This window comes from Bacteroides fragilis (genome assembly GCF_019583405.1).
Lineage (GTDB): Bacteria > Bacteroidota > Bacteroidia > Bacteroidales > Bacteroidaceae > Bacteroides > Bacteroides fragilis_B.
Map to the genome: position 1 here is coordinate 1 of NZ_SZUU01000005.1, position 57,671 is coordinate 57,671.

General features: G+C 44.4%; 50 protein-coding genes and 1 pseudogene (1 of these 51 running past the window's edge). 17 read left to right on the top strand and 34 right to left on the bottom strand.

The window, feature by feature from the left end; genetic code table 11:
- Both FDF36_RS12380 and FDF36_RS12385 read left to right on the top strand, forming a co-directional pair.
- Positions 1 to 818 (top strand): fibrobacter succinogenes major paralogous domain-containing protein (locus FDF36_RS12380; protein WP_475647109.1); only part of this gene is annotated, 818 nt, incomplete at its 5' end.
- A gap of 24 nt (positions 819 to 842) precedes the next feature.
- Positions 843 to 1,601, top strand: a complete 759-nt coding sequence (locus FDF36_RS12385) for a DNA-binding domain-containing protein (RefSeq protein ID WP_005797005.1) — start codon at positions 843 to 845, stop codon at positions 1,599 to 1,601.
- A gap of 172 nt (positions 1,602 to 1,773) precedes the next feature.
- On the opposite strand, the gene FDF36_RS12390 is transcribed toward FDF36_RS12385, so the two are convergent.
- From FDF36_RS12390 to FDF36_RS12430, 9 genes are all read right to left on the bottom strand, one after another.
- A complete protein-coding gene (locus FDF36_RS12390) occupies positions 1,774 to 2,583 on the bottom strand; it encodes a metal ABC transporter ATP-binding protein (protein ID WP_220391527.1) in 810 nt (269 codons plus the stop codon).
- A 139-nt stretch (positions 2,584 to 2,722) separates the two neighbouring features.
- Entirely contained in the window at positions 2,723 to 3,667 is a 945-nt protein-coding gene (locus FDF36_RS12395; RefSeq protein WP_259281434.1) for a metal ABC transporter solute-binding protein, Zn/Mn family, read from the bottom strand.
- A 72-nt stretch (positions 3,668 to 3,739) separates the two neighbouring features.
- On the bottom strand, positions 3,740 to 4,504 hold the full coding sequence (gene mnmC2 / locus FDF36_RS12400; RefSeq protein WP_220391528.1) for a tRNA (5-methylaminomethyl-2-thiouridine)(34)-methyltransferase MnmC2: 765 nt from the start codon (positions 4,502 to 4,504) through the stop codon (positions 3,740 to 3,742).
- Positions 4,505 to 4,515: 11 nt separating this feature from the next.
- Positions 4,516 to 4,992 carry a YqaA family protein gene (locus tag FDF36_RS12405; protein ID WP_005779653.1) on the bottom strand — a complete coding sequence of 159 codons (477 nt, stop codon included), beginning with the start codon at positions 4,990 to 4,992 and terminating at the stop codon, positions 4,516 to 4,518.
- On the bottom strand, positions 4,977 to 5,969 hold the full coding sequence (locus tag FDF36_RS12410) for a hypothetical protein (protein ID WP_220391529.1): 993 nt from the start codon (positions 5,967 to 5,969) through the stop codon (positions 4,977 to 4,979). Before FDF36_RS12410 ends, FDF36_RS12405 begins: the two co-directional genes overlap by 16 nt.
- Positions 5,969 to 7,243, bottom strand: coding sequence for a phosphoribosylamine--glycine ligase (gene purD / locus FDF36_RS12415; protein ID WP_220391530.1), 1,275 nt, complete (start codon positions 7,241 to 7,243; stop codon positions 5,969 to 5,971). The genes FDF36_RS12410 and purD overlap by 1 nt, the downstream gene beginning before the upstream one ends.
- Positions 7,244 to 7,264: 21 nt before the next feature.
- A complete protein-coding gene (locus tag FDF36_RS12420; RefSeq protein WP_220391698.1) occupies positions 7,265 to 9,409 on the bottom strand; it encodes a S9 family peptidase in 2,145 nt (714 codons plus the stop codon).
- Positions 9,410 to 9,571: 162 nt separating this feature from the next.
- Complete coding sequence (locus tag FDF36_RS12425) at positions 9,572 to 10,912, bottom strand: THUMP domain-containing class I SAM-dependent RNA methyltransferase (RefSeq protein ID WP_220391531.1); 1,341 nt, start codon at positions 10,910 to 10,912, stop codon at positions 9,572 to 9,574.
- Between the two features lie 76 nt (positions 10,913 to 10,988).
- Positions 10,989 to 11,888, bottom strand: a complete 900-nt coding sequence (locus tag FDF36_RS12430) for a serine O-acetyltransferase (protein ID WP_220391532.1) — start codon at positions 11,886 to 11,888, stop codon at positions 10,989 to 10,991.
- A 126-nt stretch (positions 11,889 to 12,014) separates the two neighbouring features.
- Here FDF36_RS12430 and FDF36_RS12435 point away from each other — a divergent pair, with 126 nt between their 5' ends.
- Positions 12,015 to 14,045, top strand: coding sequence for a tetratricopeptide repeat-containing sensor histidine kinase (locus tag FDF36_RS12435; RefSeq protein ID WP_220391533.1), 2,031 nt, complete (start codon positions 12,015 to 12,017; stop codon positions 14,043 to 14,045).
- Between the two features lie 12 nt (positions 14,046 to 14,057).
- Positions 14,058 to 14,813: a LytR/AlgR family response regulator transcription factor gene (locus FDF36_RS12440; RefSeq protein ID WP_220391534.1), complete on the top strand. Its 756-nt coding sequence runs from the start codon at positions 14,058 to 14,060 to the stop codon at positions 14,811 to 14,813.
- A 368-nt stretch (positions 14,814 to 15,181) separates the two neighbouring features.
- Here the strand turns inward: FDF36_RS12440 and FDF36_RS12445 are convergent, their stop codons facing one another.
- Together FDF36_RS12445 and polA are read right to left on the bottom strand one after the other, a co-directional pair.
- Entirely contained in the window at positions 15,182 to 15,577 is a 396-nt protein-coding gene (locus tag FDF36_RS12445) for a DUF3836 domain-containing protein (protein ID WP_005783692.1), read from the bottom strand.
- 269 nt (positions 15,578 to 15,846) lie between these two features.
- The gene (polA, locus tag FDF36_RS12450; RefSeq protein ID WP_220391535.1) at positions 15,847 to 18,654 is read right to left on the bottom strand and encodes a DNA polymerase I; all 2,808 of its coding nucleotides are present in this window, start codon (positions 18,652 to 18,654) and stop codon (positions 15,847 to 15,849) included.
- Positions 18,655 to 18,739: 85 nt separating this feature from the next.
- Here polA and FDF36_RS12455 point away from each other — a divergent pair, with 85 nt between their 5' ends.
- The gene (locus FDF36_RS12455) at positions 18,740 to 19,714 is read left to right on the top strand and encodes a polyprenyl synthetase family protein (protein ID WP_220391536.1); all 975 of its coding nucleotides are present in this window, start codon (positions 18,740 to 18,742) and stop codon (positions 19,712 to 19,714) included.
- A 9-nt stretch (positions 19,715 to 19,723) separates the two neighbouring features.
- Here FDF36_RS12455 and FDF36_RS12460 read toward each other — a convergent pair whose 3' ends face one another.
- From FDF36_RS12460 to mnmG, 7 genes are all read right to left on the bottom strand, one after another.
- The gene (locus FDF36_RS12460; RefSeq protein WP_220391537.1) at positions 19,724 to 20,431 is read right to left on the bottom strand and encodes a DUF1266 domain-containing protein; all 708 of its coding nucleotides are present in this window, start codon (positions 20,429 to 20,431) and stop codon (positions 19,724 to 19,726) included.
- A 402-nt stretch (positions 20,432 to 20,833) separates the two neighbouring features.
- Positions 20,834 to 21,736 (bottom strand): deoxyribose-phosphate aldolase, encoded by a 903-nt coding sequence (gene deoC / locus FDF36_RS12465; RefSeq protein WP_220391538.1) that lies wholly within the window; start codon positions 21,734 to 21,736, stop codon positions 20,834 to 20,836.
- Positions 21,723 to 22,061: a nucleotide pyrophosphohydrolase gene (locus tag FDF36_RS12470; protein WP_005779634.1), complete on the bottom strand. Its 339-nt coding sequence runs from the start codon at positions 22,059 to 22,061 to the stop codon at positions 21,723 to 21,725. The genes deoC and FDF36_RS12470 overlap by 14 nt, the downstream gene beginning before the upstream one ends.
- Positions 22,061 to 22,513, bottom strand: coding sequence for a D-aminoacyl-tRNA deacylase (dtd, locus tag FDF36_RS12475; RefSeq protein WP_022011644.1), 453 nt, complete (start codon positions 22,511 to 22,513; stop codon positions 22,061 to 22,063). Before dtd ends, FDF36_RS12470 begins: the two co-directional genes overlap by 1 nt.
- Before the next feature lie 45 nt (positions 22,514 to 22,558).
- Positions 22,559 to 24,385 (bottom strand): excinuclease ABC subunit UvrC, encoded by a 1,827-nt coding sequence (gene uvrC, locus FDF36_RS12480; RefSeq protein WP_220391539.1) that lies wholly within the window; start codon positions 24,383 to 24,385, stop codon positions 22,559 to 22,561.
- Positions 24,386 to 24,436: 51 nt separating this feature from the next.
- Positions 24,437 to 24,973, bottom strand: coding sequence for an adenine phosphoribosyltransferase (locus FDF36_RS12485; protein ID WP_022011645.1), 537 nt, complete (start codon positions 24,971 to 24,973; stop codon positions 24,437 to 24,439).
- A gap of 51 nt (positions 24,974 to 25,024) precedes the next feature.
- Complete coding sequence (gene mnmG, locus FDF36_RS12490; RefSeq protein WP_005822602.1) at positions 25,025 to 26,902, bottom strand: tRNA uridine-5-carboxymethylaminomethyl(34) synthesis enzyme MnmG; 1,878 nt, start codon at positions 26,900 to 26,902, stop codon at positions 25,025 to 25,027.
- A 923-nt stretch (positions 26,903 to 27,825) separates the two neighbouring features.
- On the opposite strand from mnmG, the gene FDF36_RS12495 reads away from it, so the two are divergent.
- The gene (locus FDF36_RS12495) at positions 27,826 to 28,932 is read left to right on the top strand and encodes a DUF4848 domain-containing protein (RefSeq protein ID WP_220391540.1); all 1,107 of its coding nucleotides are present in this window, start codon (positions 27,826 to 27,828) and stop codon (positions 28,930 to 28,932) included.
- Positions 28,933 to 28,945: 13 nt separating this feature from the next.
- Entirely contained in the window at positions 28,946 to 29,668 is a 723-nt protein-coding gene (locus tag FDF36_RS12500; protein ID WP_259281435.1) for a porin family protein, read from the top strand.
- Positions 29,669 to 30,108: 440 nt separating this feature from the next.
- Here the strand turns inward: FDF36_RS12500 and FDF36_RS21545 are convergent.
- Together FDF36_RS21545 and FDF36_RS21295 are read right to left on the bottom strand one after the other, a co-directional pair.
- Positions 30,109 to 30,774: pseudogene (locus tag FDF36_RS21545) on the bottom strand (transposase).
- Complete coding sequence (locus FDF36_RS21295; RefSeq protein ID WP_308919604.1) at positions 30,744 to 30,875, bottom strand: transposase; 132 nt, start codon at positions 30,873 to 30,875, stop codon at positions 30,744 to 30,746. The pseudogene FDF36_RS21545 and the gene FDF36_RS21295 overlap by 31 nt, the downstream one beginning before the upstream one ends.
- Positions 30,876 to 31,293: 418 nt before the next feature.
- Here FDF36_RS21295 and FDF36_RS12515 point away from each other — a divergent pair, with 418 nt between their 5' ends.
- The 3 genes from FDF36_RS12515 (at position 31,294) to FDF36_RS12525 (ending at position 34,367) form a co-directional block, all read left to right on the top strand.
- Entirely contained in the window at positions 31,294 to 32,991 is a 1,698-nt protein-coding gene (locus FDF36_RS12515; protein WP_220391542.1) for a tetratricopeptide repeat protein, read from the top strand.
- Positions 32,992 to 33,164: 173 nt separating this feature from the next.
- Complete coding sequence (locus tag FDF36_RS12520; RefSeq protein WP_220391543.1) at positions 33,165 to 33,533, top strand: DUF3244 domain-containing protein; 369 nt, start codon at positions 33,165 to 33,167, stop codon at positions 33,531 to 33,533.
- Positions 33,534 to 33,746: 213 nt separating this feature from the next.
- Positions 33,747 to 34,367, top strand: coding sequence for a hypothetical protein (locus tag FDF36_RS12525; RefSeq protein WP_220391544.1), 621 nt, complete (start codon positions 33,747 to 33,749; stop codon positions 34,365 to 34,367).
- An 82-nt stretch (positions 34,368 to 34,449) separates the two neighbouring features.
- Here the strand turns inward: FDF36_RS12525 and ybeY are convergent, their stop codons facing one another.
- Both ybeY and FDF36_RS12535 read right to left on the bottom strand, forming a co-directional pair.
- On the bottom strand, positions 34,450 to 34,869 hold the full coding sequence (gene ybeY, locus FDF36_RS12530) for an rRNA maturation RNase YbeY (RefSeq protein ID WP_005779618.1): 420 nt from the start codon (positions 34,867 to 34,869) through the stop codon (positions 34,450 to 34,452).
- Positions 34,870 to 34,882: 13 nt separating this feature from the next.
- The gene (locus FDF36_RS12535) at positions 34,883 to 36,115 is read right to left on the bottom strand and encodes a nucleoside recognition domain-containing protein (protein WP_005812336.1); all 1,233 of its coding nucleotides are present in this window, start codon (positions 36,113 to 36,115) and stop codon (positions 34,883 to 34,885) included.
- 106 nt (positions 36,116 to 36,221) lie between these two features.
- On the opposite strand from FDF36_RS12535, the gene FDF36_RS12540 reads away from it, so the two are divergent.
- The 5 genes from FDF36_RS12540 to FDF36_RS12560 all read left to right on the top strand — a co-directional run bounded on the left by FDF36_RS12540 (position 36,222) and on the right by FDF36_RS12560 (position 43,261).
- Complete coding sequence (locus tag FDF36_RS12540; protein WP_220391545.1) at positions 36,222 to 36,920, top strand: DNA alkylation repair protein; 699 nt, start codon at positions 36,222 to 36,224, stop codon at positions 36,918 to 36,920.
- 192 nt (positions 36,921 to 37,112) lie between these two features.
- A complete protein-coding gene (gene ruvB, locus FDF36_RS12545; RefSeq protein ID WP_005779612.1) occupies positions 37,113 to 38,141 on the top strand; it encodes a Holliday junction branch migration DNA helicase RuvB in 1,029 nt (342 codons plus the stop codon).
- A 15-nt stretch (positions 38,142 to 38,156) separates the two neighbouring features.
- Positions 38,157 to 39,653, top strand: a complete 1,497-nt coding sequence (locus FDF36_RS12550) for an oligosaccharide flippase family protein (RefSeq protein WP_193683161.1) — start codon at positions 38,157 to 38,159, stop codon at positions 39,651 to 39,653.
- A gap of 2 nt (positions 39,654 to 39,655) precedes the next feature.
- Positions 39,656 to 41,023 carry a TIGR00341 family protein gene (locus FDF36_RS12555; RefSeq protein ID WP_005779608.1) on the top strand — a complete coding sequence of 456 codons (1,368 nt, stop codon included), beginning with the start codon at positions 39,656 to 39,658 and terminating at the stop codon, positions 41,021 to 41,023.
- A gap of 51 nt (positions 41,024 to 41,074) precedes the next feature.
- On the top strand, positions 41,075 to 43,261 hold the full coding sequence (locus tag FDF36_RS12560; protein WP_220391546.1) for a S46 family peptidase: 2,187 nt from the start codon (positions 41,075 to 41,077) through the stop codon (positions 43,259 to 43,261).
- A gap of 9 nt (positions 43,262 to 43,270) precedes the next feature.
- Here FDF36_RS12560 and FDF36_RS12565 read toward each other — a convergent pair whose 3' ends face one another.
- The 6 genes from FDF36_RS12565 to FDF36_RS12590 form a co-directional block, all read right to left on the bottom strand.
- Complete coding sequence (locus FDF36_RS12565) at positions 43,271 to 44,134, bottom strand: DMT family transporter (RefSeq protein ID WP_220391547.1); 864 nt, start codon at positions 44,132 to 44,134, stop codon at positions 43,271 to 43,273.
- 644 nt (positions 44,135 to 44,778) lie between these two features.
- The gene (locus tag FDF36_RS12570; RefSeq protein ID WP_220391548.1) at positions 44,779 to 46,692 is read right to left on the bottom strand and encodes a DEAD/DEAH box helicase; all 1,914 of its coding nucleotides are present in this window, start codon (positions 46,690 to 46,692) and stop codon (positions 44,779 to 44,781) included.
- Between the two features lie 94 nt (positions 46,693 to 46,786).
- Entirely contained in the window at positions 46,787 to 47,842 is a 1,056-nt protein-coding gene (locus FDF36_RS12575) for a tyrosine-protein phosphatase (protein WP_220391549.1), read from the bottom strand.
- 183 nt (positions 47,843 to 48,025) lie between these two features.
- On the bottom strand, positions 48,026 to 48,946 hold the full coding sequence (locus tag FDF36_RS12580; protein ID WP_220391550.1) for a carbohydrate kinase family protein: 921 nt from the start codon (positions 48,944 to 48,946) through the stop codon (positions 48,026 to 48,028).
- Complete coding sequence (locus FDF36_RS12585; RefSeq protein WP_005783748.1) at positions 48,934 to 49,539, bottom strand: SIS domain-containing protein; 606 nt, start codon at positions 49,537 to 49,539, stop codon at positions 48,934 to 48,936. Before FDF36_RS12585 ends, FDF36_RS12580 begins: the two co-directional genes overlap by 13 nt.
- On the bottom strand, positions 49,539 to 50,069 hold the full coding sequence (locus FDF36_RS12590) for an LOG family protein (RefSeq protein WP_005812321.1): 531 nt from the start codon (positions 50,067 to 50,069) through the stop codon (positions 49,539 to 49,541). The genes FDF36_RS12585 and FDF36_RS12590 overlap by 1 nt, the downstream gene beginning before the upstream one ends.
- A 128-nt stretch (positions 50,070 to 50,197) precedes the next feature.
- Here FDF36_RS12590 and FDF36_RS12595 point away from each other — a divergent pair, with 128 nt between their 5' ends.
- Complete coding sequence (locus FDF36_RS12595; RefSeq protein WP_220391699.1) at positions 50,198 to 51,418, top strand: M16 family metallopeptidase; 1,221 nt, start codon at positions 50,198 to 50,200, stop codon at positions 51,416 to 51,418.
- Between the two features lie 168 nt (positions 51,419 to 51,586).
- On the opposite strand, the gene FDF36_RS12600 is transcribed toward FDF36_RS12595, so the two are convergent.
- Together FDF36_RS12600 and FDF36_RS12605 are read right to left on the bottom strand one after the other, a co-directional pair.
- A complete protein-coding gene (locus FDF36_RS12600; protein ID WP_259281437.1) occupies positions 51,587 to 51,961 on the bottom strand; it encodes a hypothetical protein in 375 nt (124 codons plus the stop codon).
- 164 nt (positions 51,962 to 52,125) lie between these two features.
- Entirely contained in the window at positions 52,126 to 53,283 is a 1,158-nt protein-coding gene (locus FDF36_RS12605) for a DUF5009 domain-containing protein (protein ID WP_220391551.1), read from the bottom strand.
- A 110-nt stretch (positions 53,284 to 53,393) separates the two neighbouring features.
- Here FDF36_RS12605 and FDF36_RS12610 point away from each other — a divergent pair, with 110 nt between their 5' ends.
- Positions 53,394 to 53,924, top strand: a complete 531-nt coding sequence (locus FDF36_RS12610; protein WP_220391701.1) for a GNAT family N-acetyltransferase — start codon at positions 53,394 to 53,396, stop codon at positions 53,922 to 53,924.
- A gap of 134 nt (positions 53,925 to 54,058) precedes the next feature.
- Here the strand turns inward: FDF36_RS12610 and uxuA are convergent, their stop codons facing one another.
- From uxuA to lepB, 4 genes are all read right to left on the bottom strand, one after another.
- On the bottom strand, positions 54,059 to 55,264 hold the full coding sequence (uxuA, locus tag FDF36_RS12615) for a mannonate dehydratase (RefSeq protein WP_032541103.1): 1,206 nt from the start codon (positions 55,262 to 55,264) through the stop codon (positions 54,059 to 54,061).
- A gap of 84 nt (positions 55,265 to 55,348) precedes the next feature.
- Positions 55,349 to 56,161 carry an SDR family oxidoreductase gene (locus FDF36_RS12620; RefSeq protein ID WP_220391552.1) on the bottom strand — a complete coding sequence of 271 codons (813 nt, stop codon included), beginning with the start codon at positions 56,159 to 56,161 and terminating at the stop codon, positions 55,349 to 55,351.
- A 129-nt stretch (positions 56,162 to 56,290) separates the two neighbouring features.
- Positions 56,291 to 56,935: a WbqC family protein gene (locus FDF36_RS12625; RefSeq protein WP_220391553.1), complete on the bottom strand. Its 645-nt coding sequence runs from the start codon at positions 56,933 to 56,935 to the stop codon at positions 56,291 to 56,293.
- Between the two features lie 62 nt (positions 56,936 to 56,997).
- Positions 56,998 to 57,671: the 3' portion of a signal peptidase I gene (gene lepB, locus FDF36_RS12630; RefSeq protein ID WP_220391554.1), read on the bottom strand. It continues 262 nt past the right edge of the window; only the last 674 of its 936 coding nucleotides appear in the window; its start codon lies off the right edge, out of view; its stop codon occupies positions 56,998 to 57,000.

A 57,671-nucleotide genomic window follows, 5' to 3' on the forward strand; every position in this document is an offset into this window, starting at 1 on the left:
CTTCGACCAATGTGGTAACCCCCAACACGAATAAAACGGCGGCATTCAATCCAAACACGACCTTGAGTACAACCATACGCATGGTTCCATTTGCAGGGGCCAGAACGATTACAGTGCATTTCAATACACTGACGGTAGGCGGACGGATTGTGAACAACAACACCGAAATCACGTCCACCCAAAGCGTACAGTTGAAGGAAGGGAAAAGCTATACACTAAAAATACAGTTTAAAAAGGGTCCCGGAATCAATGTGTTGGAGAAAGATATGAATCTTACGCAAAACGGGTGTACGGCTCAGGATAAGAAAGACCTGGCCCAATTAATATGGGCGGACGGGAATCTGAAAAGCACAGGTTCATCTAATTATGTATGGGGAACTTCCACTGAGTATGGCTACTATTATACATTTTATAGTACTTACACTGGAAATACAAGTCAAAATAATACTGACCCATGTACCAAACTTAATGCCTCAACTTATGGTACAGGGTGGCGTACGCCGTCACAAAACGAACTAACTAAACTGTCTCGATGTACAAATAAAGTAATGACAAATAAAGGGATGTGGTTTATGGCCTCTAGTCCTAAAGGGCTTTTTTTATCAGCAGCGGGGCGATCACCTTCCAACCTAGGAAGTACGACCCCACCGCTTCCTTCTGGAAATTGGGTAGATACATATGCTAATTATTGGACCTCGGACCCATATGGAAATGCAGATGGATATGCCTTAGCGTTCGAAACGAATGACTGTTCTGTTATACTACGATCACGTAAATTTGGATGTTCTGTCCGTTGCGTAAAAGGCAACCGAAAATAATATTCACTTTTAAAAAGATAAATCATGAAAACCGAACTCAAAGGCTGGCTTGCGGACAATACCGTGACCACTGACAACAAAGAAGACAAAATCCTGGTATTGGAAAGCGCCGGAAACCTGACGCTATCCGATGTACTGGATGAAATGAAGAAAGAAGATACCGGCTTGCGGGCAGAGACTTTAAAGCATGCCGTCGATCTTTTTCAGCGCACAGTATCGGAATTGGTACTGAACGGATACTCTGTCAATACGGGGCTTTTTCGTGCCGTACCACAGTTTCGCGGCGTGATAGATGGTGGAGTATGGAATCCCGAGAAAAATTCTATCTATGTTTCCTTCAACCAGGATAAGGATTTACGTGAAGCTATCGCACGGACCGGCGTAAAAATTCTGGGAGCCAAAGGTGACCCGGCCTACTTCATCGGCGGTGAAGACGCTGCCACCCGTGCCACGGATGGTAGTGCAACTGCCGGACGTAACTATCGCCTGCAAGGAAAGAATATTAAAGTAACAGGTACAGACTCTGCAGTGGGTATCGTATTGATTGATGAGAAAGGCACGGAAACGAAGTTGCCGATGGATATGATCGCTGTAAACAACCCTTCGGAAGTGTTGGTGTTACTTCCGGCCGACTTAAAAGACGGAGTCTATGAATTACGACTGACTACCCAGTTTTCAACCGGTAATAAGTTGCTGAAAGTACCTCGTACGGTGATACGTAGCCTGGTTATTGGTCTTCCTTCGGGAGGAGATGGTGATATTGTAGATGATCCTACAGCCTGATTCCTGAGGAAGAGGTTTTCCTTACTCGGGGAAACCTTGCTTCCCGGTGGAGGGAAACTATCGTTCCTTGGCTTAGGAAAGAGGATTGTGCAAAAACTCCGCCCTGCACCACTTCACATAAAAGATGAAGCAATGCAGGGCGGAGTTTCTGTATGGGATAGGGTGCCCTTCGTCAGGCTTTATCGTTTTCGTGGCAATGGCAATGTTCGCCCAGCACCCGGTGAGGCAGTGTGCCGTGTCCCAGCAGCTCGATCGGGCAGTTGAAGTTCCGTTCCAGCCATTCGGTGTTGACGCTTGCGGCCGGATGATAGTCCAGTGTTTCGTTCACGCAGGCGATGTTCTTCACCTGTTGCAGCACCGTCCCGATGTCGTGGCTGACAAGGATGATGGCGCAGTCGCGGTTGATCTCGGCCAGCAGCTGGTAGAGGCGGGCTTCGAAGCGCTTGTCGATGTAGGTGCTCGGTTCGTCGAGAATAAGCAGTTGCGGGTCGCTGATGATGGCGCGTCCCAGCAGGGCACGTTGCAGTTGTCCGCCGCTCAGCTGCCCGATAGCGCGGTGTTCCAGTCCCTCGAGTCCCATGAGGAGGATGACTTGACGGGCTTTCTCACGCTGATGGTCGTCGAAGCGGCCGGTCAGCGATTTCTTTGAACTCAGTCCCGACAGGATCACTTCCAGAACCGAGATGGGGAAGGAGCGGTCGATCGAGCTGTACTGCGGCAGATAGCCCGTCGTGAGCGGTTCGTGATGCTTGACGATCTCTCCTCCCGTGGGGCGGAGCAGTCCCAGGATGCACTTGATGAGGGTGGTCTTACCCCCACCGTTGGGACCGATGATGCCGAGAAAGTCACGCTCGTAGACTTCCAGGTTGACATCGTGGAGCACAGTGCGTCCGTCGTAGGCGGCCGAAAGGCCCCGGATGGAGAGGAGTGAGGCAGAAGCTGTTCCTTCCGTATGCTTGTGGCTGTTTCTTTCTTTATCCATAGGTTGGTTGGGGATTGGGAGTTCACCACGGATTACACAGATTAACACAGATTGATATTCTGTCTTGTTGGTTCTGGGATAAAAAGGTCTGTGTTAATCCGTGTAATCCGTGTAATCCGTGGTGAACTCTTATTCATGACTATTCTGTGGTGAATCCGCTGAGGCTCTTCGCTACGTTCAGCATCTCCTCCTCCCAGTCGTACGAAAGCGGATTGATGGGTACCACCCGTGTTCCGGTCTGCCGGGCAATGATTTCAGCGTTGCGGCGGTCGAATTCCGGCTGCACGAAGATGATCCGTACCCCTTCTTTGCGGCAGAGATCCATCAGCCCTTTCAAGTGGGCGGGTGAGGGTTCCTTACCCCCTTCCTCGATGCTGATCTGGTGTAACCCGTAGTCGCGTGCAAAGTAAGAGAGGGCCGGGTGGTAGATGATAAAGGCACGGTCGGCTCCGGGTGCCGACAACGTCCGGCGGATCAGGCTGTCCGTCTGCTCGATGCGTTGGCAGAGCGAGTCGTAGCGGGCTTTGTAATACGCCTCGTTCTCCTTGTCGAGCACGGTGAGCGCCTTGAACGTATTTCCGGCTATGATCAGTGCGTTGGCTGCCGAGTTCCAGATATGCGGCTCCACGCCCTCTTCGTGGCGGTGGTCACCGTGATCGAAGGCGGATTCAAAGATCAGGTCTACCCCTTTCGAAGTGTCGAACACCTGGATGTGGGGCGTATTGTTCATCAGCCGGTCCATCCACGAACGTTCGAAGCCGATGTATCCGATGCGCAGGTACGCCTCGCTCTCGCCCAGCGACACCAGTTGCTGCGGGGTGGGGTCGTATGTTTCGGGGCTGCTGCCTTTGGGCACCATGCTGCGTACAGTGAATTTGTCTCCGGCGATGGCTTCGGTGAAATACCGTTGCGGCTCCATGGTGACGGTGATGATCCGTTCGCCGGTACTATCCTTTCCGCGCCCGGAACAGGCGGAAAGGAGGAGCAGAAAAAGAAAAGCGAAGACGGCCGCACCTCCCGTTCCTCTCCCCGGGAAGGGGAAGGCGGGGGCGACTGTCGGCTGTTGTATTCGGTTGGTTTTCATAATGGTTATCCTTGTTATCGTTTTAGCTCACCACAGAGGACGCAGAGGGCACAGAGTTTTAATCTCTTGCTTCTAAGATATGAAAGAGAAAATGCTCTCTGTGTCCTCCGTGGTGAGAGGTATCTTCTTTGCCCTCAATATTTCCCTTTTGCCGCCCGGAGGGCCCGGAAGCCGCTCTACGGTGAATCCGGCCGCCTGCAGCATCCTCCGTACCACTCCTTTGGCGCAATACGTAGTCAGTATTCCGTCCTTTTCCATCATAACGTACAGGCGGTCGAATAGTTCTTGCGTCCACATCTCCGGCTGCTTCTCCGGTGCGAAAGCGTCGAAGTAGATAAGGGAGAATAGCGGTGAATGATCAGCGATGGACGGTGAATGATCAGCTATCGGTGACGGACACTCCATGCTTGTGAAGTCTCCCTGTATCTTCCTCAGGGTGAAATGTGGAGTGATCCGCACGTCTTCTCCCCAGGGCGCCGTATGGAGAGCCTTCATCCATTGCGCAGCCTGTTCGTCGCCGTTCGCCCGCCGTTCCCCGTTAGTATACCCGAGCTTCTCCACCGTTTCCCACGGCAGGGGATAGAGCTCGATGCCTGTATAGTGTACCTGCCTGCCCGACTTTTCGGCTTCGATCAGTGTGAGCAGTGCGTTCAGCCCCGTTCCGAACCCTATCTCGAGGATGCGGGGCGAGGGGGCGGCGGAAGTCTTCAGCCCCATGTCGATGAAGATATGCGAGGACTCCGTCAGGGCCCCTTTTACGGAATGATAGTGCTCGTCCAGTTCGGGAACGAAGAGAGTGGCACTTCCGTCGGCAGTATATTCAATGATTCTTTCCATCTTTCAGTTCTTTACATAACCAGGTTCAGGGCTTCCTGCATCGCTTTCAGCAGGATGATGTAACGTATCAGTTTTCCGGCAAACATCGAAGCGGTGGTCAGCCACACGTTGCTCCGCATGAATCCTAAGGCCATCGATATCACCTCACCGATGGCCGGCAGGAAGGCAAAGAAAGCCATCAGGGCGCCTTTCCCCCGGAGGAAACGCTGCATCTTGTCTATCTTCTCCTTCTTGACCTTGAAGTATTTCTCAATCCAGTCTACTCTGCCCAGGCGCCCCATGTAATAGCACGTCATCCCTCCGGCTGTGTTCCCTAACGAAGCGGAAATGAGGCAGAGAGCAGGGTCGAGCCCTAATTTCACCAGCCCTAACAGTACGATCTCCGAACTGAATGGGACGATGCTTCCGGCCAGCAGCGCCGAAATGAACAGGCCGGGATAACCCCAGTCAATGAGTATCTGTGAAACGGTTTCTATAAAAGCGTCCATATGTTAAAGCAGAATAAAGCGATGAGGGCAACCATCGAACCGATGAAAAAGAGGTTGGACATCCGGTTGCCGGTCAGTACGAACAAGTGTCCCACCAGAATGCTGACACCAATCAGCAGCAGCGAAAGCAGATCCATGCTCAGGGTGGGTTGCAGCACGATGAACAGGAAGATGCAGAAGTTGAGGAAAATAAGAAAATGCAGATAAGCGCGCGTCCGTATCTTATCCTCGTATCCTGCCACGATGCAATGCACCGAGCTGACCACATACAGGATGAACAGATAACCCAGCGTGACGATTTCCCATAATTGAAAGTCGCGGCTGAAGTCGATGGGCCGGAAGCTGATCAGGTTGACGAACGGCTGATAGAAAAGCGTCATTTCGTTGTGGAAGAACGCATGTCCCAGTAAGAACCAGTAAGGAACGCTCCAGCCTATCATTGCCCCACAGAAGCTGCGGAACGTGAGCGCCTGGAAGTTGGATGCCCCCAACAGCCAGATGGGGATGAAGTACGTCAGTTGCGGAAACACGATGCTGCCCGCGCTCAGAAAGACGAACGAATGGAACAAATATCCGGCAGGCCGGGGGGCCTGATAGCTCTTGAACAGCAAATAAAGTGAGATGAGAAAGGCTACGGCGGCAATGTCGCCCGCATAAAGCAGGTGCATGCCGGGACAGGCCGTGGTGAACAGAAAGTAAAGCGATGTCTGCACAGATGCCCTCATGCGGATGATAGTAAACGTATTGTTCAGCTCTATCAGGAAATAACCGATGCCGGCAAAGAGAAGGAAGCTGATAATGCGGTTGGCCCATGCGGGTACACTTACGATATTCCACAGAGAGTAGGCGGACTCTTTCGCCTCCAGTCCGGGCAGTAGAAAGGAGGTCAGCACCCAGCAGGCAATACACGTAAAGATAACGACAGGCAGTGTGAATCTGCCCGCCGTTATCCGGCCTTGTAGTCTTTGGTTTCTCATTATAAATCGAAGCCGATGTCGCGGCGATAGTTTTTGTCCTTAAAGTCAATCATGTCGGCCACCTTGTAGCATTGTGCCAATGCCCCGGCCTTGTCGTTGCCGTAAGAGCAGATGGCGAGCACACGTCCGCCACTGGTCACCACCTGGCCGTCCTTCATGGCTGTTCCGGCGTGGAACAGGATGCTGTCCGTTGCCCGGGCTGTTTCCAGTCCGCTGATGGCGTACCCTTTCCGGTAGGCTTCGGGGTATCCTCCGCTGACCATCATCACGCAAGTGGCCGTGCGCGGGTCGATGACGAGTGACCGGGTGTCGAGGTTACCTTCGGCCACGCCTTCCAGCAACTCTACCAGGTCGCTTTGTATACGCAGCATCACGCTTTCCGTTTCGGGATCACCCATGCGGACGTTGTATTCAATCACCATCGGTTCGCCTTTTACGTTGATCAGTCCCAGGAAGATGAAGCCTTTGTAGACGATGCATTCGGCTTTCAGTCCGTTGACGGTCGGTTCGATGATGCGGGTGCGCACCTTCTCCATAAACACCTCGTCGGCAAACGGGACGGGGGTCACGCTGCCCATACCGCCGGTATTGAGTCCTTTGTCTCCTTCACCGATGCGTTTGTAGTCTTTGGCTACAGGTAACACCTTATAATGGTCGCCGTCCGTCAGCACAAATACGGAGCACTCGATGCCGCTCAGGAACTCTTCGATGACCACCGTTGCCGAGGCATTGCCGAACATACCGCCGAGCATCTCTTTCAGCTCTTTTTGAGCCTCTTCCAAGGTAGGCAGGATCAGCACGCCTTTACCGGCGCAAAGTCCGTCTGCTTTCAGCACGTAGGGGGCTTCGAGTGTTTCGAGGAATGCCAGTCCTTCGTTCAGTGTATCGGCCGTTACGCTCCGGTAGCGGGCTGTCGGTATGTGGTGGCGCTGCATGAATTCCTTGGCAAACTCTTTGCTGCCTTCCAGCTTGGCTCCTTCCTTCGACGGGCCGATGACGGCAATCTCTTTCAGGCAGGGATTGTTTTGGAAACGGTCGTAGATACCTCCTACCAGTGGGTCTTCCGGGCCTACTACAATCATGTCGATGTTCTCTTCAAGAGCGAATGCTCCTAAAGAGTCGAAATCGGTTGCTTTGATGTTTACGTTTTCGCCTACTTCGGCGGTTCCGGCATTGCCGGGCGCGATGAACAGCTTTTCTACTTTCGGGCTTTGGGCGATCTTCCATGCCAGGGCGTGTTCGCGGCCGCCCGAACCTAACAGTAATATCTTCATGTCTTTTGAGGATTTATATCTTTATAAATAGTCTTCGAAATAACGGGTTATCTTTTCATGCAGATGCACACGGTCGCGTCCCGACACATTGTGCTTGTGGCACGGATAGATGAAGAGGTCCGGATACGTACGGGCATCGATGCAGGCTTTCATGAACGAAAGGGTGTGTTGCGGCACGCAAGTATCGTCATGGTCGTCATGGATAATCATCAGGTGTCCCTTCAGGTTACCCGCCAGGTTTTTCAGGTTGCACTCCTTGTATCCTTTCGGGTTGCTTTGCGGAGTGTCCATGTAGCGTTCGCCGTACATCACTTCGTAATATCCCCAGTCGATGACCGGACCGCCGGCTACACCTACTTTAAAAATCTCGGGATAGCGGAGGAGGAGGGCGGTAGTCATGTGTCCGCCAAAACTCCAGCCGTGTACTCCGATGCGGTTTCCGTCGACGTAAGGGAGGCTTTTCAGGAATTCGGCTCCTTTCACCTGGTCTCTTCCTTCTTCGATGCCCAGATGGCGGAAAGTGACGTTCTCAAAATCGAGTCCGCGGTTGTCGCTTCCGCGTCCGTCCACGGTAAACAGGATGTAACCTTTGTTGGCCATGTAAATGTCCCAGCCGCGTGCGCCATTCTGCCAACCATTGGTGACCATTTGTGCATGGGGACCGCCGTATACATAGACGATGGCCGGATATTTCTTGTTCGGGTCGAAGTCTGCCGGCTTGATCAGGCGGTAATACAGGTCTGTTTTGCCGTCTGCCGCTTTGATGGTACCGGTTTCGATGCTTGGCATCTTATAACCTGCAAAGGGATCGGCTGCCGTGAGCAGGTTGACACTTTTACCGCTCTGTACGTCAAGGATATTGATGCTGCGCGGAACGCTTGGAGAACTGTACTGGTCAATCAGGTAGCGTCCCGAAGGGCTTAGTTTGCCGCTGTGCACACCTTCGCTACTGCCCAGAGGAGTGCGTGCTCCGGTTTTTATATCCACGCGGAACAGGTTGCTCTGCAAGGGCGAGAACTCCGTGCTTGCTATGATAATCTCCTTCTTCTTGGCATCGAAGCCCAGCACCTCCTTAACCAGCCATTCGCCTTCGGTCAACTGGCGGAGTTGCTTGCCGCTTGTGTCGTACAGGTAGAGGTGGCTGAAGCCGTCTTTCTGACTCTGGTAGATAAACTTACTGCTGTCCCAAGGTAAGAAAATAATCGGGTCTTGAGGTTCTACATACTTTTCGTTTTCCTCTTCAAAGAGAGTAGCCATCAGGTCGCCTGTCTCGGCGTTATACTGGCAGAGCTTAGCGTGATTTTGGTCGCGGTTCAGTTCGATCAGGTAGAGGCTCTTTTCATCCGGTGCCCAACTGATATTGGTAAAATAGCGGTCGGTCGGGTCTCCGGCATTGAGATAGATGCTTTTCCCGGTAGCAGGGTTATAGATGCCGACTTTCACCTGGTGGCTGGTCATTCCCGCCATCGGGTAACGGATGTTGTTGACTTCGGCAATAGGAGTGGTGATGTCGACCAAAGGATATTGGGCTACCATGCTTTCGTCCATGCGGTAGAAAGCGAGCAGATTGCCCGAAGGACTCCAGAAAGTTCCTTTTTTGATTCCAAATTCGTTACGATGGACAGACTGACCACATACGATGCCTTGTGGTTCGTTGGTTACGGCTTTGTCGTCTACATAAAGATTATTGCCGATGGTATAGGCCACATGCCCCGTTTCAGGCTGATAATCTCTGTTGACACCTTCTTTGGGCACTGGGCGTGTACTGGTAATCTCGCGGTAGTCGAAATCGTAAACGATGTATTTGTCCGGCAGGCTGATCAGCATCAGGCTTTTCTTCGGCCATGGGAAACTGACGTTGTAGAAGTGTTGCAATTTACCGTGTTTGCCGGCTTCCAACGTCCTGTTTACGATGTTACGGGTGGTTAGTGGTGTTTCCTTCCCGTTTTTGGGATTTATCATGAACACTGCCTCTATTTCCGGTTTGATACACTCATCGCCCCACCATTGCAGGCCGGACAGATTCTCTGCAAAACGATAGGTGGCTCCGCCCGGGATCAGATCTTCCAAGGTCGGCGTTTTCGGTTCCTGTGCCATAACGTTTGGTATTAGTAAAGATAAGAGCATTACTAATAAAGCATTCTTTGGTTTACTGTTGGTTTTCATGATTTGCTTTATCATTATTTAGATCCTTTGATTTGTACTCTGCCCAAGTTCGTCGTTCTTGACTGGATGACAGCGCTTATCCGGGCAAGAACGATGTGCTCAGGTACGAAGGGCCGGATGGCAGCCGATTCATCCATTTACAGGCTTCTGTCGGGAAATAGCTTAGTCTTCCTGAGGTTTTTCGATTCTTGGTTCACGATTCCCTTTAAATTCTCTCGGTTTTCTGTCTCCGTATCCCGAACTACGTTCTTCACGCGGTCTTCTTTCTCCTCTGAATCCGCCTTCTTCCCGACGTGGCTTGAATTCTCTTCTCTCTCTTGGAGCACGTTCGCTGTTTTCATCACCACCTTCCTGACTCTTGAATTCCTTATATTTACCGTCGAAAATCTGATATTTACGGAATTCACACTCCAAAGGACCATTGAATAACGGGGTTTTTATACTTGGCTTCAGACCGATCTGATCGAAGCATTCTTCACGGTAAGATAGTATCCATGCGTCGTTTCCGACAAAAGCATGTTTGAGTCGCTCACCGATCATATTATACAGTCCCAGAAGGTCGTTGGTGGAAATACGTTCTCCGTAAGGGGGATTGGTTATGATAATCGACTTTTCAGCCGGTTGTTCAAATTGCTGGAATGGTTGCAATTTCAGGATAATGTCTTTCGATACTCCTGCTGCCTTCACATTATGAGTTGCTATCTCATTGGCTTTCGGGTTATTGTCGTAACCATATATCTTATGGGTGAACTCGCGTTCCTGGCTGTCATCGTTGTATATCCGGTCGAACAGATCCTGATTGAAATCTCCCCATTTTTCAAAAGCAAATTCTTTTCGGAACACTCCCGGGGCAATATTACGCGCAATTAAAGCTGCCTCGATAGGAATAGTACCCGAACCACACATTGGGTCAATCAGGTCACATTCGCCTTTCCATCCAGTCATTAAAATCATACCGGCTGCCAGAACCTCATTCAGTGGAGCTTCTACAGCTTCCTGGCGATAACCTCTCCGGTGAAGTGATTCACCCGAAGAGTCGAGCGAGAGGGTACAGGTGGTCTGTGCAATGTGGATGTTCAGCAGTACATCCGGCTTGCTGATGCGTACAGAAGGACGCTTTCCATTCAATTCACGGAAATAGTCGACAATGGCATCTTTTACTTTGTAAGAGACGAACTTGGAATGACGGAATTCATCGCTGAATACTACTGCGTCAACGGCAAAAGTTTTGTCTACATCCAATATCTCTTCCCAGTGAATGGCTTTGATCTGTTCGTAAACGGCATCAGCGTCTTTTGCGGTGAAGTGCTTGATGGGTTTTAAAATACGAATTGCAGTACGCAGGCAGAAGTTTGCTTTGTACATCATCTCTTTGTCACCGGTAAAAGAGACCATACGGCGTCCTATTTGTACGTCGTTTGCTCCAAGTGTTGTCAATTCCTCTGCCAGTATCTCTTCCAGTCCCTGAAAGGTTTTGGCAATCATTTCAAATTGTTCGCTCATAAAATGGATAACATGCCAGTGTGCTAATGCTGCGGTTATGTACCGTGCGACCGGCGTTTTAATGTTGTTAATTAAATTATTTTTTTGCTTTTGTCTGTACAATTCTTGCTCCTGCCGGTATGTTTTCGGTGACCCAGATGTTACCGCCTACGGTGGCATCACGTCCGATGGTAATTCGTCCTAGGATGGTGGCATTGGAGTAGACAATCACATTGTCTTCCAGAATCGGGTGGCGTGGAATACCTTTAATCGGTTTGCCGTCGGCATCCAGGGGAAAACTTCTTGCACCCAGTGTCACTCCCTGATAGATCTTCACGTTATTGCCAATGATACTTGTGGCTCCGATCACCACGCCGGTACCGTGGTCAATTGTGAAATGTGTGCCGATTCTTGCACCCGGATGTATATCGATTCCGGTTTCACTGTGTGCCATTTCGGTAATGATACGCGGAATTAGCGGTACTCCTAATTCCAGGAGTTCGTGCGCGATGCGATAGTTGCTGATTGCTTTAATGGCGGGATAGCAGAAGATCACTTCACCGAAACTTTGTGCGGCAGGGTCGCCATTGTAGGCTGCTCCCACATCTGTGGCCAAAACACGACGCAGATGGGGTAGTTTACTGATGAACTTAGCTGCCAGACGGGCGGCTTCTTCACGTTTTGACTCGGTGCATTCATTGCATTGGCCACCGTTACCAAAACACAGTCCGGCAAGAATTTGCTCTGTGAGCAGATTGAACAACTTTTCTACATTGACACCGATATGGTAGTTGATAGTTCGGCTGTTGACTGTTGAATTTCCGTAATATCCCGGGAAGAGAATGGAGCGCGCTAATTCGATAACATCGCACAATACCCGTGGCGAGGGCAATGGCTCACCGTCTTTATGTTGGTGAAACAGTCCTTTGTATGATTCGCTTTCCGATAGCTCATCGACTGTTTGTGTCAGGATGTGAGTGAAGTTCAGTGGACTCATTATGAGACTATTCTAATTATATTGGCTACAAAGATATGAATAATTGCGCATAAAAAGTAGTACGTTTGTTATTGAATTTAAAAAAAGGATGTATTTTTGTTGGGTATTACACGTGAAATCAAAACAATGAGGCATAAAACAAACCGGGCAATTGTATTTTTTTGTTTGTTATTACTGTTAACGGGCTGTAAACAAAACACAAGCCATTCTGATTTAGCTTTTCCGGGCATGAGTTCGGACTCTGTGGAACGGTGCGCCCAGGATTCATTGTTTACCAATACTCAATATTCACGTCATCTGTTGCGACAAGCCTTGTCGGGCACCTCTGACAGCCTATCCTATTACCGGCTTTTATCATTCTATTCCAAATCTTATTTTGTTACGGCGGATTTTGATTCAATCTGGTATTATAATCAGTTTATTAAGCGCTTTTGTGACAAGGTTACACCTTCGCCGGAGGTGCATGATTTACTTTCTACCGTCTATAATATGGAGGGTAACGTCCTGATGCAGCGCACCCAGCCCGACTCTGCAATTATTTCCTATGAAAAAGCATATAGAGAAAGGTTACAAGGAAAGGAACCGGACTATCTGCCGGACTTATGCATAAATCTGGCAGATGCCAATGTTCATAAAGGGGATTATACGTATGCTGCGTATTATTATCGTCGGGCCTTGTTTCTTTGTGATTCTCTCGGATTGCCGGATCGTAATAAGTTTCCGGTTTACTATGGTCTTGGACAGACATACATGGAATTACGCGATTTTGAACTTTCCAATCATTATTATGAGTTGGCCGGGGCTTTTTTTGACCGGATGAGTGTTTCTGAGAAATGGACTTATCTGAATAACCGGGGAAATCATTTTTATTATAAGAAAGATTACCCTCAGGCTGTCTGTTACATCAGTCGTGCATTGGATGTGGTAGAGTCTTATCCGCAAATGGTTTTTGAGCAGAATCTGTGTAAGGCAAATCTCGGTGAGCTTTATGTGATAACTAATAAACTGGACTCTGCGCAACTATACCTGGACGAAAGTTATAGGTTCTTCTCCGAAATCGGGAATCAATCGGCACTCTATTACATAGAGACACAAATGATTGAGCTTGCGCTCAAAAAGGGGAATGTAGCTCTTGCCGGACAAATTATCAAGCGCTCGGCCAATTATGGGCATATAGATGCCAATATGATAAACATACGTAATCACTACCTTCAGCATTATTACGAACGGGTAGGGGATTATAAAAAGGCTTATGAATATCAGAAATACGATCTTCAACTTAATGATTCTATTCGCAATGAACGGGTTCGTACTCGCGTTGCAGAATTAGATATGCGTTATCGGCAGGATACGATTGTGATGCGTAGAGAGTTGGTGATTGAGAAGCAAAGAGGAGAGATGAAGGAACTGAAACTGACAGCATATATATGGGCTTTGGTTTGCATTGTATCTGTTGTCGTAGCAGGATGTATTTATTGGTATATGAAGAAGAAGCGCATGTTTCTTCAGGAACGGCATATCAATCAGATCGGGCGTCTTCGCATGGAGAATATTCGAAACCGTATTTCACCCCATTTTACATTTAATGTGCTGAATCGTGAGATTAGTCAGTTTAAGGGTGACGGGGCTTTGTGTGATGATCTTACGGAGCTGGTCAGGCTGCTTCGTAAGAGTTTGGAGTTTACGGAGAAACTTAGCGTTTCTCTTTATGATGAACTGGAATTTGTGAAAACCTATATTCGTCTAGAGCAGGGACGGCTCGGAGATGATTTTTCAATGGATATAAAGATCGAAGGGGGCTTGGATATTCAACAAGTGATCATCCCCTCAATGATTGTACAGATACCGGTAGAGAATGCGTTAAAACATGGGCTGTCCGGAATCGAAGGTTTAAAGTCGCTCCGCATATCAGTCTGCCGGAGAGGCAATGGTATACTGGTTGATATTTGTGATAATGGGCGTGGATATTCACCACAAACTATGTCATCTGCGCGTGGAACAGGAACAGGGTTGAAAGTGCTTTATCAGACTATTCAACTATTAAATGATAAGAATCGCGAGAAAATACGTTTTGAAATCAAGAATCTGGTGAATAATGGACAGACCGGGACACAAGTTCTAATCTATATACCATTGGATTATTCTTACAATTTATAAAGATAGGAAATTATGTATAAGGTGATCATTATAGATGATGAGAAGGCGGCTATTGAGACCTTGCGCCGGGATCTGGAGGTGCAGGCTGATCTGGAAATAAAAGGGACTGCCGGGAATGGCGCAAAAGGGAAGAAACTTATTATGGATATACATCCCGATCTTTTGTTCCTGGATATAGAGTTGCCTGATATTCAGGGAATCCGTTTGCTTAGTGAGATTCGTGAACAGGTGTTGTGGGATATGAAAGTCGTTTTCTATACTGCCTATGATAAATATTTGTTGCAGGCATTACGTGAGTCAGCCTTTGATTATCTACTGAAACCTTATGATGCGAAAGAATTGAATCTGATCATTGAACGTTACCGCAAGGCAATGGCCTCTACTCAACCTATACCGTCTTTTGCTTCTGCTATAAGTACTTTGGTGCCTGGTAGGGACCTGTTTATGATTAGTACAGTAACAGGGTTTAGATTTCTTCGCCTTGAAGAAATAGGTTATTTTGAATATTTGAAAGATAAGCGGTTGTGGCAGGTGGAGCTTTTTAATCAAACGAAACTTTGTCTGAAGAAAAATACGACGGCTGACGATATAATCGGTTATTCTAACGCATTTGTACAAATCAGTCAGTCGGCTATTATCAATATCAATTATCTGGCCATGATAAAGAGTAAACAGTGCTTGCTTTATCCCCCTTTTAGTGATAAAGAAGACTTAATTATTTCACGCGGATTCTTGAAAGAGTTACAAGAACGCTTTTGTATTATTTGAAGTTTTTCTGTCGGATAAACTCTTATTTTACCGCTTATACTCTGGCTGTAACCATATAATCGGCTTTCTGATAAAAAAGAGTTGCTATGCTTTTACTTTGATTGTATCTTTGTGAGGTACGATTACTCTTAAAAAAACAACCGAAATGAACAGTATTAAACAATTCTCTTGATAGTTAACTGGTTGGGTAAAGCCGGAGCTTTTTGTGAAAAAACTCCGGCTGTTTTATGATGTTGTTATCTCAAATAATCTTTTTTATTTCTTCTTATGTTTCACGTGACACAAAAAAAGACCGAAGCTCTCAGCAACGGTCTTTTTTAGAGTATTTAATGTGTTAGATCTTTAAGAAAGAGTAAAGTGTTTGGAGATTATAGATTAGGGTTATCCATTGTAACGGTCATCTCCGGAGCCAGTATAAATTCACTTTTCCGGTTATTCCATTTATAATAGTTTGTGGTAATGGTTTTGCCTTCGTACGTATAGCGAACCAGCAAATCGTTCTCCCAATTATTTTTATTGCTGTTCCATTTCATAGTCTGACTTTCAATCATGCGTTTATTGTCATCGTATTTATAGTTATATTTCATATAATTGGCCAGGGAAGAGCCTTCTTTCTTATAAACGGTTTGTCCTATTAACATGCCGTTTTCTTCTTCGGAGTTATAAATAAGATTGTTATCATAGTTCCGGGCGGAAACTGCAACGCTGCTTACCAAAAGAACTGCTGACAATGCTACTGTTTTTAAAAATCCTGTTGTTTTCATGATATCTGTTTTTAAGTCTTTAAATTGTCATATTTCTACCATTTGTTGGCTTTAACGGTGGCAAAGTTACATATTAAACGGATATAAATGCATAAAATCGAAGAAAATTTATCATATTGTCAGTGTTGAGGCCTTTGAGTTACTTTCTTTTTGATAAGTATGCTGACAAAAAGATATCCGGCAGATTGTTTGCCGGATATTTATATAAACAGTAAGCATTTTTAGATGGATCTTTCATAGCTTTCTGTACGAATAGTTAATGATTGTTATCAATGTGCCTCCAGCCAGTTTGTACCCCATCCGCAATCTGCTTTTAAGGGAACATGCATACGGTAGGCTTTCTCCATTTCCTCAATAACCACTTGCTCTACCATTTCTTTCTCTTTTGCCGGTACACTGAAATTCAACTCATCGTGTACTTGCAAAATCATTTTTGCTTTCAGGCCTTCTGCTTTGAAGCGTTCATAAATACGTGCCATAGCAACTTTGATTATGTCAGCTGCGCTTCCCTGTATCGGAGCATTGATGGCATTTCGCTCTGCGTATCCGCGTACTACGGCATTACGGGAGTTAATATCCGGTAAAAAGCGTTTGCGATGAAAAATCGTTTCCACATAACCGTGCTCGCGTGCCACCTGGATACTCTTGTCCATATAGGATTTTACTTGCGGATAGGTTTCAAAATAACCGTCTATCAGCTCTTTGGCTTCTTTGCGGTCGACATTCATGCGTTCCGCCAGGCCAAATACGGAGATACCGTAGATAATACCGAAATTGGCAGTCTTGGCCTTACGGCGCATATCGGCGGTAACCTCTTTTATATCTACCTTATAAATCTTGGCAGCTGTAGCCGCATGAATATCATAGCCACTGAGGAAAGCATCGATCATGTTTTTATCTTTACTCAGGTGTGCCATTATGCGTAGCTCAATCTGTGAATAGTCGGCGGAGAAGAAACTGCAACCGTCATCCGGAATAAAAGCTTTGCGTATCTCTTTACCGTCTTCGTCCCGGATCGGGATATTCTGCAGGTTAGGGTTACTTGAACTCAATCTTCCTGTTGCGGTAACGGTCTGGTTAAAGGAGGTGTGTATACGTCCGGTTTGGGGATTGATCAATTGCGGCAGAGCATCGATATAAGTACTTAATAGTTTCTTAAGTCCCCGATATTCCAGAATCTTACCGATGATGTCGTGCTTATTTCGCAAGCTCTCCAATACCTCTTCTGAGGTGACGTACTGTCCGGTTTTTGTTTTTTTAGCTTTCTCTACTATTTTCAATTTATCAAAAAGTATCTCTCCTACCTGTTTGGGAGATGCAATGTTGAATTCTCCTTCGGCGAGAGTATAAATTTCTTTTTCGATACTTTGCAGTCTCGTAGTGAAGTGTTCCGACGATTGTTTCAGAGCCTCCGTATCTAAACGCACTCCGTTGCTCTCGATATTGACAAGAACAGGGACCAGAGGCATTTCGATTTCATAGAATAACTTCTCGGCATCATTTTTCTTTAATTCCTGTTCCAGTATATTTTTAAGTTTTAGTGTAACGTCTGCATCTTCGCAGGCGTACAGATAAACTCCTTGAGGGGAGAGGTTGCGCATATTTTTCTGCCCTTTGCCTTTTGGCCCTATTAACTCTTCAATATGTATGGTTTGATAATGCAGATAGATTTCAGCCAGATAATCCATGTTATGACGGAGTTCGGGTTGGAGGACATAATGTGCTACCATGGTATCGAAGAGTTTACCTCGGACTTCAATCCCATAGTTTTGCAGAACGAGCATGTCGTACTTTATATTCTGACCGACCTTGAGTGACTTCTCGTTTTTGAAGACAGGTTCGAATTCCCGAACGATTTTGATTGCCTCTTCCCGTTCGGCAGGTACCGGAACGTAAAATGCTTGATTTTCGATAATACTAAAACTCATTCCAACCAATTCTGCATCCATTGGATCCGTTCCGGTGGTTTCCGTATCTAACGCAAGAATTTCGGATGTAAGTAGTTTTTTAATAATTTCGTTTCTTTTCTCCTCTGTATCAATTAATTGGTAGTCGTAGCTTAATGAATTTAAGCTTTCCAGATTTGATTTTTTTTCTTCATTCGTATGATCGGGCGTAAATTCTTCAAAGAGATTGCCTTGAACCGGGCCGTTTTCCTGATTAAATAATGTACCGGCGATAGGGGAGGCAGGTGATGATTCTTTTTTGAATATCCGTTCCATCAATGTGCGGAATTCCAGCTCTTCAAATATTTTACGCAACGTGTCCTCGTCTGCTTGTTCACGGACGAGTGAGTTCATATCGAGCCGGATAGGTACATCCACTTTGATTGTTGCCAGGAATTTGGAGAAAAGAATCATTTCCCGATTCGTCTCGACTTTTGTCTTCAGTGCTCCTTTCAACTGATCGGTATGTTCAAGCAGATTTTCTATACTCCCAAACTCGGCAATTAATTTTTGGGCAGTTTTTTCTCCCACACCCGGACACCCCGGAATATTATCGGAAGAGTCGCCCATCAGTCCGAGCATATCTATCACTTGTGCCGGCGATTGAATCTCGAATTTAGCTTTTACTTGTTCTACCCCCATAACTTCAAATTCTTTGTCTCCATATTTGGGGCGATACATAAATACATGATCCGTTACCAACTGACCATAGTCCTTGTCAGGAGTCATCATATAAGTAGTGATACCCTGATTGCCGGCTTCTGTTGCCAGAGTTCCGATTACATCGTCCGCTTCATATCCCGCTACCTCCAGGATGGGGATTCGGTAAGCCTTGATAATATCTTTTATAATAGGTACCGAAAGACGGATTGCTTCCGGAGTTTCTTCGCGTTGAGCTTTATATTGTTCAAAAGCTTCGTGACGAAATGTAGGTCCCGGTGGATCGAATGCAACTCCAATGTGGGTGGGGTTCTCTTTCTTCAGCACCTCTTCCAGAGTGTTTACGAATCCCAGTATGGCTGAAGTATTAAAACCCTTGGAATTAATGCGGGGATTTTTAATGAACGCATAGTACGCCCGATAGATAAGAGCATAAGCATCCAAGAGGAATAGTTTGCTGTTTTGATTCATATTTTTCAGTTTTTTCATGGTAAAAGTACAAAAAAATACCGTATTAACCGTTTTATTATTACTTTTGTGCTCAAATAGTGTGTGCATGGATAGCTTATCTTTAATAAAGTCCCCGATTATTACGGAGCTGGAAGATTTCAAAAATCTATTTGATAGTTCTCTGTCCAGTTCAAATCTTTTGCTTAATAATGTGATTGCTCACATCCGGCAGAGGAATGGTAAGATGATGCGTCCTATCCTTGTGTTGCTTGTAGCAAAGCTTTACGGAGAAATAAAGCCTGCGACTTTACATGCGGCGGTATCCCTTGAACTTCTTCATACGGCAAGTCTGGTACACGATGATGTGGTAGACGAAAGTACAGAGCGTCGCGGACAGTTATCAGTAAATGCTATTTTTAATAATAAAGTAGCAGTGCTGGTAGGCGACTTTCTTTTGGCAACAAGTCTGGTGCATGCCGAACGCACTCGCAATCATGATATAATTGGTGTGGTAGCGTGTTTGGGGCAAGATTTGGCGGAAGGGGAGATACTCCAACTCTCTAATGTTAGTAACCGGGAATATTCCGAGACAATTTACTTTGATGTGATCCGTAAGAAGACGGCTGCTCTTTTTGCTGCATGTACCAAAGCTGCCGCTCTTTCAGTCGAAACTACCGATGAAAAGGCTGAATTTGCACGCCTTTTTGGTGAGAATATTGGAATTTGCTTTCAGATTAAAGACGATATATTCGATTATTTTGAGAGTAAAGAGATCGGTAAACCGACCGGAAATGACATGTTGGAAGGTAAGCTGACTTTGCCTGCTTTATATGTGCTTAATACCACTACTGATGCATGGGCTCAGGAAATGGCGCTTAAGGTAAAAGACGGTACGGCTACAGTAGACGAAATTACCCGTTTGATCGAGTTTATCAAGCAAAACGGAGGAATAGAATATGCTGTAAAAGTGATGTATGAATACAAAGAGCGTGCTCTTGATTTATTGCGTACTCTACCGGATTCGGCAGTGAAGACGTCCTTGATTACATACTTGGATTATGTAGTCGATCGTGATAAATAAGTTTCTTATCTATTTCAGTGTTCTCTTTTTCCATGGACTATCCGGGTTCTCTGTGGCTTGGCGGTAAAGATGGATGCATTGTTCCTGTTTTCCTTTCTCTGTAGCCTCCATTGCTTGTCCTAATAAGAAACTTTTTCCTACTTCAGTCCAATTATTAAACGCTTGTGTGCATTGCCGTCCGGCCGAGCAGATATAGTTCCATGCAAGGCTTTCTTCTATAAATCCCGCATCATAGGCTATGCGTATCAGGCATACCATTCTCCCCATATCCCATGCAAGCACCCCTCTTTTCAGGTCTTCTTCTACGATTTCTATGGTTTGATCGGATTTTATACAAGTGATGAAATTATGTAGATTGTTGCATTTTAGAATGAAAAGTTCTATGCCGAAGAAACGTTCCCGTATTCTTTTTTCCAATTCTTCCGGATTATATTTTGCTACTAAAAAGGGTAGGAGAATGCTGAATGAGGTGCGGTCACCTTCATCATGCAGGAAGTGGATCATCTCGATAACAGCCGTTTCATTTTTGATTCTGGGACTTCTTAAAAGAAGTTTAGATAAGGTTTCTTTGCTTGCTCCGGTTGTAAGACTATCTACGTAGAGATTTTCTTGTAAACTGGGAATCAAGCTGATTAATAGACCCGTTTCTTTTGCGTTCTCTAAATTCTCCCTTTGTTGGTTCCGGTTGAATTGTTGAAATAATGCTTGTTCTGCCATACTCTTGTTTATTTTAATTCTTTGTTAACCGAAAAGCGTGAGAACTGTTGCTCTGTATCTTTCCTGGGGCTTCGGCAAGCCGTTATGATGATACAAGCAACAGTCTCACGCTCCGTTCGATATATAACAAGAGTATATACGTGAAGGTGCGTGAGACCCGTTTGCTTATTACCTTTCATAACATGAATTTTGCCGAATTCCAGGAAAAAGATAATAATTGAAACGTTCTCTAATACAATGAATTAGCCTATTCTCTATGGGCTAATATCAGCACAAAGATAGAAAAATCTTCTGACTTCTTCGTAGGTAACTTTAGTTTTTCTTAAATAAAAATACCGTGTCACCCCACATTAATAAAAGGGACGACACGGCATGGCATATTTGATTGCTAATGTGTAGCCTTTAGAAGAATTTTAGTTCTTCACCTTTGATTTCAGACAGGAGCAGATTTGCCAAACGGCTGGTTCCCAAACGGAACAGTTTGTTACTGAGCCATTCTTCACCTAATATCTCTTTTACAATGGTATAATAAATCAAGGCATCATTTACGCTGTTAATACCGCCGGCAGGTTTAAAACCTATTTTATTTCCGGTTTGTTCGTGGTATTCTTTAATGGCCTGGCACATTACATAAGCTGCTTCCGGAGTTGCTGCCGGTTGCTGTTTTCCGGTGGATGTTTTGATGAAATCGGCTCCGGAATACATCGATAGAATAGAAGCTTTTTTAATGTTAGAGGCAGTCTTTAGAGCCCCTGTTTCAAGGATTACTTTCAGATGATGTTCTTTACAAGTTTCCTTTAGCTCCATAATTTCTTCACACATCGTTTCGTAGTCACCGCTTAGAAATGCCCCTACAGGAATTACGATATCTATTTCGTCGGCTCCGTCAGCCACTGCCATTGCGGTTTCTGCTATCTTTATTTCAGTAAATGTTTGCGAAGAGGGGAATCCGCCTGATACGCAAGCAATATTTACACCTTCCACTTCGAGTGTATCTTTTACCACCTGTGCAAAATTAGGATATACACAGATTGCCGCAACGTTCTTCAGATCAGGAAATTCATTATCGAACTGATTCACTTTTTCAGTGAATCTCATGACGCTTTCATCGCTGTCTGTCGTATTGAGTGTAGTCAGATCAATGCAGTTGAAAAGGAATTTTTTTACCTCCTCCGTATTGTTCTCCGGTACTTTTTTATCGATTAATGCTGCAACTTGAGCCTGTACGTCAGCATCGTTCAGTTGCGTGTTGTACTTAGCCAGAGCGGTCAGGTACTTGTCTTGAGGAGTATCATTCATTTCCATGTTCTCTCAGTTTTGGATTGTTGATATGTCTTTTATTATCTCTTTGAGTTTTCTTTTCCAGATTTCGTGCAAATGCCTCTGTGAGGTTTACGCCGGTTTGGTTCGCGATACACAGGAGCACCCAGAGTACGTCTGTTATTTCGTCACTGATGTTGTCTTTTTCGCCTTCCTTAAAAGATTGATCGCCATATTTGCGAGCCATAATGCGGGCCAATTCGCCTACTTCTTCCGTGAGAACAGCCATATTGGTCAGTTCGCTGAAATAACGTACACCGTATTCGTGTATCCACGAATCGACGGCTTTCTGTGCTTCTTCTAATGTCATTATTCCTTGTTTTTGGTATCAATACAAATAGTTACAGGCCCATCGTTCAATAATTCTACTTTCATATCGGCTCCGAATTCTCCTGTTCCCACTTCCTTTCCTAATGCACAACTCAAATCTTTGCAGAATTGTTCATAAAGCGGGATTGATATTTCCGGTTTGGCGGCCTTAATATAGGATGGACGGTTTCCTTTTTTTGTAGATGCGTGTAGCGTAAACTGACTGATTACCAATATATCACCTCCTGCATCTAAGATTGATCTATTCATAACTCCGTTTTCGTCATCAAAGATGCGGAGATTTACGATTTTCTTGCATAGCCAGTCAATATCCTCCTGTCCGTCCGTATCTTCAATACCTGTCAGAATCATCATTCCTTCCCGAATTGCGGATTTACAGTGTCCGTCAATTGTGACTGAAGCGTGGCTGACGCGTTGTATAACTACTCTCATTCGAATTATATTGCTTAATCTTTACTATTGCAAAGATAGCTATTTTTAGCGATTATTGAGACCCTCTTTTACGATTTTTGCCTTCGATTCACCTATTACCGTGGCCACTTCTTCCATAGAAGCTTCTTTGATACGTTTTACGCTTTTGAACTCTTTCAGCAGGAGGGTTTTCGTTTTCTCCCCGATTCCCTTGATGCTGTCCAGAGCGGATGATACCTGTCGTTTACTACGTTTGTCTCTATGGAAAGTAATGGCGAAGCGGTGTACTTCATCCTGGATCTGTTCCAATAGCCGGAATAAGGGGCTATGCTGTTTGATGCCGATTGTTTGAGGTGGGAAACCGAAAAGCACTTCAGAAGTTCGGTGTTTGCGGTCTTTGGCAAGCCCGGCAATAGGGATGTCCAGTTGCAACTCTTCCATTACTTGTCTGACTACCTCCATTTGCCCCTTTCCACCGTCAGTGATAATCAGGTCGGGCAGGGGAGATTCTTCCTCTAAGACGCGTTGGTATCGTCTTCTGACAACCTCTTTCATTGAGGCATAATCATCGGCACCTACAACTGTTTTGATATTGTATTTTCTGTAATCGTTCTTTGATGGCTTTGCTTTCTTAAAGACTACGCAGGCTGCCACTGCATCTGTCCCCTGGATATTTGAGTTATCAAAACATTCTATTTGCATCGGCAATCTGTCCAGATGTAGCTCCTGCTGAATCTCCTTCATCAGACGCATACTGCGTTGTTCGGGATTCAGTTTTTCAGCTTGCTTCATCCTGTCAGCCTTATATTGTTTTACGTTGAGTAGAGATAGTTCCAGCAGCTTCTTTTTATCGCCTCGCTGAGGTATGGTGAATGTGACGTTGTTCAACTCCATTTCTATATCGAAAGGAACGATAATCTCACGTGAAGCGCTTTTGTAACGTTCTCTCATTTCGATAATGCCCAATGTGAGCAGTTCTTCTTTTGTTTCATTCAGTTTCTTCTTGTACTCAAAAGTGAAAGCCTGATTGATAGCTCCGTTTGTGATATGGAGATAGTTGATGAAAGCTGATTTCTCACCGTCTTCTTCGATCGAGAATACATCTATGTTATGCAGTACCGAACTGACAACCTCGGATTTCGAACGGTAATTTTCGATTAATGCGTATTTTTCTTTCACCTTTTGTGCTTCCTCGAATTTCATTTCAGCGGCTAATTCCTGCATCTGTTGGTACAGCATTTTGCTTATTTCCTGAGTATTCCCTTTAAGGATCTCTTTTATTTCAGAGATGTTTTTCAGGTATTCTTCTTGTGATTGCAGTCCGATGCATGGTCCGGCACAGTTCTTGATGTGATATTCAAGGCATACATTGAACTTCCCTGCACGAATATTCTCAGGTGAAAGGTTTAGGCTACATGTGCGTAAAGGGTATAAGTGCTTTATCAAATCGAGTACGGCATGCATGGACGGAGCGTGACTATATGGGCCGTAATAGGATGAACCATTTCGGATGATACGCCTGGTTTTGAATACTCTTGGAAAGTATTCGTTCTGTACACAGATGGACGGATATGTTTTATCGTCTTTCAGCAGGACATTGTAGCGCGGCTTATACTTCTTGATCAGGTTGTTTTCAAGCAGTAACGCGTCTTCCTCCGAGTTTACCACGATGTAGCGTATGTCTGCGATCTTGCTTACTAATACACGGGTTTTTCCGGGTTGATGTTCTTTGCTGAAATAGGAATTAACTCTTCGTTTCAGGTTTTTTGCTTTTCCTACATAGATAATGGTGCCTTCGGCATTCAGATATTGATAAATGCCGGGCTTTTCAGGAAGGTTTGAAACAATCCCTTTTAAGTATTCGCTGGTTTTAAGTTCTTGATCTGTATCCATAAAAAAGGGCATAGTGATTATCACTATGCCCTGCAAATATATTCATTTTATTTATAACGACAATACGGATTGTACTTCTACGTCTTTGTCGTTTTCGAATACTTTTTCCCCATTCAACTCTTTTAATTCAATAATGAAGTTGATATATACTTTCTTCGGATGGAGTTTCTTCACGAGATTACAGGCAGCTTTCATTGTACCTCCGGTTGCCAGCAGGTCATCGTGCAATAATACTACATCATTTTCGTTCAAGGCGTCTTTATGTATCTGCACTGTATCTTTGCCGTATTCTTTGTCATAGCTTTCTTCCATTGTTTCAGCAGGGAGTTTCCCGGGTTTACGGATGGGTATGAATCCTGCTCCAAGGCGGGTTGCGAGAATCGGGCCCATAATAAAGCCCCGTGATTCGATACCTACTACCTTGGTGATCCCTTTATCTTTGTACATTTCGTACATAATATCCGAGAGTTCCTGGAGGCGCTCCGGGTCTTTGAACAGTGTAGTGACATCATAGAATAAAATTCCGGGTATTGGGAAATCCGGTATTTCCCGGATGCTTTTTTTAAGCTTCTCTTTGCTCATAATCATTGTTTTATATCGTTTTTTTAAATGTTTTGTTTCACGTGAAACGCAAGTGCCCTATCGTCCGGAAAGGACCAGTAATACGTTGATGTCGCTTGGCGAAACACCGGGAATCCGGCTTGCTTGCGCTATTGTTTCGGGGTCGATTTTCTTAAGTTTCTGCCGGGCTTCAGTCGAAAGTGATTGAAGATTGTCATAATCGAACTTGCCCTTTATCTTAATACTTTCAAGTCTTGCCAACTTGTCAGCGATGATGCGTTCCCGTCCAATGTAGCCTTCATATTTGATTAGAATTTCTGCAGCTTCCAAAATTTCGTCTTTCCTTTCATCTGTGATTTTTTCTAATTCGCGCTTAAATGCCGGTATGTGTTCGGAGATGTTTTCTATTGTAATTTGCGGACGATTAATCAAATCAATCAACTTGCATCCGTGGCGTAGGGGAGTAGTCCCTAATTTTTCAAGTGCATCGTTTATTAGTGCAGCTTTAATTGAATAGTTACGGGTAAAGTTTACAATGCTTTCTATTGCTTCACGCTTGCTCTTTAATAAAGCATAGCGGTCCTCTTTTACTAACCCCAATTTGTATGCTCTTTCTGTGAGTCGCATATCTGCATCGTCCATGCGAAGAAGAATGCGATATTCGGCTCGTGAAGTAAACATGCGATAAGGTTCGTCAACACCTTTAGTCACGAGGTCGTCGATTAATACGCCAATATATGCTTCATCCCTTGCTAAGGTGAAAGGCTCCCCGCCATGGCAGTTGATGTGTGCATTAATACCTGCAATGATACCTTGTCCGCCGGCTTCTTCATATCCGGTAGTACCATTTACTTGTCCGGCGAAGAAGAGATTTCTGATTTTCTTCGATTCCAACGTGTGTTTTAGTTGTGTCGGATCAAAGTAGTCGTATTCGATAGCGTATCCCGGTCGATAAATAACGAGGTCTTTGAAAGCGGGAATCTTCTTCAGTGCTTTTATCTGTATATCCATCGGCAAAGATGAAGAGAATCCATTCAGATATAATTCCTGCGTAGTTTCTCCTTCCGGTTCAAGGAATAACTGGTGCTGTTCTTTATCGGGAAAGGTTACGATCTTTGTTTCGATACTCGGGCAATAGCGTGGTCCGATACTTTGTATTTGCCCGTTGAAAAGGGGAGAATCGGATAGACCGTTGCGCAGAATGTCATGTACTTCTTTATTTGTAAAGCACGTCCAGCATTGTAATTGCTTAAGATGCCGCACGCTGGTATTCATGAATGAGAATTTGTGGAAATCGCATTCACCATCCTGAGTGTCCATCAGTTCGTAATGTACGCTTCTTCCGTCAATACGTACAGGAGTGCCGGTCTTCATTCGTCCGTATTCAACGCCATGTTTTGCGATGGATTCGGTTAATTCGTAAGAGGCCGGTTCTGCCATACGTCCACCCGGAAGTTTTGTTTTTCCTACATGCATCAGTCCGTTCAGGAAGGTTCCTGCGGTCAATACGATGCATTTGGCGTGAAACGTCACATCCCAGAAAGTCTTCAGTCCCACAACCTCTCCGTTTTCAACGATAATTTCCTTTACGGTATCCTGCCAGATATGTAAATTAGGTATATTTTCTAATATTTCACGCCAGGCCCAGATAAATTTATTCCGGTCGCACTGTGCACGCGGGCTCCACATAGCCGGTCCTTTCGAACGATTTAGTATACGGAACTGGATAGCTGTCTGATCTGTTACTAATCCCATGTAGCCACCCAAAGCATCTATCTCACGTACAATTTGTCCTTTAGCAATCCCCCCTACAGCAGGGTTACAGCTCATTTGCGCCACCTTGTTCATATCCATAGTGATAAGACAGGTTTTTGAGCCTAAATTTGCTGCCGCTGCAGCAGCCTCACAGCCTGCATGTCCGGCACCAATTACAATAACGTCGTACTTAAAATCCATTGAATCAATGTTTATTTCTTAACCGCGCAAAGTTACGAAAAAGTTGTCAGTTGCGGGTTTTATGCAATAAGTTTTAAGTGTTTATAGGTATCACAAACCAATGATTTGATTTATCGATAAGATCTTAATTTTGCCTTTTTACTACCAAAACGTTTGTGATTTGAACGTTTTAAAAAACGCTATTTGGGACGAAATACTCTTGATAGCTAAAAATATAAGCAATTGGGGTTCTTTTGGAGCGTAGGCGGTCAAATGAAGTTAACTTCATACCTTCGGGAAGTTAACTTTTTGTTGATAAGATACTAATTCTTTCCAAGTACGAAGTTAACATCGTATTAACACGAAGTTAGGTTTTTGTTAAAAGAGGATGAACTTTATACTCAATAAGCTATTTAATAGTGTAAAAAATACCTTTTCTTTTTCTGAAATTCATCAGAAGTGTTTATGCTATTAAATGACTTTTTGTTGAATGCATCTATTTTTTGCTTCCTAATCTCCATGTTCTGGTTTTCTATTTTGTCTTTTTGTTTGGGAAGGGTATAAATTCTTATCTTATTGAATTTATGTAATTCAAAATGCCAGCGTTTTTTTGAGTATTGTTTTCGGTTGGACGGAAATAGAGCGTTTTAGAAAGGTTTAAAAATACAGAATGACAGATTGGCAATTGAAGCAAGCAGAGTTACGCTGCACCACTGAAGAGAAAGCATATTTGAGTAATTGCCTGTTTAAGGAGACTTCTATTTTAATCGTATCCGGGTACTAAGCAAACTTGGATTTTTAGAACATTGGCGGGAGAATGTTATCACATTTGGCTGTTTTTTTCTATAAATCAGCCCTTTATAATGCTACAGATGTTATCCATTTTTCTCTTTTACGAAAGGGGAATGGGGTAACTTTGCCATCGAATTAATTTTATATCAATTATGAAGAAGAGTTTATTGAAAGTTAGTAGCTTTGCGCTGCTATTGGGTGGTTGGCTATGTGCATGCCAAGATGACCAAATTGTGGATCAAAAGGTTAGTTTAGACCATTCTAATACTATCCAATTAGTGGAAATAACAGATAATAATGAAGTTATTCCGGTTACATCCACTCGTGGTAATGTTGGTTCTGCTTCAAACTTAGCTCTTAGATTTGCTTCAGAGACGGATTATCTGGCAGCATTACGAGATATTGAGGGGAGAGATATTTCAGGAAAATTGCGTTTTGCTGATTCGTTGGGATTGACTTCAATGCAAAAGTTACTTCAACTTGCAGATGATGAATTGGAAAGTATCGGTGCTAATGCTTTGAATGAAAGTGATTTTAGGAATAAATATAATGCGTATAAAGAAAAATATTCAAAGTATTTTGTCTTTAATCAAGTTGATAAATCAGATTTATCTGCTTATATGCCGGCTGGTGATGAAAAAGCGTCTTTCGTTGTAGGTATAGGTCATAAAGTGGTAGTAGGCAATAGAGTGGAGCGCATTGACTTTCATCAAAGAATGAGTGTCGAAGATTCTTTGTTATTTGCAAATAGTCCTTCAAAAGCAGCTCAACCGTTTACGAGAGCTTTAAAACCGGAAGCAGAATGGCCTGTTAATAGTTTCAATGAACGTCCATTTAATGGGAAAAAAACCGTTTTTAATTTTAGACCTACGTCTGGCAGAGAATTTGAAATACATTTAGGTGCGCAAAAGAAAATGTGGTATGGATGGAAAAAAGATCCTGCAAGAGACTTTTATTTAAAATTTAGTGTAAGTAATTTTCAGTGCGTTGTAGCGGGAGCTGGTGGTCATCCTGTTTGGACAAGTTCGCCGGAATATATTTATTCGTTTTTGGGAGCGAAAGGTAAAGTAAACATGACTATTGGGCGTGGATTAGGCGGAAATATTGAGGGGAAAGCATATGTCTGGACTGATCAAACTATTGAAAAGGATGCAAAGGGTAATGTGATAATGGAGCTGGTGAATAAAAGACCTTACCCGAAAGGTAATATCAATAATTCTTTGCCATGTAAGTTATCTTGGGCAAATGGTACTTATTAATTTTTTATGTTATATGAAAAAGATTTATTTTGTTTCTTTGATTATGTTAGTAGCTTCTATGAGCAGTATGGCTCAAGTGAAGTTTGGTATCGAAACCGGTATGACTGCTTCGCGCATAGTTTCAGGTCAGAGGATAACAGAGAGTGCTGCAAGTTCGGCCGGGGTACAGATTGGCCTGGCTGCCGATTTCACTTTTAGTAAAAAATGGTTGCTGATGTCCGGTTTGTCTTTTTTACAAAAAGGAGGCGGACTCAACAGGGAGTTGACTGTTAATGCCGGTCATGTGGATTTATACCAGGCTGGTCCTGCTTTTAATCATATCTCGTTTAAGATGAACTATCTGGAGCTTCCTCTAAAGCTGGGATATAAGTTTCAGTTAGGAGATAAACTCGATTTGATACCTTCTATTGGTATTTATGGAAGTTATGGTTTTAATGCAGGAAACTGTTCGTTGGATGTCTATCACTCCTATGAAAATTATGGAGCTTATGTGCCAACTCAATGGAAACCTTTTGATGGCTATTATAAGGTGGATGATGCAAACAGTAGCAGTGTGTCTGTCATTCCACTTAAAGAGTTGAGACATTGGGACTTTGGTGGAACTGTAGGATTGAAAGCGGTTATTTCTAACCATTTCACTGCGTCTTTCAACTATTCACATAGTATAAGGGCAATTCAACGGCAGATGGATTTGCGTAATTCAAACTTTCAACTTTCAGTAGGGTATCAGTTTTAAATATCATACGATTTCATTGAATTAATAAGAAGGCTTAGAGTGATCTTTGTACCAATGTACAAAGATAGTCTAAACTTAATTGAAATAACAGCTTAGACCGGCATTTATTGCTGTGTCTAAGTTGTTATTTTCTGATTTCGTCAATGCGCCACTCCAATCAATTCATCCTATTCGGTTTGTCGAACAGAGGCTGGATGCTGTGATGTTTGTTGGTAAGAAAGAGCGTTTTTTTAGCAAAAATCCGCTCTCAGGCATTCTTGTTCTGATTGTCGTAATGGTCTTGGCTGTATCCAACGCTTTGCCAACACTTGGATTGATATGCTTTAGCTTAATGATCCTCGTGTAGAAGTAACAGAGGAAAAGGCATTCTCTGTTATTACGCTTATATTCGTGGCAACAAGTGTTGAGGAAGGGGAGGAGTTGAATTTTCAGTCCGAATTTTATTTTGATTTGTGTTGACGTTTTTTATACACGCTGGTGGTCTTAATTAAAAAATGCGTGTTTTTATAAAAATATTCAGAATCTGTTTTGAATTTATATAATAAGTTTTTAAGCATGATTTGGCAGAATGTAATTTGTAGCATTGCTTCTGCCGATTCTGTTTTATATTCATAATCCGCCGTCATTTTTCTGTAGTTTTCAATCCATGCAAACGTTCGTTCTACAATCCATCTGAGCGGAAGTACTTGAAACTTCTTTGACGATTCTTCAGGGCGAAGTACTACAGATAATTCTCAACTACAATTCTTTACTGTATCCGCTAATTTTCCTCTATACCCATCGTTGGCTATAATCTTCTTCAATCTTGGGAATGAATACCGAAGCTGTTTTATAGGTTCGACAGCCCCTATACGGTCGTGGATATTGGTAGTATGAACTGTGGCTGCCATTGGTAAGCCAAGCGTGTTGACAAAAATATGTTCTTTTCTGCCTTTGACTTTCTTTCCACCATCCATACCATATTTACGGCTGTCTATATGATGGGACGTTCTTACACTTCCGGAACCTATGAGTCCGATACCGGGGCTGATAGCTTTGCCAAAAGCTTTTCGAACTGATTCTCGAAGATGATGCATCAACTCCTCAAAGATTCCTTCCGGCTCCATTTACGAAAATAGAAGTAAGCGGTCTGCCAAGGACTAAATTCCTTGGGAAGCATTCGCCACTGACAGCCGATCTTAGTAAGGTATAACATAGCATTTATCATTTCACGTAAGGGATGTTTTCGTTTCCTTTCTTTGGTTTCTACTATATTTTTTATAACTTACCACTGTTTATCAGTGAGGTTGGTTGGATAATTATTCATAACTTATGTCTTGGTAACCATAAGGTTAAGAGATGGTGTTTGATAAATCGGTTGATAAACAATATATTATATTGATCTTTTATAATTCAAAACAGCTTCTGAATATATTGTTCGTATAAATGGCAAATTGTTGTTTTATTGATATCGCGAGAATCGAAATACAGGCGTTTTTTTTTAATGAGTCTTCCGGTTGGACGGAAATAGAGCGTTTTAGAAAGGTTTAAAAATACAGAATGACAGATAGACAGTTGCCTTCCCTTGAAAAATTTGGAAGTGGTTGAAAAGAATCGTAAGTTTGTTATCATAAAGCATTATAATTATGAATAAGATATTTGTCGGTTTTATCTTTTTATTGTCTTTAGTGAGCGGAGTAGTTTCTTGTCAACGCTCTTCGTCACCGTATCCGTATTCTTTGAGATATGCCGATTCTTTGATGGAGATATCTCCTGAACGTACGTTGGCTTATCTTCGTAAACTTGATGTTTCTACTTATTCAGCGGGTGACCGAGCATATTTCAGTTTACTTTTGACACAGGCTACTGATAAAAACTTTTTGCCACTTCTTCCCTGTGATTCACTGATTGATACCGCACTAGATTATTATGCTAAAAAAGATGGTGTCAATTGGGCTAAAGCTTGGCTTTATAAAGGGCGGATTCAAAAACAAATGAATATGACTGAACAGGCTTTGAAGAGTTGCTTTACTGCTTTGCAGGGAGTTGAAGGAAATGCCGGGGAGGAATTAAAGCTGAAAGGAATGCTATATGAAGATATGGGATCGATTTATTTACATCAATTTCTTTATCAGAAAGCGTTTGATGCGTTTTATCGCTCTTATCAATGTGATTCTTTACTGAATGACCATAAAGTATTAATGTATTCTCTTTCGAATATGGGATGGGTGCGTGTTGTTGAAGGAAAAGAAAAGGAAGCTTTGTTTTATCTCGATCAAGCCTTAGAGTTAGCATTGGCTTTGAAAGATTCTGTTTTTATGAGTGATATATACCAACGTATGAGCCTAAATTGTGAGAATGTTGACTCTGCATTTATGTATGCTCGTTTGGCCGAAAATTATCTGACGGAGAAGAATGATTCTATTGGTTACTATAGTTTGTGGTTAACATTTGGGGAACTATATTTGGATAAACAAGAGTTAGACTCTGCAGAATATTATTTAAAGCGTACACTGGATATTGCTGATTTTAAAAGGAAGATATTAGCGTCGTATTCTTTGGCTGAGGTTGAGAAGATTAGGGGTAACTATCAACGAGCTTTTGAATATCAGTCCTATTATGGCGATAATATAGACTCTATTTTTTCGTTAAACAAAGCCTCCGACATTGAGCGCTTGGCGTATAAATATGATTCAGAAGCGAAGGTAGCAAAAGAAAAGGAAAGGCATAGGCTTTTAGTTCAGCAGCTCTGTTATGGAGGAGTTTTGTTTGTGCTGGTTATTGCTATCATTTTTCAACGTATTTATAGGCGACGTCGAATAGCCCAGTTGCTGTATGAACAGCGTATAGCTCATTTAAATGAGCAAACAGCTTTATCTCAATTACAAATAGAACGTTTAGAGGCTCAAATCTCTGCTTTAAAACAGTCTGACATGGAGCGTGAACAGGAAATAGCTTTGAAACAGGCAGAATTGTGCCGTGTCATTGATGAAAAAGCACGCTTGCGTAACTGTCTGTTTACAGAGACTTCTATTTTTAAGCGTATTCAAGAATTGAGCAGTCAGGCTAAGCCGGGGCAAGATGGAGTGAAAAGGGATCCGAAAGTTCTTCTTATCAAAGAACAGGAGCAATTGAAAGGTGTGTTATTTGATATTTATGATGATTATATCCGATACCTTACGGATACCTATCCTAAAATAACCGATGACGACTGTATTTATTGTTGTTTGAAACTTTGTGAATTTGACGATCAAACCATAGCTTATTGTTTTGGTAATGTGAGTAGGCAAATTGTGGCCCAGCGGCGTTTACGATTGAAGAAGAAAATGGCTGAAACCAATTGAATAAAGTCCTTTTGGAGCTTTGTGGGAACCTGACAAGGTTTAAATGTTATCGTGACCGATTGCTTTCTATCTGTTTATCTGTTGTTTATAATGTTGTCTATGTTATCTCGTTTCTTCTTTTTAGAAGGAGAAATGAGGTAATTTTGCAGTCAAAATAAAAACGATATGAAACAATGAAAGTAAGAAAGAACATTCTATTTACAGGGCTTATACTCCTACAACTGTTGGCATTGCCTGGAGAGGTATATGGCATGGATCATGCAGTTATGGCTGTCATGAAGAAAAAGCATAATGTGTATACGAATACGCATTTTTCAGAAAAAAACCGGAGAGATATTTTACCTGTTGCTTGCGGTTATATTGAAGAGGATCAACTGTTCTTAAGTTTTAGTTCTCCATTGAATAATATGAAGATACAAATTGTGGATTCTGAAACAGGGCAGACGGTTTTTGATGATACTATAACGGGTACTTCTTTCTCTATTCTTTTAGAACGAGATTCTGATAGCTTTGACATTTATATTTCAAATATTAACAACTAAGAATTATTCTACAATGAAGAGAATTTTGTTTGCAGCAATTTCTTTTGTCGTATTATTTCCCGCATGTGGTAATGATGTAGAAAACATTCAGGGGATGCTAATGTAAATTTTAAATCTCTTTATGATGAATATGAAGCAGCATGGGAATTGAAGGAGAGTATCGGCTGACAGTAGATACAGATAAAATAGTTAAATAATAACCAGTTACAGATTATGAAAAAATTAATTTTATTATTGTTTTTGTCTTTACCGATAGCTGTTTCCGGACAACAGGTAGAGAAAGGTAGTGGTATCATTCTGGGTATAGGCGGAGGGCATATTTCTTCTCATACTCCAAGTGTTTATGGTGGTTTACCTGTAGATAAAGGAAGTTCTTTTTTAGACCGGAAAGTTGTTTTGGAAGCTGGGTACCGTTTTCGTTTGGTTCCTCAGAAAGGACGTTTTTTTTATGATGTAGACGCACTGTTTGGATATAGTAAGTGTGATTATAGGATTAGCTATTTGTCTGCTGAAGAGAATACGGTATATAGTGAGGCATCCGGTGATAAACAGAATTTGTCTTTGTCATTGGCCGGAACATGTAACTTTCAAATAGTGAAAGGACTTCATGTAGGTGTGGGAGTACAACCAACCTATTATATATGGGAAACAAGAACATTTGATATTCCTGTATTGGCTAAAATTGGCTATGATTTTGGGCCTGCTGAACTTGCCTTTTCTTATAAACAAGGACTTGTGAAAAATAATAAGATTTCGGCTTTTAAAGATAGCCGCTTCTCAAACTGGCAATTCTCTGTTTATATTCCTTTGTCAAAGTGTCTGCTAAAAAAATAACCTGAACTTGAGTTTACCTGTAAAGGTGGAGTGGAGTAAAGATGAAGAAATTACTTCATTCCACCTTATTATTTTTCAAGTATCACTGTTTCCTTATAGCCAATGCCCTGTTTTCTGCCGCTTCCATGATTTCCCGCTCTCCGGGTCCCTTGTCATTAATGCCGCAAAGGTGGAGGATTCCATGAATGATGGTACGGTGTAATTCCTCGTCATAAGTCGTATTGAATTGCTCTGAGTTAGTCTTTACCGTTTCCAGGCTAATAAATAAATCTCCAGAAAGACGGTCACCCTGACAATAGTCGAAGGTGATGATGTCTGTATAGTAATCGTGTTGTAAGTACTGGCGGTTTACTTCCAGTATTTTTTCATCCGAACAGAATATATAGGCGATTTCACCGATTCTTTTCCCATAAGTGGCAGCTACGGCTTTGATCCATTCGGTAGTCTCGCGTTTCTTGATATCGGGCATTTTGACACCCTCTGTTTGATAAGTTACGGCCATAATTGTTTTTATTTTAAAAGAAGAATAAATAACTGATTAGAATTGCTGCAATGATTCCGGCAAAATCGGCAATCAGTCCGCACGTCACCGCATTACGTGTTTTCGTGATGCCTACGCTGCCGAAGTAAACAGCCAGAATATAGAAAGTGGTATCGGAAGCTCCGCGAACCACACAGCTCACACGTCCGACAAATGAATCGGGTCCGAATTGCTTCATGGTATCGATCATCAAGCCATTGGCACCGCTTCCACTGAGTGATTTCATTAAGGCAGTCGGCAGTGCACCTACAAAACCGGTGTCAAGCCCACAGAATGCCACAATGGAGCCGATACCTCCAACGAGTATATCCATAGCCCCCGAAGTACGGAAAACCGCGATTCCAACGAGGAATGCCACCAGGTAAGGAATGATGCGGACTGCTGTGGTGAAGCCTTCTTTGGCACCTTCTACAAAAGAATCGTATACGTTGATTTTTTTTCGAATGCCTGTGCCGATAAATAATATGATGACAGAAAACAGGATCACATTGGCTGTCAAGGTGGAATAAATTCCCATATCTTCGCGTGAAAGCGTAGCTGTCAGGTAAATGATTCCGCCAAAGAAAAGGCTCAGGCAACCCATAAGTGTCAATATCGCTTTGTTTATCAGATTGATGCGCTGGGAAATACTGACAGCGATGACTCCTACCAGTGTGGAGATAAAGGTACTTAGCAAGATGGGGATGAAAATATCCGTTGGCTGTGCAGCTCCCATCTGTGCCCGGTAGACCATAATGCTGATAGGGATGATGATCAATCCGGAAGTATTAATCACCAGGAACATAATCATGGGGTTACTGGCGGTGTCTTTCTTAGGGTTCAGTTCCTGTAACTCTTTCATGGCTTTCAGTCCCATGGGGGTAGCGGCATTGTCGAGTCCCAGCATATTGGCAGACATATTCATAAAAATAGAACCCATGACCGGATGTCCTTTCGGAATATCCGGAAACAAGCGGCAGAAGACCGGACTCAGCCAGCGTGAGAGGGCATTGATCAGTCCGCTGTTTTCACCGATTTTCATTATTCCGAGCCAAAGGGACAAGACACCGGTGAGTCCGAGGGAAATCTCGAATGCTGTTTTAGATGAGTCGAAAGTAGAATTGATAATCTCCGTGAATATTTGGGTATCGCCGAAGAACAGGAGTTTGCAGACGGCAACTACGAAAGCAATCACAAAGAACGCAATCCAGATATAATTTAGAACCATAAATATGCCCGTTAATTTTCCTACAAAATTAAGAATATGTTTCTATTCATTGTGGCTTTTTTGCCTATTTTTGTCAGGATGTAACTTTATAAACTCAATTGTCTCGATGAAATCGATAGAAATTCAAAAAGAGCTGGAGACTTATGTTGATCCGGTGAAGCGGGAATATCTTCCCGGATTCTTTAAAACCGGAAAAGGGCAGTATGGCGAAGGTGACAAGTTTCTTGGGGTAGTAGTGCCCAATACTCGTATTGTGGCTAAAAGGCATAAGGACATCCCTTTTGAGGTAATGGCCGAATTGCTTCAGTCGGAGTGGCACGAATGCCGGTTGTGTGCATTGCTGATGATGGTGGAACGGTTTAAAAAGTCCGACGAGAAAGAGCGGGAGGCTATCTATCGTTTCTATCTGTCTCAAACGGAACGTATTAACAACTGGGATTTGGTAGACCTGTCGGCTCCTTATATTGTAGGCGAATATCTGAGAGATAAATCACGTGACGATCTTTATCGGCTGGCTGAGAGTAATCTGCTGTGGGAGCAGCGCATCGCGGTAGTGGCTACTGTTACTTTGATCAGAAATAACGATTTCGCCGATATTCTTCGTCTGGCAGAGTTGTTGTTGCAGCATAAGCACGACCTGATGCAGAAGGCTATAGGCTGGATGCTCCGTGAGATGGGAAAGAAGGACCGGGACTTGCTGTTGCAATTCTTGGATAAATACAGGATGGTGATGCCACGAACTATGTTGCGTTATTCGATAGAAAAACTGACGGAAGCCGAACGAAAATATTACATGAAGCGTTAATTGGGGCATTGCAGGATTGGCTACAGGGATCCGGGGAACCGAGAGATTTAATCTCTTGCTTATAGGGATGTCATCCTCTGTGAACTCTGTGTCCTCTGTGGTGATCTTCTCGTTTCAAAGGAAAAACTCTGTGAAACGCTGTGCTACTCTGTGATGAAATCTATATCTTTGCTACCTATTTATAAAAAAGAAATGGAAGAAGATTTTAATATACGGGATCATCAACTGACCAGCAGAGAACGGGATTTCGAGAACGCCCTCCGTCCATTGAGCTTTGAAGACTTCAACGGGCAGGATAAGGTGGTCGATAATCTCCGCATTTTTGTCAAGGCGGCTCGCCTGAGGGGTGAAGCGCTGGATCATGTATTGCTACATGGACCTCCCGGATTGGGAAAGACTACTTTATCGAATATTATCGCTAACGAGTTGGGTGTGGGATTTAAGATAACTTCCGGACCGGTACTCGACAAACCGGGTGATCTGGCCGGGGTGCTGACCAGTCTTGAACCGAATGACGTGTTGTTTATCGACGAGATTCACCGTCTTTCACCGGTAGTGGAAGAATATCTCTATTCGGCCATGGAGGACTATCGTATCGATATCATGATCGATAAGGGACCCTCGGCCCGTAGTATCCAGATTGATCTGAGCCCGTTTACACTGGTGGGGGCGACAACCCGCAGCGGTTTGCTGACGGCTCCTTTGCGTGCCCGTTTCGGTATCAACCTGCATTTGGAGTATTATGACGACGATATATTAAGTGGCATTATCCGCCGTTCGGCAGGTATACTCGACGTGCCTTGTTCGTCTCAGGCAGCCGGTGAAATAGCTTCAAGGAGTCGTGGAACCCCTCGTATAGCCAATGCGCTGCTGCGCAGGGTGCGCGACTTTGCACAGGTGAAAGGTTCGGGATCTATCGACACGGAGATTGCCAACTATGCGCTTGAAGCACTGAACATCGATAAATACGGACTGGATGAAATTGATAATAAGATTCTCTGCACCATTATTGACAAGTTTAAGGGTGGCCCGGTGGGATTGACAACGATTGCCACTGCCCTGGGTGAGGATGCCGGAACGATTGAGGAAGTATACGAGCCATTCCTTATCAAGGAGGGGTTCCTGAAGCGTACTCCCCGGGGACGTGAGGTGACGGAGCTGGCTTACAAACATCTTGGGCGCAGCCTTTACGATAGTCAGAAGACACTGTTTAATGATTAGATACACAAAAACAACATGGCCGGATTAAAGTCATTGGTAAAAGATACAGCCCTGTATGGGCTGAGTAGTATGGTTGGTAGGTTTCTGAACTATCTGTTGGTGCCGTTATATACAGCGGTCTTACCTGCCGCATCCGGCGGATATGGGGTTGTCACCAACGTATATGCCTGGGCGGGGTTGATTATGGTACTGTTGACGTTCGGGATGGAGACCGGTTTCTTCCGTTTTGCCAATAAGTCGGAAGAAGATCCGGCAAAAGTATATGCCAATTCACTGATCTCGGTAGGAGGTATTTCACTTGTCTTTGCCGTCCTTTGTCTGACATTCCTTCAGCCTGTCTCTAATTTTCTGGACTATGGCGATCATCCTGACTTCATCGGGATGATGATAGTGGTCATGGCGCTCGATTCTTTCCTGTGCATCCCGTTCGCTTATCTGCGTTATAAAAAGCGTCCCATTAAATTTGTTGCCATTAAGTTCATTTCCATCATTGCCAATATTGTTCTGAACCTGTTCTTCCTGTTGCTTTGCCCGTGGTTGCATGTGCATTTTCCAGCATCGGTGGATTGGTTCTATAATCCGACCTATCTGGTAGGGTACATCTTTGTCACCAATCTGATAACGACCTGTTTGCAACTTTTTTGCCTGATTCCCGAGCTTCGTGGCTTTGCCTATCGGGTGGACAAGCCACTGTTGAAGCGGATGCTTGTCTATTCTTTTCCGATATTGATTTTTGGCCTGGTGGGCATTTTGAATCAGACGGTGGATAAGATTATCTATCCTTTCCTCTTTACCGATCGTCAGGAAGGGCTGGTGCAACTCGGCATTTACGGTGCTGCCACCAAGATTGCCATGGTGATGGCTATGTTCACTCAAGCTTTTCGTTATGCCTATGAGCCGTTTGTATTTGGCAGGGAACGTGAAGGAGACAATCGCCGGATGTATGCCCAGGCGATGAAGTATTTCCTTATTTTTGCCTTGCTTGCCTTTCTGACAGTTATGTTCTATCTCGATATTTTGCGTTATATGGTGGCACCCGATTATTGGGCAGGACTTAGTGTGGTAGCCATCGTGATTGGCGCGGAAATATTCAAAGGCATCTATTTTAACCTCTCGTTCTGGTATAAGCTGATCGATGAAACTCGTTGGGGAGCTTATTTCTCCATGGTCGGATGTGCTATTATCGTCGGAATGAATGTACTGTTGGTTCCCACTTACGGATTCGTGGCCTCGGCATGGGCTTCGGTAGCCGGATATGGGGTAATTACGGTTCTGTCTTATTGGATCGGACAGAAAAAATACCCCATCCATTATGACTTGAAGCACCTCGGTATGTATGTGTTGCTTACAGCAGTGCTCTATGCGGCAGGAGAGCTGGTACCTATTCAAAATGTGGTACTTCGCCTGGCTTTCCGTACTGTTTTGTTACTGATATTTGTGGCTTATGTTATCCGGACGGATTTGCCATTGAGCCAGATTCCTGTGATTAACCGATTTATTAAGAAGAAATAGTTATGAAGGCAGACAATCGAAACATTTTTGCCGTTAAGGCATTTCTCAGAGAATATCTGGACCTGAGAAAGGACAAAGACAACGAACTGGCAACGGTTGATTCCATCCGGAAAGGTGTGGAGTTCAAAGGGGCTAACCTCTGGATTCTGATTTTTGCTATCTTCATGGCCTCGCTCGGACTGAATGTCAATTCGACGGCCGTCATTATTGGTGCCATGTTGATTTCACCGTTGATGGGACCAATCATGGGAGTGGGGCTATCAGTAGGGCTGAACGACTTTGAGTTGATGAAACGCTCTCTGAAAAGTTTTCTGATTACTACGGCGTTCAGCGTGACGACGGCTACTATTTTTTTCCTGTTTACTCCCATTGCCGAAGCGCAGTCGGAGTTGCTGGCACGCACGTCACCGACAATTTATGACGTTTTCATCGCACTTTTCGGCGGACTTGCCGGAGTGGTTGCTCTTTCTACCAAAGAGAAAGGAAATGTAATTCCGGGTGTTGCTATTGCTACCGCATTGATGCCACCTCTCTGTACGGCAGGTTATGGGCTGGCTTCCGGCAATCTGATCTATTTTCTGGGAGCATTCTACCTTTATTTCATCAATTCCGTATTTATCAGTCTTGCCACGTTTATCGGTGTACGGCTGATGCACTTCCAGCGGAAAGAGTTTGTGGACAAGAACCGTGAAAAGAAGGTACGTCAATATATCGTATTCATCGTGATTCTGACTATGTGTCCGGCTATTTATCTTACGATGGGAATTATCCGGAGTACCTTTTTCGAGACGGCGGCCAATCGTTTTGTCTCCGAACAACTCAACTTTGATAATACCCAGGTGCTGAATAAGAAGATCCATTACGAAGGAGATTCATGCGAGATCCGTGTCGTGCTGATCGGTCCGGAAGTGCCGGAAGCTTCCATCGCCATTGCCCGCAGCAAGATGAAAGACTATAAACTGGAAAATACGAAGCTGATTGTTTTGCAGGGAATGAACAATAACGATGCGATGGACCTCTCGTCAATTCGTGCCATGGTAATGGAAGATTTCTATAAGAATAGCGAGCAACGTTTGCAGGAACAACAAGTCAAGATAACCACACTCCAGAAGAGCCTTGAACGATATAAGTCTTACGATGAAATGAGCCGGAAAATCATTCCGGAACTGAAAGTACTTTATCCTTCGGTGACGGCTTTATCTATTTCGCATACGATTGAAACGACGGTCGATTCGATGAAAACAGATACAATTGCACTTGCCGTGCTGAAGTTTACCCGCCATCCGAAGAACGATGAAAAGGAGAAAATCAGTGCGTGGCTTCAGGCGCGGGTAGGAGCCAAGAAACTCCGGTTGATTGTTGAAGAATGACGGGAAGCATATGGCCGGAGAAAAGAAGATGAATAAACATGATTAATATAAATGAATAGAAACAAAGTAATTAACTCTTTCTGTAGCAGAAAGAGATGGGGGGAAGTTCTGTGTCTGGTTTTGCTTTTTCTCTACCCGGCTTCATTACATGCCGATGAAGGTATGTGGATGCTGGGCAATCTGAATAAAGAAACCCGTAAAGCGATGAAAGAACTGGGATTGCAGATGCCTGCCGACCGGCTTTACAGTACGAAGCGTCCGTCGCTGAAAGACGCTGTGGTCAGTTTCGGAGGATTCTGCTCGGGAGTAGTCGTTTCCCAGGATGGCCTGGTATTTACCAATCATCACTGCGGGTTCAGCAGCATACAACAACATAGTTCGGTTGACCACGATTATCTGAAAGACGGGTTCGTGGCGCATAGCCGGGAAGAAGAGTTGCCCAATCCCGAGTTGTATGTCCGCTTCCTGCTACGTACAGAAGACGTTACCCGCCGCGTCCTGAAAGCTACAACACCCGGTATGACCGAAGCTGAACGAGGTTTGGCCATCGATTCGATGATGATATTAATAGGGGATGAAGTCTCGAAAAAAGACTCCACATTGGTTGGCATTGTAGATGCTTATTACGGAGGCAATGAGTTTTGGCTTTCCGTTTACCGCGATTTCAACGATGTGCGTCTGGTGTTTGCGCCACCGTCCTCTATCGGTAAGTTCGGATGGGACACGGACAACTGGATGTGGCCCCGTCATACAGGCGATTTTTGTGTCTTTCGCATTTATGCCGATAAGGAGAACCGCCCTGCGGATTATTCGCCCGATAACGTGCCCTATCACCCCGAATATGTAGCTCCGATTACGTTGGATGGATATAAAGAAGGTTCGTTTTGCATGACGTTGGGTTATCCCGGCAGTACAGAACGTTATCTTTCTTCGTTTGGTATCGAGGAAATGATGAACGGGATGAATCAGGCTATGATCGACGTCCGCGGAGTGAAACAGGCCATTTGGAAACGTGAGATGGACCGGAGAGATTCTATCCGTATCAAATATGCGTCGAAATATGACGAAAGCTCCAATTACTGGAAAAACAGTATCGGAACCAATAAAGCTATACGCAAACTAAAGGTGCTGGATAAAAAGCGCCAGGCAGAAGACGCGCTCCGAAAGTGGATTCAGAAGACTCCGTCAGAACGGGAGAAGTTGCTGCACCTGATGTCGTCGCTCGAACTGAACTACAAGGATCGTAAAGAGGTGAACCGGGCGATGGCCTATTTCGGAGAGTCGTTTATTAACGGTCCCGAATTGGTGCAATTTGCGCTGACCATCCTGAACTTCGACTTCGAAGCGGAACAGAAGCAGGTGGTGGCTCAGCTCCAGAAATTGCTCGATAAATATGCAAACTATGATGTGACCATTGATAAAGAAGTGTTTGTAGCCATGTTGAAGGAGTATCGGAGCAAAGTGGACCAGGCATATCTGCCTGATCTTTACCAAACCATAGATACGCTTTACGGAGGCAATGAACAGATGTATGTTGATTCACTGTATGCTCATTCTGAGATTACTTCTCCACGCGGCTTGAAGCGTTTCCTGGAACGCGATACTACTTTCCATATGGTCGATGACCCTGCTGTTTCGCTGGGCATTGATTTGATTGTGAAGCTTTTCGATATGCGTGGCCAAATGGCTGAGGCTTCTGATAATATAGAAAAGGAGGAACGAGAGTTTAATGCCGCTATGAGAAGGATGTATGCTGACCGCAATTTCTATCCGGATGCCAACTCGACAATGCGGCTGAGTTTCGGTACCATAGGCAGCTATTCACCTTACGACGGTGCCGACTATAACTATTATACTACGGTAAAGGGAATTTTCGAGAAGGTAAAGGAGCACAGTGGTGACCCCGACTTTGCTGTACAACCGGAAGTCCTGTCCCTGCTGGCATCAGGTGATTTCGGACGTTATGCCGATGAAAAGGGAGATATGAATGTATGTTTCATCTCAAACAATGACATTACGGGTGGCAATTCCGGCAGTGCCATGTTCAACGGCAACGGTGAACTGCTGGGGTTGGCATTCGACGGGAATTGGGAAGCGATGAGTAGCGATATCGTTTTCGAACCCGAAGTACAACGCTGTATCGGGGTCGATGTACGATATATGCTCTTTATTATCGAAAAGTTCGGAAAAGCAAGCCAGCTGATACAAGAACTGAAAATAGAAGACCGAAAGAAGTAAGCCCTTACCCTAACGTCTCAGTATGATTACGATTACTGCTGAGATTATGAGCAGAATGCCGATTCCGATGCTCCGGGTAAAGGGTTCGCCGAACATAAAGATACCTACACAAACAGCTGTTACCGGCTCCATGGCTCCAAGTACGGAAGTGAGCGTGGAGCCGATGCTTTTTACGGCCTGTACTAATGCCAGGTTAGAGATTACGGTTGGAATCAATGCCAGCAGCAGCAGATTTCCTCCCGTATGCCAGTCGGGAATAGCTTGAATACCCGTGGTCGCGCCTATCCCCACCAGCAGGAAAAACGTACCGAACAGAAAAACATAGAAAGTAAGCCTTAGCCCTTTCATCTGTCCGATCTTGAGTTGACTCACCGTAACCAGATAAAGCGCATATCCCAAAGCCGAGAGGAGAACAATGAACAATCCGATGGCAGTAATTCCACCGGAACTGTCGCCGTAAGAAAGGCAGGAGACACCGACTACGGCAAGAGCGATGGCGAAGAAGCGCCAGGCTGACTTCTTTTCGCGGAAAAAGATCATCATAATCAGCGTGGTCAGTACCGGATACATGAAATGGATGGTAGTGGCTACCCCGCTTGCCATGAATTTATATCCCCAGAACAAGAAGACTGCGGACATCAGATAGAGGAAGGCAAGTAGCGACAGCGAAGGGATTTCTTTGCGGCTGATACGGAAAGACTGTTTGTCGAGCAACAGAATACATCCCAAAGCTAAGCAGGCGAACAGGAACCGATAAAACAGGATGGATTCGAAGTGCATTCCCTCACGCATGGCAGGGATGGTGAAAAGAGGAATCAGCCCGAAGGAGGCCGATGAAAGCAGACCGTAAAGGAAACCATTAAATTTGTTCATACCCGAAAACTATTACCTGTTTTTTAAATTCACGCAAAGGTAGTGTTTTTGGGGACAATATAAATAAGAGAACCCTGACTTAATCTTTTCTTATCATTTTGACTTTTTGCTTTCCTGACCCTTCCAGAATCGTTTATTTCGGGTCTCTCTCCGGTTGGTGTGAAAAAAACGTCCGGAATTTGCATTAGGCTCGGGATTCGTTGTCTTTGATTCGATTGATCTGCTTTCTCTTTTCAGGGTATGTCGGGCGATTGCAAACAAATAGTTGTTTTATCTCTTTGTTTGAGCTCTTTTTGGTAGTTTCCGGTTGCTGCTCTATTGAAATGAACCAGGTTGTGAACAGAAGCTTTTTCGGAAAAAGTGGGAATAAAGAAGGCCTCTTCTTCCGATAGAGTAAGCATTTGCTCCGGATGGAGTAACCTTTCGGGGGAAATGCAGGTTGCATTTCGTCCGGAAGCCTGCTCTTCGGAGTGAGAAAGCCCGGCTCTTCATCCCGCTCAGACCGTTGCTAAGTGAAGTGAAGAGCCGGGCTTTCATCCGGCTTCTCTCCGAAAGAGAAATTTTATAAGAAAGGGAAGTAAGCAGGGAACGGCTAATCAGGTCTTTTAGAAAGTTGACAGACCGTTCTTCCTATCTTTTTGTCTTTAGCTCTTCTTGGGCTTTCTTCTTGCCCATCCCTCTTCGCTGAAGTCGGGTTCGGCATCTTTAAAGAACTGCTTCCATTCATCTTTACCTTTAGGACCACGTGCCTCTGAGTATCCCCGTTCCTCACGGCTTGGTTTTCCTGTTTTTTTTGCGTCGGCTTGTTTTCCGGTTTTTCCACTCCTGCTTCTTTCTTTGTATCCGGCAGATGTACCCGAAGTTTCTTTCCCTCTTCCGCTGCGTTCGTTGCTTTCGCTACGCTTAACGCGACCTTTGCGCTCCGTAGATGCTTCTTCACCGGCTACTTCGACCGAGACCTTACGGCCGTTCCAGTTTGTCCGGTTGAGAGCTTTTACAACGCTTTGTGCCTGCTTCTCTTCTACTTCAAAGAATGAAAAATTCTTCATCAGGTCAATACGTCCCAGTTCCACCCGTCCGCGTGTATTGCTGTTGAGCAGGCTAATCAGTTCATGAGGGAAGAAGTTATCTATTTTGCCCAGATTGATAAAGAGGCGTGTAAAGCCTGGTTCTGCTTTGCGGCTACCTTGCCCGTCACGGCTTTTGCCCGTACGTTCACCACGTCCGTCAGTAGGTGCCTGAATCTCTTCGCGGTTACGATAATAATCGAGGAACCGATTGAACTCGTGCGATACCATCCGCTTGATAAGGTCTTCCTTGCTCAGCCATTCCAGTTTACGATAAATTTCGGGCATGAAATCGTTAATGTCTTCCTCGTTTACCTTTACTTTTTCAAGGTCATCGATCACTTTAAGAAGCTGTTTCTCGCAAATCTGTTTGCCGGTAGGCATCTCGCCGGCAATGAACTTCTTGCCGATGATACGCTCTATTTCGCGCATTTTTCCCTTTTCACGCAGGTTGATAATCGCAATCGATGTACCTGTCTTACCGGCACGTCCGGTACGTCCGCTGCGGTGTGTGTAGCTTTCCGTATCATCCGGCAACCCGTAGTTGATGACGTGTGTCAGGTCGTCTACGTCCAGTCCGCGTGCGGCGACGTCTGTGGCTACCAGTATCTGGAGGTTGCGAATACGGAACTTCTGCATCACCGTGTCACGCTGTGCCTGCGAAAGTTCTCCGTGCAGTGAATCGGCGTTATAACCTTCCTGCATCAGTTTATCGGCAATCTCCTGAGTCTCTTTACGGGTACGGCAGAAGACGATACCGTAAATCTGCGGATAATAGTCTACGATGCGTTTCAATGCAGCATATTTATCTTTTGCGTGTACGGTATATACCACATGCTTCACATTGCTCGTACTTTCGTTTTTGCGTCCGATGGTAATCTCTTTTGCATCGTGAAGATAGTTCTTCGAAATACGGGCTATTTCGGGGCTCATCGTAGCCGAGAAAAGCAGTGTGTTGCGTTCCTGCGGAACATCGGACAGAATAGCGTTTATGCTCTCCGTAAAGCCCATGTTAAGCATTTCGTCCGCTTCGTCCATCACCACGTTGGTGACAGTGGCAAGCGATACTGTTTTGCGTTCCATCAGGTCGAGCAGACGTCCCGGTGTGGCAACAATGATGTGCACACCCCGTTTCAGGCTGCGTATTTGGCTGTCGATGGACGAACCACCGTATACGGGCAATACTTTCAGCCCGTCAATGTATTTGGAGTAATCGTTCAGATCGCCCGCTATCTGGAGGCAAAGCTCACGTGTAGGGCATAGAACGAGTGATTGGGGGATTCTGTTTTTTACGTTAATTTTTTGGATGAGGGGCAAGCCAAACGCTGCGGTCTTACCCGTTCCTGTCTGTGCAAGAGCTACTACATCATTGTTCTCTCCTAAAAGGTATGGAATCACTTCCTCCTGTACCGGCATGGGATTCTCGTATCCCATCTCTTCAATAGCTTTACGTATCTCCGGAGAAACGCCAAGCTCTTCAAATGTCTTCATTAAATCTCTGTATATCTTTATATTCGGGTGCAAAGATACGGATTAATTATGAATTACGAACGATAACAATAAATAATGATGGACAAAAAATGCGTTATTCCAGCAAGATGCTGCGTAGTCTGTGTGTGTCCTCGGGCTGCAGACCGATTGCTTTCTGCAGATAGGTGGGTACATCACCGTATTTGCGCTCTATTTCGTCTTTGGCTGCATTGAGGAAATCTTCTTTTGCGGAGAAGAGAGTGGTAATGGCTTCCTGCGAGTTGGCGGGCAGGTTATAAGCGTACTTGGACGCTTTGGGGATATTAAAGTAATCGTTGCTCAGACGGTAATCTTCCATAATGATATCCGCATTAATATCTAAAGCAGCCAGTATCAGGGCAGATACGATGCCGGTTCGTCCTTTTCCCGACGAGCAGTGAATCACTACCGGATAGCTATTGGGATCAAGCAGGATGTCGAATATTTCCTTGTATTCCTTCTGGTATTTTGCCACCAGTTCGCGGTTCATCGCTTCCACCATGTGATAAATGGTATCCGTCTTGATCTTCTCTTGTTGTATGCCGTGCAGGATATGTTCCATATCACCCGTACTGATAGGGATATGCACCACATTGAATCCTTTTTGCAAAGGAGGCGTATTATGAAGTTCGCTTTCGGAGCGCAGGTCCAGAATGGTTTTGATGCCCAGATTCTGTAGTTTTCTGAAGGCAAAGCAATTCAGGCTGTCTATCTGTGCCGAACGGTAGAGCTTGCCCCAGCGTACGTGCTTTCCTGTAGCGGATTTATATCCTCCCAAGTCGCGGAAGTTCTGTATGCCGGGCATATTTACATTACGGGGAGCCACTTTTACACGGTATTTGTCATTGAATACCATTGTATAATAGGAGCGTTTGGAAGGATCGTTGGTCACAATCGTTATCCGTGCGTCGGAGATGTTAGCCATGGCGACGGGATTGTCTTCGGGTATGAACTCCGGATTGTCGGATGCATATACTTTCACCTGCCCCTTGATGAGAGGGGTTGTTTCCCATTTAAGAATACAGTTTCCTATATTATTCTCTTCGCAAACCACCGAAATGTTAGGAGACATGTCTGTGCACGAAGGCAGAATAAGTAAAATAGTTAGTAAATTGAACAGGTTTTTGTACATAGTTCGTATTTGTCTGAAAGCACTATTTGCAAAGATATGGATTCTTGTTACATGGTATAATTACTTTGCTATAATTAGACAACGTTAATAGTAATTAGCTACAGGCTACGGGCTACGCGCTACGGGTAATTATGCCGGATGATGCACATTTACTTGTTGCTTGTAGCTCGTAACTGACAAGCATTAACGGTAGTTTGCCGCAAACTTCTCCGATACGGAGTTACTGAAACTCTTGCAGACTTCTGCGGAGAAATCCTGACCGCATTGTATCACCTTATCCCAGGTCTCCTCACTCAGGTTTTGCAAGTCGCGGTAACGGACGTCATATTTTAACATGCCGTAGATCAGGCCGGCATTGAAGTTGTCTCCTGCACCGATGGTACTGACTGCTTGCAACGGGGTGACAGGATACTCTTTCGATATTGTGTTGGTACGCAGCGAGATTTTCTCCGCTCCGGCTGTACAAAGGAATAGCGGACAATAGAACTTGATTTTGTCCTTGTAGATCTTCTCTACGTCTTTGATTCCGTACATGTAATAGAAGTCTTCCAGAGATCCCCTTACGATGTCGGCATATTCCAGATTCTCGATAATGGTTGGAGCTAACTTCATAGCTTCGTTCTTATGTGAAGAACGGAAATTGGGATCATAATATACAATCGCCTTTTTCTCTCTCGCTATGTCCAGCAGTTCCAGAATCTTGTCGCGTAAGACCGGATTCAGGGCATAGTATGAACCGATGACAATGATATCATCTTCGTTGATGGGAGGGAACAAAACGTCCAGCCGCTGTTTGGGATAGTCTTTATAGAAGATGTATTCCGCGTCGCTGTGTTCGTTCAGGAAAGCCAGGGATACGGGCGATTTGCCATCCGGGAACACATTGACGTGATCCGTCGGGATATGATTGTCACGCATGAATTGCAAGATGATGTTTCCAACATGGTCGTTGCCCGTTTCGCTGATGAAACATACATTGACTCCCATGCGTCCTAAAGAAACGATGCCGTTGAAAACAGAGCCTCCGGGAACGGCTGCCGAAGGCTGGTCGTTCCGGAAGATAATATCGAGTATGGTCTCTCCGATGCCGATTACTTTACGCATAGTTTTCTTGATTTTTCACCCAGATAACCACCGTGATGGCGTTTGGAGTATTCTTCGATAGTGAATTCAGTCCTTTTCATTGTTTGTACCACGAGGATATCGCCGATGACGGTCATTACCGTAGTCGAGGTAGTAGGGGTCATGCCCAGTGTACAAACCTCGGCAGGGTGCCCTGTACTCAGGCATACATCTGATTCGCTGGCAAGCGGACTGTCGGGGTTTCCGGTGATAACGATGAATTTAAGGCCCGGATTCAGGTTGTGGGCCAACTGTGTTAATTCTACGATTTCACGGGTTTTTCCCGAGTTTGAAATCAACAGCAACAGGTCGTTTTCTTGCAGGATGCCCAGATCGCCATGTTGCGCTTCGCTGGGATGAAGGAAGACAGAGGGAATACCGGTCGAACAAAACGTAGTGGCGATGTTCATCGCTATTTGTCCGGCTTTACCCATGCCGGAAGTTACAAGTTTGCCTTTTTTTCTGTGTATTTGTTCCACAATCAACTCAACCGCCTTTTCGTAGGCATCGGTCACGGGAATATTCAGCACGGCTTGTGCTTCCTTTTGCAGGAGTTCTTGAATCGATTCAATCATTATATCTTAGTTGTTAATTCATTAAATGTGTTTGCTACTTCATAATAGGAGGACAGCGGATGGCGGGCAAATCCTCTTGCCTGTAATTCGCTGAGTACGGCAAGCAACGGGCTATAAAAACCATTTGCGTTGTAGAAGATCACTTTCTTCTGGTGATAACCGATGGAAGCGGCTGCCATGACATGAAATACTTCATCCAGCGTGCCGATACCGCCGGGGAGAGCCACCAATACATCCGACTGTTGCAGGATGATATCTTTGCGGTCACTCAGATTGTGTGTGCGGATCATTTCATCGAGATATGTACTCACTTTGCCGTTCTCTTCAAGTTTGGAGGGTACTACACCGATGACACGTCCCCCGCTTTCTTTGACTGCCTTTGCCACACATTCCATGAGTCCGAGGTTGGCACCACCGTAGATAAGTGTCTTGCCGTTTCTTCCCATCCATTCGCCAATCTGATGGGCTGCATCGAAGAATGTCGGGTCGATGCTGTCGGATGCGGAACAGAAAATTCCTATCTTTTCCATAAGGGTTATTGATGTTATAGCTTACAAATATCTGCAATTTTCTATAAACGACAATAAGTTTTATTGTATTTTTGTATCCTCAACCTAACTTAATAGTAAGAATGAAGCAGTTAAGTACCCGTGCAGAAATGCAATATAATATACATACCCTGTCCAACGGTCTTCGCATCATCCATGAGCCTTCGCTTTCAAAGGTGGCTTATTGTGGATTTGCCGTAGATGCCGGCACCCGTGATGAGGCTGAAAACGAACAAGGAATGGCCCACTTTGTGGAGCACCTGATTTTTAAAGGTACCCGGAAACGGAAGGCATGGCATATCCTGAATCGTATGGAGAATGTAGGAGGCGACCTGAATGCATATACCAATAAGGAAGAGACAGTGATTTATTCGGCATTCCTGACCGAACATTTCGGGCGGGCATTGGAATTGCTGGTAGATATTGTTTTTCACTCCACTTTTCCGCAGAACGAGATAGAAAAGGAGACGGAAGTGATTATCGACGAGATACAGTCATACGAAGATACTCCTTCGGAGCTTATTTTCGATGACTTTGAAGATATGATTTTCCGGAATCATCCGTTGGGACGCAACATTCTGGGCAGGCCGGAATTGCTGAAACAATTCCGAAGCGGGGATGCGGTTGCTTTTACTTCCCGGTTCTATCAACCTTCCAATATGGTATTCTTTGTTTTGGGCAACTTCGACTTTCAGAAAATAGTCCGCCAGGTGGAGAAACTGTTGGCAGACCTTCCGTTGATTGGAGTCGATAATCACCGTACTCCGCCTCCCCTTTACGTACCGGAGCATCTGGTTGTCCATAAGGAGACCCATCAGGCGCATGTGATGATTGGCAGTAGGGGATACAATGCTTATGATGATAAACGTACCGGCTTGTATCTGCTGAATAATATTCTGGGTGGTCCGGGGATGAACAGTCGCCTGAATGTTTCTCTCCGCGAGCGAAGAGGATTGGTCTACACTGTGGAGTCCAATCTGACATCGTATACGGATACGGGAGCTTTCTGCATCTATTTTGGAACCGATCCTGCGGATGTGGATACTTGTCTGCGGTTGACTTACAAAGAACTGAAAAGGATGCGGGATGTGAAAATGACCTCTTCGCAGCTGATGGCTGCTAAAAAACAACTGATCGGGCAGATTGGAGTTGCTTCGGATAATAATGAAAATAATGCGTTGGGGATGGCAAAGACCTTCTTGCATTACCACAAGTATGAATCATCCGAATCTGTTTTCCGGCGAATCGAAGCATTAACTGCAGAAGGGTTGCTGGAGGTGGCCAATGAGATGTTTGCAGAGGAATATCTTTCTACACTGATCTACAGATAAGAAGAAAAGGAAGAGGGTGCATCTGAGGATTGACATTACTATTAGACACACAATTAATACTTATATAAATCTTTACGATGCACTCTCTGACCTTGGAATATATAAACTAAAAAAACATCATAGTCCGGGCTATGCCGAATCGCATAGACACCCGTAGTACAGAAAGTGCTAAATAAGAATATGCCTGAGCGCAAATACATAGTATTTTGGTGCAGGCTTAACTCTGTTATGAAGAGTATAAAAAGAAGTGTATTCTTTGAATGTTATTAATTTCTGAGAGTCCGTCTTGGCGGCCGGATGGAGGTTATTGCTTTGTTTATACGGATTGGCCGAATCCGAAACAGCCTTTTTGACCAGTATCCCTTGATTAAAGTCGAATAGATCGTGTCCTGAGTTATCAAAAGAAGGTCTGTTGTGAGTATGGCTTTTTACGGCAGTAGTGACTGTCACCCCGTTATTGGCGGGTTGTAGAGCACTGCTTTTCTGGGTACCGAATACCAAAAATAACAGGCATAGCATTATTAGTTTGATGTATGCTGCCATAATTGGCGGCAAATGTATGGATTAATACGGATCTTTCTTCGGGTGGCTTTGCTTTTTCTCGAGTCATTAATTATTTTTAATAATAGGAGATTGAACCGTCCAAAGGAGCTGACCGGCAGTGGTGTCATTAGTTACCTTGGATGGTTCAGTCTGCGGAGTTTGATTTATACTTTTAGTTTAATCTTAGCTTTGACCAGTAATCCTGTGATACCGACAATAATCAGTGAGAATATGGCCGATTTCATTAATCCCGGTATGCTGCTGCCCAATGCGGTGGGGTAGTGTAATCCAAGTAATTGTTGCATTGCATACCAGATATATGGAATGATGTAGCAAGTAAGGGTTGCGGTTCCTGCCGGTTTGATAATATCGAACCAGTCGGTTTTGCCTTTTATGTCAGTCAGCCAATAGAAGAAGCCGAATGACGGGAAGAAAGCTGCTGTGCAGAAGAAGAACCAGCTTGGAGTGGCTTGTATCTTTGAGATGATCCAGAAAGGATGTGAGGCAAAGCCGGCTGCCAGCATAAGGACACCCAGGCCGCATAATATCCCTATAAACTTTCCAGGGTGCTCGGAACTGGCGTATTTTTGCATCAGTAATGAAGTTAGTATGCCCGACATCCCGAATGCATGTAATGTCATATCACTTGGTATGAATGGAAGTGGCAGGACGTCTGCATGATTCAGCAATGACAGGGCGATAAACACTACCCAAGCGAAAAGGTTGCGTGCCAGGTTTTCCCGGGTAAATAAATATACAGAGGCACAGATTACATAGGTCCAGCCGATAAGACCCAGAATTCCCCACCATTTCTGTTGGAAAGGTGCTCCATGAAATCCTTTGTAGAGGACAAGGAAAGTCAATAGTAAAATACCTGCTGTCTTCATTCCCGTATAGAGATGTTTCTTTTGGGTGGTTAGCGGTTTGGGGTATACTCCCCAGATCAGGAAGAAGCCAATCACCATAATGATAGAGAACCAGGGATGGGAGAGTCCTGCCACTCCTCCGCTGTTTACAGAGAAAAGCCCCATGACAATCAGTGCTACGGTTCGCCAGAAAATATGCATAATCACTTGGGGCAATGAATCGCCTTTTTTGTATCGGTTCTGTACGGCAAACGAAATAGACATGCCCATACAGAACAGGAAAGCCGGAAAAATTGTATCGGAGAAACCTAACATGTCTTCTGTCATTGCTGCGTGTCCGAGCCAATGGGGGATATCTCTGAGTCCGGGAATATCATTCACAAAAAGCATAAGGAACATGGTGAGTGCACGGAATATATCGACCGCAGCGACTCGTTGAGGGGATGAAGTTTTCATAATGTGTTAAATTAATTAGGGGTTATGCTCACAAAGATAGCGTAAAAATGTTTAAAGTCTACTGTCTTCCGGCTTATTCCGCTTATCTTTGCCTGAAAACCTAAAAAATGATGATGACATTAAATCGTATTACGAGTGCTGACGATTCACGTCTGAACTGTTTGATTCCTTTGTACGAGGAGTCTTTTCCCGAAAGTGAGAGAAGAAAAATCGGGCAGTTGAAACGAATGATTGAGAACCATACTCCCATGTATTTCAATGCTATTGAATGTGATGGAGAGTTGAGTGGAATGTTTGTATACTGGGACATGGGTGACTTCTACTATTTAGAACACCTGGCTGTATTCCCGGAAATGCGGAATAAAAAGATAGGGCAGCAGGTGCTTGATTATGTGGCCGGACACCTGAAAGGACTGCGCCTGCTGGAAGTAGAGCCTACGGAAGATGAAATGACTACCCGGCGCGTGAACTATTATCGGCGTAACGGATACAAGGTGCTCGATAAAACCTATGTACAGCCTTCTTATCATGCTATGGAGAACGCCTGTCCACTTTGGATTATGGGAAATGAAGATTCTCCCCGACTGTCTGAACACGTGGAAAGAATTAAAGAGGAAGTGTATAGGCAGCAGATAGGATGAGGCCTTATAAATGTGTCAAAACTATCGCTTGCCCCACAGAAAAACAGAGATCGAGTAGGCTTCGGTCTTACTTTCTGTGTTAATCTGTGGAGCCAGCGGTGGGTGAAAAGGTCTTTTACTGCCTTTTCGTGTTTTTAAAAGATTGATTTTGCAATTCCCATTTCCAGTCCTCTTAGCTCGGCAAGTCCGCGCAGGCGTCCAATGCAGGAGTATCCCGGATTGGTTTTCTTCTTTAAATCGTCTACCATTTGGTGTCCATGATCCGGACGCATGGGGATAGATACTTTTCTTCTCTGTTGTAATTCAAGGAAAGCTTTCATGACCCGGTACATATCTACGTCTCCTTCCAGGTGGTTGGCTTCGTAGAAATTTCCTTCGGAATCTCGCTGAGTGCTTCGGAAGTGGACAAAATTGATACGATCGCCGAATTGTTTCATCATACCTTCCAGGTCGTTGGCACTGCTTACTCCAAGTGATCCGGTACAGAGACAGAGCCCGTTCGATTCATTAGGCACAGCATCGATCAGTGCCTGAAAATCGGCCGCACAACTCATGATACGCGGTAAACCCAGAATGGGGCAGGGTGGGTCGTCCGGATGAATCACCAGCTTTACACCGGCCTCGTCTGCTACCGCAGTCACTTCTTTCAGAAAGTAGATTAAGTGGGCACGTAGCTTATCCGCGTCGATACCTTTGTAACGATTCAGTTCCTGTTGAAACTGCTCCAGCGTGAAACTCTCTTCCGAACCGGGAAGTCCGGCAATCATATTACGGACAAGGAGTTGTTTCTCCGTTGCGTCCATCTGTTCGAAACGAATTTTTGCTTTGGCTTTTTCTTCATCGGTATAGTCGTTCTCTGCACCCGGTCGTTTCAGTAAGAAAAGATCGAAAGCGATAAAAGCGGCACGTTCAAAACGAAGTGCTTTGGAGCCATCGGGTAGGGTATAGGCAAGATCGGTGCGAGTCCAGTCGAGTACGGGCATAAAATTGTAGGTAACGATATGAATGCCACATTTACCGAGGTTACGTAAGCTCTCTTTGTAGTTTTCGATGTATTTTCTGTAATCGCCTGTCTGGGTTTTGATGTGTTCGTGTACCGGGACACTTTCTACTACCGACCATCGCAGACCGACGGATTCGATCAGTTCCTTTCGTTTCATAATTTCTTCTACAGTCCATACTTCGCCATTAGGGATGTGGTGGAGAGCGTTGACAATTCCCGTAGCTCCGGCTTGTTTAATGTCCCAAAGGCTAACAGGATCATCCGGTCCATACCAGCGCCAGGTTTGTTCGGAAAGAAAGAGTTTATTCTTTGATGAAGTGATATAAGGTTGATTCATAAGTCATTTTTTACTTTTGAAAGTAGGTTTAATCATTCTGTTTGTTTTATCTTTGGGGAGGGAAGATGCATGGGAGAGGCCTCTTTACATTGCAAAAGCATTGAATCCGCCGTCCACTATGGCCACAGTGCCCGTTACGAAGCTTGCTGCGTCGCTGATCAGGTATTGTATTGTGCCGCATAACTCTTCAGCGCGTCCCATACGTCCGAATGGGGTTTGGCGGATGACATCCTGTCCCCGTTGAGTATATGTTCCGTCCGGATTGGTTAGTAAAGTGCGGTTCTGCTCTGTCAGGAAGAAACCGGGGGCAATGGCATTTATACGGATTCCTTCACCAAACTTTTTGGCAATTTCTGTGGCCATAAATGCGGTAAAGTTGGAAATGCCTGCTTTGGAAGCCGAATAACCGGCCACACGTGTCAAAGGACGGAAAGCTGCCATTGAGGAGAAATTGACAATAGCTCCGCTTTTCTGCTCTGTCATCGGTTTTAGAAATACTTGTGTCGGCAATACGGTACCGGTCAGATTAAGATCCACTACCTTCTGAAATTCATCTATTTTCAGATTGAAGATGTCACTTGCCGGTGCAATCGTAGCTCCCGGCATATTGCCGCCTGCCGCATTGAGCAATGCGTCTACCCGCCCATAAGCTTTCAATATATCTGCCAGGTTCTGTTCAAGGATGTTCCGGTCGAGTACATTGGTTGCCAGGAACAGAGCTTCGCCCCCTTTGGCGCATATTGTTTTTACTATCTCGTTACCCACTTCGGCTTTACGTCCGAGGATAACGACCTTGGCATCTTCTTCTGCCAGATGGACTGCAATTGTTTTTCCCAATACTCCTGTTCCACCGGTAATGACCACTACCTTATCCTTTACACTAAATAAGTTTGCCATACTATTATATTTTAAGTTTAAACTTCTTGTTCTATAGCTCCGTTATCGCACACGCAGCATGCAAATATAGTTATAAAGTTGATGGAACGGTTCAAAAAAGGAAGGAAATTAATTTTTGGTCAACTCCTTTTATCGGGGATTGGCTATTGTTTGTTGCAGTATTAACAAACTTTCCGGCCCCATATTGAATAAGAGGTCGATGATACTCAGGTTGGGCAGGAACCCGTGGCGGGTTTCGAAAACCTGATAGTAAGGTTGGGGAATAAATTCCGGATCGGCTTGGCGGAAATTCTTTTTGGGATGGATGGTTTCCCGGAAGTCTATTTCGTTCGGAGCGAAGTCCGTTTTATATTCGGTGGTTCGTTCCGTATCAGGTTGTATATCTATCAGCTTGCATACAAGCCGGCACAATTCTTCATTGAAATCTGTGAGGAATTCATATTTCTTTTCATAGAAAGGGCGAAAATCGTCTTTATAATATTCAAAAAAAGGGGTGCTGTTATAGGCCGACTCCATTGCATTCCAGTGCAGGTGCCTCCAGTTGCCATGGTCGGAAATCCGGATATCCTTCATCGGACATTTCGGGTTTTCCGGTTTTACGGTAGGAACAGAAAGTGCCAGTTCTCCCTCCGGACCTGCAATAGTACAGCGGTTCCGGTAGGTCTGTTTCATGTAATGATCGTGCTGCTCGATGAATATTTTATCGTAATTCAACAGTTTACTATAATATTCTACGGGTGCCAGATAGGCAGAAGAGAGATAAGCGACTTTCATGGGTGGTTGATACTTTGTGATTACTTGGTTGCTGATATATAATTTGTGGTTTGTGGGACTGACTACTTCACCGGTTGGAAGAATCGGTTCCAGCGGTATCCGTTGAAGATTCCCGTATGGTCTTTCTTTGAGAACCAGATTCGCGAAGCTTTCCCAATGACATGATCTTGCGGCACAAAGCCGAACAAGCGGGAATCGGAGAGATTTACCGAGTTATTGGAAGCCATCCAGTAATAATCTTTGGTAAAATAGCAATGCTGTGAAGGGCGACCTTCAATGTAGAGCGTATCGTTCCGGATTTCCGCTTGTTTGCCTTCATGCAACACCAGCGTATTCCGCAACAGGGTTCTGTTCCACGGATAAACTCTGACGGCCTTTCCCTTGCCAGGGATGATGAGCGGTTTAGTTTCTTCCTGCCGGCTTTGGCTCAGAGGTTGTATCCAGCTTTTTCCGTTCATCGCCTGTTCAAGCAGATAATATTCGTAACGGCTGAAGCTTCGTACATTCTTGCCTTCATGCTGCCCCATCAGTTCGTTGGAGCCGATGGAAAGAATGGAAAGTAGTGAGTCTAACTGCTGTTCCTTGGTCTGTGGATAAGTGTAGAGTTGTTTCCGGTCCGGTCCGAGTTGTGTGCTGCGGTCTACTACATTGAATAGTGAATCGATAAGCAAAGTATCTCCCGGTACACCGATACACCGGCTGATATAGATTTCTCTCCGGTCGATGACCGGTTCTT

Coding starts and splice junctions, on each gene's coding strand:
- FDF36_RS12385 (WP_005797005.1), top strand. CDS start 843: ATGAAAACCGAACTCAAAGGCTGGCTTGCGGACAATACCGTGACCACT.
- FDF36_RS12410 (WP_220391529.1), bottom strand. CDS start 5,969: ATGAGAAACCAAAGACTACAAGGCCGGATAACGGCGGGCAGATTCACA.
- FDF36_RS12605 (WP_220391551.1), bottom strand. CDS start 53,283: ATGAAAACTTCATCCCCTCAACGAGTCGCTGCGGTCGATATATTCCGT.
- FDF36_RS12460 (WP_220391537.1), bottom strand. CDS start 20,431: ATGGCAGAACAAGCATTATTTCAACAATTCAACCGGAACCAACAAAGG.
- FDF36_RS12420 (WP_220391698.1), bottom strand. CDS start 9,409: ATGAAAACCAACAGTAAACCAAAGAATGCTTTATTAGTAATGCTCTTA.
- polA (WP_220391535.1), bottom strand. CDS start 18,654: ATGAATCAAAACAGCAAACTATTCCTCTTGGATGCTTATGCTCTTATC.
- uxuA (WP_032541103.1), bottom strand. CDS start 55,264: ATGAATCAACCTTATATCACTTCATCAAAGAATAAACTCTTTCTTTCC.
- FDF36_RS12600 (WP_259281437.1), bottom strand. CDS start 51,961: ATGGCAGCATACATCAAACTAATAATGCTATGCCTGTTATTTTTGGTA.
- dtd (WP_022011644.1), bottom strand. CDS start 22,513: ATGAGAGTAGTTATACAACGCGTCAGCCACGCTTCAGTCACAATTGAC.
- FDF36_RS12620 (WP_220391552.1), bottom strand. CDS start 56,161: ATGGCAAACTTATTTAGTGTAAAGGATAAGGTAGTGGTCATTACCGGT.
- FDF36_RS12455 (WP_220391536.1), top strand. CDS start 18,740: ATGGATAGCTTATCTTTAATAAAGTCCCCGATTATTACGGAGCTGGAA.
- FDF36_RS12585 (WP_005783748.1), bottom strand. CDS start 49,539: ATGATTGAATCGATTCAAGAACTCCTGCAAAAGGAAGCACAAGCCGTG.
- ybeY (WP_005779618.1), bottom strand. CDS start 34,869: ATGGCCGTAACTTATCAAACAGAGGGTGTCAAAATGCCCGATATCAAG.
- FDF36_RS12550 (WP_193683161.1), top strand. CDS start 38,157: ATGGCCGGATTAAAGTCATTGGTAAAAGATACAGCCCTGTATGGGCTG.
- FDF36_RS12405 (WP_005779653.1), bottom strand. CDS start 4,992: ATGGACGCTTTTATAGAAACCGTTTCACAGATACTCATTGACTGGGGT.
- FDF36_RS12425 (WP_220391531.1), bottom strand. CDS start 10,912: ATGAGCGAACAATTTGAAATGATTGCCAAAACCTTTCAGGGACTGGAA.
- mnmG (WP_005822602.1), bottom strand. CDS start 26,902: ATGGATTTTAAGTACGACGTTATTGTAATTGGTGCCGGACATGCAGGC.
- ruvB (WP_005779612.1), top strand. CDS start 37,113: ATGGAAGAAGATTTTAATATACGGGATCATCAACTGACCAGCAGAGAA.
- FDF36_RS12565 (WP_220391547.1), bottom strand. CDS start 44,134: ATGAACAAATTTAATGGTTTCCTTTACGGTCTGCTTTCATCGGCCTCC.
- FDF36_RS12540 (WP_220391545.1), top strand. CDS start 36,222: ATGAAATCGATAGAAATTCAAAAAGAGCTGGAGACTTATGTTGATCCG.
- FDF36_RS12555 (WP_005779608.1), top strand. CDS start 39,656: ATGAAGGCAGACAATCGAAACATTTTTGCCGTTAAGGCATTTCTCAGA.
- FDF36_RS12515 (WP_220391542.1), top strand. CDS start 31,294: ATGAATAAGATATTTGTCGGTTTTATCTTTTTATTGTCTTTAGTGAGC.
- uvrC (WP_220391539.1), bottom strand. CDS start 24,385: ATGGATACAGATCAAGAACTTAAAACCAGCGAATACTTAAAAGGGATT.
- deoC (WP_220391538.1), bottom strand. CDS start 21,736: ATGGAAATGAATGATACTCCTCAAGACAAGTACCTGACCGCTCTGGCT.
- FDF36_RS12500 (WP_259281435.1), top strand. CDS start 28,946: ATGAAAAAGATTTATTTTGTTTCTTTGATTATGTTAGTAGCTTCTATG.
- FDF36_RS12470 (WP_005779634.1), bottom strand. CDS start 22,061: ATGACATTAGAAGAAGCACAGAAAGCCGTCGATTCGTGGATACACGAA.
- FDF36_RS12535 (WP_005812336.1), bottom strand. CDS start 36,115: ATGGTTCTAAATTATATCTGGATTGCGTTCTTTGTGATTGCTTTCGTA.
- FDF36_RS12495 (WP_220391540.1), top strand. CDS start 27,826: ATGAAGAAGAGTTTATTGAAAGTTAGTAGCTTTGCGCTGCTATTGGGT.
- FDF36_RS12390 (WP_220391527.1), bottom strand. CDS start 2,583: ATGGATAAAGAAAGAAACAGCCACAAGCATACGGAAGGAACAGCTTCT.
- FDF36_RS12525 (WP_220391544.1), top strand. CDS start 33,747: ATGAAAAAATTAATTTTATTATTGTTTTTGTCTTTACCGATAGCTGTT.
- FDF36_RS12580 (WP_220391550.1), bottom strand. CDS start 48,946: ATGCGTAAAGTAATCGGCATCGGAGAGACCATACTCGATATTATCTTC.
- FDF36_RS12610 (WP_220391701.1), top strand. CDS start 53,394: ATGATGACATTAAATCGTATTACGAGTGCTGACGATTCACGTCTGAAC.
- FDF36_RS12485 (WP_022011645.1), bottom strand. CDS start 24,973: ATGATTATGAGCAAAGAGAAGCTTAAAAAAAGCATCCGGGAAATACCG.
- FDF36_RS12625 (WP_220391553.1), bottom strand. CDS start 56,935: ATGAAAGTCGCTTATCTCTCTTCTGCCTATCTGGCACCCGTAGAATAT.
- FDF36_RS12560 (WP_220391546.1), top strand. CDS start 41,075: ATGAATAGAAACAAAGTAATTAACTCTTTCTGTAGCAGAAAGAGATGG.
- FDF36_RS21295 (WP_308919604.1), bottom strand. CDS start 30,875: ATGATAAATGCTATGTTATACCTTACTAAGATCGGCTGTCAGTGGCGA.
- FDF36_RS12575 (WP_220391549.1), bottom strand. CDS start 47,842: ATGTACAAAAACCTGTTCAATTTACTAACTATTTTACTTATTCTGCCT.
- FDF36_RS12520 (WP_220391543.1), top strand. CDS start 33,165: ATGAAAGTAAGAAAGAACATTCTATTTACAGGGCTTATACTCCTACAA.
- FDF36_RS12440 (WP_220391534.1), top strand. CDS start 14,058: ATGTATAAGGTGATCATTATAGATGATGAGAAGGCGGCTATTGAGACC.
- FDF36_RS12445 (WP_005783692.1), bottom strand. CDS start 15,577: ATGAAAACAACAGGATTTTTAAAAACAGTAGCATTGTCAGCAGTTCTT.
- FDF36_RS12570 (WP_220391548.1), bottom strand. CDS start 46,692: ATGAAGACATTTGAAGAGCTTGGCGTTTCTCCGGAGATACGTAAAGCT.
- FDF36_RS12595 (WP_220391699.1), top strand. CDS start 50,198: ATGCAATATAATATACATACCCTGTCCAACGGTCTTCGCATCATCCAT.
- purD (WP_220391530.1), bottom strand. CDS start 7,243: ATGAAGATATTACTGTTAGGTTCGGGCGGCCGCGAACACGCCCTGGCA.
- FDF36_RS12590 (WP_005812321.1), bottom strand. CDS start 50,069: ATGGAAAAGATAGGAATTTTCTGTTCCGCATCCGACAGCATCGACCCG.
- FDF36_RS12435 (WP_220391533.1), top strand. CDS start 12,015: ATGAGGCATAAAACAAACCGGGCAATTGTATTTTTTTGTTTGTTATTA.
- mnmC2 (WP_220391528.1), bottom strand. CDS start 4,504: ATGGAAAGAATCATTGAATATACTGCCGACGGAAGTGCCACTCTCTTC.
- FDF36_RS12395 (WP_259281434.1), bottom strand. CDS start 3,667: ATGAAAACCAACCGAATACAACAGCCGACAGTCGCCCCCGCCTTCCCC.
- FDF36_RS12430 (WP_220391532.1), bottom strand. CDS start 11,888: ATGAGTCCACTGAACTTCACTCACATCCTGACACAAACAGTCGATGAG.